The following is a 40,678-nucleotide window of genomic DNA, read 5'->3' as shown; positions in this document are numbered from 1 at the left end:
CAGCTCGGCACCTCGCCGCCCCGCTCCAGCGCACGGAGGGAGTCCGCCGCGCCCTTGAGGGTGCTGACGGGGATCAGCCGCAGGCCGTCGGGGAGTTCGGCGCGGGCGTCGGAGCACTCGCCCTCGGGGACGAGGAAGACCGTCGCGCCGTCGCGCTTGGCCGCCTGGGTCTTCAGGGAGACGCCGCCCACCGCGCCGACCGTGCCGTCGGGTGCGATGGTGCCGGTGCCGGCGATCGTACGGCCGCCGGTGAGGTCGCCGCCCGCGCCGTCCCCGTCCAGCTTCTCGACGATGCCGAGGGCGAACAGCAGCCCGGCGCTGGGGCCGCCGACGTCGGCGAGCTGGAGGTCGACCGTCACCCGCGACGGATCCTCGCCCAGGTAGGAGAGGGCCGCCTGGGTCGCGGCGTCCTGGGACTCCTCCATGTCCGCGATGTTGTGCCGCTCGATCTCCTCGTCGGACTTGCCGGACGGATAGACGGCGTCGCGCGGCAGCACGGCGCGGTCCGTGCGGAACCACCCGTCGATCACATCGCCGAGATCGATGTCCGCGGAGGGCCCCGTCGCCGCGATCGTCGTCATCAGCAGCTCGCCGTCGGTCTCCCTGGTGGGCGCCCCGGAGATCGTGATGACCTGCCGCCCCTGATCCGCGCCGAGCACATCCGCCGTGGCCCCGGGCTGCGCCACGGTGTACGGCAGGGGAGCGAGCCCCGCGACGGCGAGCAGCGCCACGACGGGCACAGCGGACAGGGCGAGGGCGCGGGGGCGCGAGAGGCGGGAGAGCAGCACGTGCCCAATCTATCCGCGCCCCGGACCGTGCGATGTCCGGGCCGCGGGGTGGGGTGGGGCCGGGCCGCGCGGGTCCAAGCGGTCCGGGCGGGTCCAGGCGGTCCGGGCGGGTCCGGGCGGCGTCACCGCAGGGCGTCTGCCACCTCGCGGGCCGCGTCCACGACGCGGGGCCCGACCCGTTCCGGGACGGAGTCCGCCAGCATCACCACGCCCACGCTGCCCTCGATGCCGGTGACACCCACCAGCGGGGCCGCCGCGCCGCTCGCGCCCGCCTCCAGTTCGCCGTGGGTGAGCGTGTAGCCGGGCTCGGTACGGCTGCCCTGTCTCGCGGCGAGGATCGCCTTGCCCGCCGCGCCCCGGTCCAGCGGGTGCCGGAAGCCGGCCCGGTACGCGACGTGATAGTCGGTCCAGGTCGGTTCGACGACGGCGACCGCCAGCGCCTCAGCGCCGTCGACAAGCGTGAGATGCGCGGTGGCCCCTATGTCCTCGGCCAGCGAACGCAGCGCCGGCATCGCCGCCTCCCGCACCAGCGGGTGCACCTGGCGTCCCAGGCGCAGCACGCCAAGGCCCACGCGGGCCCGGCCGCCGAGGTCGCGGCGGACGAGGGCGTGCTGTTCCAGGGTGGCGAGCAGCCGGTAGACGACGGTCCGGTTGACCCCGAGCTTGTTGGACAGCTCGGTGACGGTCAGCCCGTGGTCCGTATCGGCGAGCAGTTTGAGGACTCGCAGTCCCCGGTCCAGCGTTTGGGAGGTCTCCGCGGTCACGACGCCCCTCCTTCGGAGTGAGTGACGGCGGTCCTCTCTCACTCGTCACTCGCGGAACGAGGGTCGCGGCACCGGTCCCATCGGCGACGCACCTAGAGGGCCGCCGGCAGGCCTTGGCACACCGACTGCGCTCCGCGGCGGCGCTGCCACGGGGCGTTTACTTGGCCGGGACAGTAGCGAGCTGCTCCGCTCAGCGGAAGACCTCGTCCAGAATCCGGGCGCGAAGATTTCCGGGACGGCTGGTTTGCCCCTGTTCAGGACCAAGGTCATTGTCCGAATACGACGAAGAGGCTGCACGAACAAGCGCCCGAACTACCCCTCGTACGACTGAAAGTGGCCACTTCCGAGCCGACCAGACCGACCGAGCCGAGCAGGCCGAGCGGGCCGACCGAGCCGAGCGGGCGGCAGACCTCCCGGACCGGCCGGGCGACAGGCCTTCCCGGACCCAGCGCGCCTACCGCATCCGCGTGGCCCACTCCTGGACCTTCTTGATCCGCTCCCGGATCTGCCCCGCCGTCGCCTCGGCGCTCGGCGGCCCCCCGCACACCCGCCGCAGCTCGTTGTGGATCACCCCGTGCGGCTTGCCGCTCTGATGGACATACGCGCTGACCATCGTGTTGAGCTGCTTCCGCAGCTCCAGCAGCTCCTTGTGCGAGACCACCGGACGCCGCTCGGCCGGCAGCTCCAGCAGATCCGCCTCCTCATCCGGCTTCTTACGGCTGTGCGCGATCTGCCGCGCCTGCCGCTTCTGCAGCAGCAACTGCACCTGATCCGGCTCCAGCAGCCCGGGAATGCCGAGGTAGTCCTGCTCCTCCTCGCTGCCCGGATGCGCCTGCATGCCGAACTCCGCGCCGTTGTACATCACCCGGTCGAAGACCGCGTCCGACTCCAGCGCCTCGAACGGCAGCATGTCCTGCTCGCCCGTGTCCTCGTCCTGCTGCTTGTTCGCCTCGTCCATCTCCTTCTCGGACTCGGCGTACGGGTCCTCCTCCCCGTCCTTCTTCGGACGGTCCAGGACATGGTCGCGCTCCACCTCCATCTCATTGGCGAAGCCGAGCAGCATGGGAATCGTGGGCAGGAACACGGACGCGGTCTCGCCGCGCCGCCGCGACCGTACGAAACGGCCCACGGCCTGTGCGAAGAACAGCGGAGTCGAGATCGTCGTCGCGTACACCCCGACCGCGAGACGCGGCACGTCGACGCCTTCCGACACCATCCGGACGGCGACCATCCAGCGGTCGTCGCCCTCGCTGAACTCGTCGATCCGCTTCGACGCGCCCGCGTCGTCGGAGAGCACGACGGTCGCCTTCGCCCCCGTGATCTCACGGATCAGCTTGGCGTACGCGCGCGCCTGGTCCTGGTCGCTCGCGATGACCAGACCGCCCGCGTCCGGGATGGCCTTCCGGACCTCCGTCAGCCGCTGGTCGGCGGCGCGCAGCACATTGGGCATCCACTCGCCGCGCGGATCGAGCGCGGTGCGCCACGCCTGCGAGATCGCGTCCTTCGTCATCGGCTCGCCGAGCCGCGCGGCGATCTCGTCGCCCGCCTTGGTGCGCCAGCGCATATTGCCGCTGTAGCTCATAAAGATGACCGGCCGCACGACGCCGTCGGCGAGGGCGTTGCCGTATCCGTACGTATAGTCGGCGGCCGACCGCCGGATGCCGTCGTTCCCCTCCTCGTACGTCACAAAGGGGATGGGATTGGTGTCCGACCGGAAGGGCGTGCCGGTGAGCGCCAGCCGCCGGGTCGCGGGCTCGAACGCCTCCAGACATGCCTCGCCCCACGACTTGGAGTCGCCTGCGTGGTGGATCTCGTCCAGGATCACCAGCGTCTTGCGCTGCTCACTGCGGTTGCGGTGCAGCATCGGCCGCACCCCGACACCCGCGTACGTCACCGCGACGCCGTGGTACTCCTTGCTCAGCGGACCCGCGCTGTAGTCCGGATCCAGCTTGATGCCTATGCGTGCGGCGGCCGCGGCCCACTGCTTCTTCAGATGCTCGGTCGGGGCGACGACCGTCACCTGCTGCACCACATGGTGGTGCAGCAGCCATGACGCGAGCGTCAGCGCGAAGGTGGTCTTTCCGGCGCCGGGCGTCGCGACCGCGAGGAAGTCACGCGGCTGCTCCTGGATGTACTTCTCCATCGCCCCCTGCTGCCAGGCACGCAGCTTGCTGGCGGTGCCCCAGGGGGCGCGGCCGGGGAAGGCGGGCGAAAGGTGGTGTGATGAGGAGGCGGCGGTGGTAGTCACGGTCTCCGGTTCGACGCTCGTCCAGATACGACAACCGGGCCACCCTACCGGTGGCCCGGTCGGCCGAAGGGCGGGACGAGCCCGGCCCCGAAGACTGCGATCCGTGTCACATCGCGTCGTGCAGCGCCCGCAGCCGGAGGGTGATCTCTCCCAGATCCTCCAAGGCGCCGCTGGACACCTCGACCACCAGCTTGTACGCCTCTTCCTGGTCGACGGCGACCATGTCCGCGCCGTTGAAGTCGAGGAACACCACGGTGCACATCCACGCCATGCGCTTGTTGCCGTCGACCAGCGGATGGTTCACGGCGAGTGACTGCAGGAGGGCGGCGGCTTTCTCGAACAAGTCGGCGTACGCCTCGACGCCGAACATCTGCGACTGGGGACGGTGCACAGCGGAGCTGAGCAAGCCCAGGTCCCGTACGGCGATGTGCTGCCCCCCGCAGGCGAGTTCCGCCAGGTCCAGGGCCTCCTGGACCGTCAGGTACTTCACCTACTCCCCCAGCCGCTTCAGCAGATCCGCATGGCGCATGGCGTACTTGGCGCCCAGGCGGCGGACGGTCTCGCGGTCGGCCTCCTGCTCCAGATACCGGTCGATCGCCTGGAGCACTATGGCGTGCATGCTGCGGCCCTCCGCCTCGGCGCGCAGCTTGAGGGCCTCTTGCTGATCGTCACGGAGACGCAGATTCATTGCCATACCATGACGGTACTACTCATGGGGTCATTCTGGTACTGGAGCAGTTTTCAGCCGGGTCGCCACCCACGCCCCCGCCAGCGCCACCGCCGCCATCGGCAGGAACACCGCGGCGAAGGCAGCCGGGCCCGGGCCGCCCGCGGCCTCGGTGACGGCGGCGCCGTGGCCCACCGCGCCGCCGCCCAGCGCGCCGCCGCCCAGCGCCGCGAAGGCCGCGCCGCCCGCGGCGAGGAGCAGGACATTGGACAGCCCGTCCGATATCTGGAGCGCCGCCGAGTTGGCGCCCGCCTCCTCCGGGGCGGACAGCTTCAGCAGCAGCACGCTGGTCGAGGAGAGGACCAGCCCCATCCCGAAGCAGCCGAACGCCCACGCCACGCCCACGGCCCACACCGGCACCGAGTCGATCAGCACACTCGGCACGGCGGCGACCGCGGCCGCGACCAGCACCATCCCCAGCACCGTCAGCCGCTCCCGGTGCGGCTCGACGCTCGGGCGGGCCTGTACATACGAGCCGAGCGCCCATGTCGCCCCGCCCACCGCGAGCGACAGACCCGCCATCGTCGGCGACAGCCCGCGCTGAGTGACCAGCATCAGCGGCACGAACGCCTCCGCCGAGATAAACGCCCCGGCCGCGATCCCGCGCAGCAGCACGACGGACGGCAGCCCACGCGCCGCCCGGTACGTCCCGCGCGGCAGCAGCCCCAGCGCCGCGGGCGCCAGCAGCGCGGCCCCCGCCACCGCCGGAAGCAGCGACAGCCAGCGCAGATCCTGCCCGGCGTACTGCAACAGCCCCGCCCCCAGCGAGATCCCCAGCGCCAGCCGGATGCGCCGCCGGTCGAACCCCGGCCGGGAGCCGGCCGGGCCGGACGGCCCCGACGCCATCCGCCGGATTGCGGACGGAGACGCGGTACATTGCCCGACCGCCCCTTCTATCCCCTACAGGGAGCCACTCATTGGCGCACCGGACCGGCAACCAACTCCGGAAGGAAGGTGCCTTGGCAGAGATCAGCGTGAAGGCCCTGCCGCCCTGGGATTTCCGGTGCCCTGGGGCGGCAGGGCCCGGCACGTACCAGGTGTCGGGGAAGCTCGAGGACTGCTGTTGGGAGCGGACCCGACAGGACGGCACGATCATCGACAACCAGTTCGCCTCACAGGCCCGGAAGATCACGGTGACGGTGCGGGCGGGCGAGTTGTTCAAGTCCGACGGCTGCGGCACCTGGAGCCTGGTGAAATAAGCCAAGTTCTATGCACACTCCGAAGAGGTCATCTCATGTCCTCTCAGGGCACGCATCCACTGTCAGCGGACAGCATCCCGCACCATGATGTTGCCGGACTCCAGTTCAGCAACCCCACGCGAGACCGTCCCCTCCCGGACCCCGGCCGCACGGGCGACGAGCCTGATCCCGCCATGCCTCAGTGACCGCGCTTCCGCCCCCTATGGCCAGTCGGCGCTACCGCTCGTCCAGATGCGGCAACAACGCCTGGAACTTCGCAGCCAGGACGACCTCAATCCCCGTTATGTTCTTCGCGGTCCTGCAAGAGGGCCGCTGACCTCCGGGCCCGGCATGACTGTTGCCCCCTGTCGAACGGATGACCTGGGGGGTGGTGTCACCGGGCCTGGGAGGTGCCGTCGGAGACGCTGATGAGAGGTCCGGCCACCGTCCGGTCCGGCGCAATGCCGGACAGTTCGCGGGCGGCAGGTCTGCATAACGTGGATGCGCGCGTACGACACCGCTGCCGAGGCCGGCACGTTCAACTCTCCTGGAAGGGTGCGATGTTCGACACCGAAGACGTGGGGGTGTTCCTCGGCCTGGACGTCGGCAAGAGTGCTCACCACGGCCATGGGCTCACCCCGGCCGGGAAGAAGGTCTTCGACAAGCAGCTGCCCAACAGCGAGCCGAGACTGCGGGCCGTCTTCGACAAGCTGGCCGCCAAGTTCGGCACGGTCCTGGTGATCGTGGATCAGCCCGCCTCGATCGGCGCCCTCCCACTGACCGTCGCCCGCGACGCCGGCTGCCAAGTGGCCTATCTGCCCGGCCTGGCCATGCGTCGGATCGCCGACCTGTATCCGGGCGAGGCGAAGACCGATGCGAAGGACGCCGCGGTGATCGCGGATGCGGCCCGGACCATGCCGCACACCCTGCGGTCCCTGGAACTGACCGATGAGATCACCGCCGAACTCACGGTCCTCGTCGGCTTCGACCAGGATCTCGCGGCTGAGGCCACCCGCACGTCCAACCGGATACGCGGCCTGCTCACCCAGTTCCACCCGTCGCTGGAGCGTGTTCTGGGGCCCCGCCTCGACCACCAGGCCGTGACCTGGCTGCTGGAGCGCTACGGCTCCCCGACTGCACTGCGCAAAGCCGGCCGCCGCAGACTCGTCGAGCTCATCCGGCCCAAGGCCCCACGCATGGCCGAGCGGCTGATCGACGACGTCTTCGACGCCCTGGACGAGCAGACCGTCGTGGTCCCGGGGACCGGCACCCTCGACATCGTCGTGCCCTCCCTGGCCCGCTCTCTCGCCGCTGTCCACGAACAGCGCCGGGCCCTGGAAGCCCAGATCAACGCTTTGCTGGAGGCGCACCCTCTTTCCCCGGTCCTGACGTCGATGCCCGGCGTCGGCGTCAGGACCGCCGCCGTCCTGCTGGTCACCGTCGGCGACGGCACCAGCTTCCCGAGCGCCGCCCACCTGGCCTCCTACGCCGGACTCGCCCCGACCACGAAGTCGTCGGGGACCTCGATCCACGGCGAACACGCACCCCGAGGAGGCAACCGCCAGCTCAAACGCGCCATGCTCCGAGACGGCACCTTCTACGAACCCCGCACGCCCGCGGACATCGAACTCGCCGCATAACCCCAGCAAGACCGAATCACCCCAAACCCGACAGGGATGCCTTGACGAAGGACATAGAGGCACCCCCACGGACTCCCCATACCACAGCAACGATCCCCGGAGTCGGAAGCTACGACTTGTTTACCGGCAAGCCCTTAGCGCGTCGACGTACTTCGATCGGCGGCGGTGAGGCGGACCGGGTTGCGGTTACGTTCCCAACTCGCTGTCAAGGCAGGTCGCTTCATCCGCAGATCGAGCGCTGCGAAGGCAGGAACCTCTCAGTGAAGGCCACGAAGCATTCTCCGGCCAGAACGCTCGCACACCACAAACGAGTCTGAGGCCAAAGCATTTCGGCCAACAAAGGGTAGGAGCGGGGGGACATTTGCGCATAACTGGTCGTGATCATATAGTCATCCCGTTCGAGCCTGATGATCACGACCAAGGTTGTCGGGTACGCACTGGGGGAAGGCCCGCAAGGCACCAGTGGACCGTAATCCTCTTCGCCCTACCCGCTCTTGGGCAGAGAGCGCTCAGCGCATTGCGTGACGTCAGCTCAGGGCGACATCGGAAGGATCGCGGTGTCTCTGACACTGCGGGCTGCTTTCCCTGTGCATGTTTGTTCATTAAGGGGAAACTAATGAAGACGCGCAAGCGTATCGGTACTGCCGTTGTATCAGCCGCCTGTGCCGTGGCCATGACCTTCACAGGCGTGAGCCAGGCTCAGGCCGCCGTCAACACTGACTCGTCCGTACCGGTAGTCGCGGAGGAGGTCTCTCCGTCGGACGTCGCGGAGCTCGCGACCTACCTGGAGGCGATCGTTGATGGTGAACATCTCGACGAGTTCGGGAACTTCGACTACGACGCCACCGCGGCTAAGTACGGTACCGAGTTTGCCGATGCACTCAAGGCCGAGAACGCAACCTACACTCCGGCTTCCGGAAAGCGTGTCAAGCGCAGCTACACAACCTGCCTGCTGAAGGCTGTGGGGCTCGGCGGTCTAGGGGGTGCCACCTCTGCCATCACGGCCAAGTTGAAGAAGAGGCATTTCCAGGATGCCGCGCGGCTGATCATCAAGGAGGCCGCGAAGCGCGGCATCAAGGTCGCTGTCAAGGGTGGGGTCGCAGGCATGGCCGCCGCACTGGGTGCCTACGCGATCTGGTGTGCCACGCCTTGGGCGGATTGAGCACCCCCAGGGGCATGGGCGGAGGGAGCGCACCACCGTGACCCGACCTCCGAGTTCCCTGATCGGATGATCTAGTGTTCGTCTCCATCGAGCTCGCTTAGGCTTGATGGAGACGAAACACCAGCTCAGGTGATCTGCGACCCCACGATCCTTCGCAGTTCGTTGAGATACACCTCGAATCTCTCCCTCCCCGGATCGGAAAGTCTGACCCGGGTTACAGTGCGCCGTCGTTCACGAAACTTGGCGATCTCCACCATGCCTTCCTTCTCCAGAATGCCCAGCTGGCGAGAGAGCTCGGGCGGGGTGAGCTCCAACGCTTCACGCAGATCGGAGAAGTTAGCCAACTCGACCTGCCGCAGAGCGCCTAGGATTGCCAGCCGGATGGGCGAGTGGATGACTGTGGATAGCGCAGCGCGCGGTTGAGACACTACTGTCATCGCCTCCAGCGCATAACCAGGTACAGGGCTAGACCGACGGTCGGTACGGCTGCCGCCACCAGATGAGCCGCGAGACCGTTCTGGCCGTCTCCCCATATCAGGCTGAGTCCTGGGATGGCCAGTGTCATGACGGTGAACAGGAAGGTGCTTTTTTCTGTTCGGGTATGCGGCCTCCTGCCGGGAGCGCCGAGGTGGTACCACCACCATGCCAGAGCGAGAGAAAGTGCCGCCAGGAAGGTGAAGACCCCTCCCGTGCCGGATATGCCACTCTCCATGGCCATGGCGAGACCTACGTAGAGTCCAGCGACCGAAACGGCAGCGAGGATTCGCTCGCTGCGGTTTGCGCCTCTGGCGAACCCTGGCACCGCCTCAGCGGCCCTCAGTTGCTCCGTCGGATCCAGATTCCGTGTCACGACTGCGCATCCCCTCTACTCCCTGGCGACTTCCTAGTTTGCCAAGTGATTTCGATAAGTGCAACCATACCTGCCTGGACACAGCGCGCCGCACAGTTGCTGGGCGTGGGGCTTCTCACCTGGACACCGGTCCGGCCGCAGCGTCCACCAGAGCCTGAGTGCGGCTATCGACCAGGGCAGAGAGCCGTAGCCGCGGTACCGCTGCCGCGTGCCTGGTGCGTCTGCGACGCGCCAGGCCGGATGCACGGTGGCGGCCAGAACGATCTCATTGCCCCTTCCGAGCCGTTCGGTGACCGTCCCCGACACCAGCGGCCCCACGACGGACGGAATCACCCAGCTCGCCGCGAACGCCGCCATGATCGCGGGCCGGAGCCGCTCCGCGTAGGCCCTGCTGACGACCACGCACAACGCGACGATCATCAGCCCGCCGCCGAACCCCTGGATGGCCCACCCCAGGATGAACAGCCACATCGCCCCAGCCGTCCCCGACAGCACCAGACCGGCCCCGAACGCCCCAATCCCGGCGGCCAGCGGCCGCACGGCCCGTCGCGGTCGGCCCACCGCCCGGAGAGGCCCATGGCGAAGAGGCTGGTCGTGAAGTACCCGGGGAAGGCGAAGGCATACAGGGACAGGCCGTTCAGCTCGTGGGCCGCGACCCGGCATGGCCGTTCCAACGGCCGTCGCCTCGAAGGCGATGAGCGTCGCAAGACGGGGCGACGGCTGGTCCGTTGGTCGTACGACTCCTGAACCCGGTAGTGATCGACCCGTCACCAACTGTAGTGTGAGCCCCGCCACTCGTCGTGACGGCACCAAGGGGCTGGGGATATGCGGACGGAAGAACTCATCGGCTTGCTGCGGGCACCGGACCAGAGCGGCCAGGGCCGGGTCGAACAGACACCCTACGGCGGCCCGAACATCGAACGCCTGGCGGCACTTGACGCCCACGCCTCGTCCTTGCGCTCCTACTCACTGCTGACTGTCCCCGGCCTGCTCCAGGCCCCTGAATACGGCCAGCACATCATCCGCGCCGCCCTCCCCCGGCTGCCCGACCGCGAGATCAGGCGACGGACTCTGATGAAGTCCGCACGCGCCGTCTCGTTCTTTGAGCGAGCGAAACGGGGCGAGCTGCGGGCAGCGTTCGTGGTCGGGGAGCAGGCGCTGGTGCACGCCCCTGGACTGGATGCCATCGAGGCCCACCGGAAGCAGCTCCGGAGGCTGCTCGCGATGACGGACATCCGCTCACTGTCCGTACAGGTCCTCCCGTTCCATGTGGTCCCGCCCCAGTTCGCCTCGCAGTTCTCCCTCTGGGCATTCGCCAAAGAGCCCGAAGGGGAGGCGGAGTTGGCCCGTAAGGCAGTTGGCTACTGTGAGTCGATCATGGGAGGCTCATACTCGACGCGACTCGATGACATGGCCACCATGCACAACACATTCGCAGACCTTGTGAGTCTGGCGTGGCCCCCGAGCCAGTCGCGTTCGTATATCGCAGAGCTTCTGGGAGAGACGACATGACGACATTCCACGGAGTCGAGTTCCGCACATCCAGCTACAGCACCGATGACTGCGTGGCGGTGGCTCCGGCTCCCGGTGCCATCGCGGTCGCGGACACCAAGACCGGCCACAGCGACGTGATCGAGATAAGCCCCACGGCCTGGGACACCTTCCTCTCGGCCCTCACCCGCTGACGCCGCACGAGCGCCCCCGGCCGGCGCGGCACGACTCCGGCCGGGGGCGCTGTCGGCTCACGCCGCCTCGTACGCGTCCTTCAGGCCCTGGATGTCGATCTTCTTCATCCCGAACATGGCCTGCGCGACCCGACCGGCCTTGGCGGGGTCGGGGTCGCTCATCAGCTCAAGGAGCACCCTCGGGGTGATCTGCCAGAACAGCCCGTACTTGTCCTTGAGCCACCCGCAGGGCTTTTCCTCCCCGCCCTCGGTGAGCGCGGCCCAGTACCGGTCGACCTCGTCCTGCGACTCGCAGTCCACGGACAGGGAGATCGCCTCGTTGAAGGTGAACTCCGGCCCGCCGTTCAACGCGATGAACCGCTGTCCCGCCAGCTCGAACTCAATGGTCATCACCGACCCGGGCTCCCCCGGCCCGGCCTCCCCGTACCGCGCCACGGAGACGACCCGCGAGTCGTCGAAGATCGACGTGTAGTGCGCGACGGCTTCCTCGGCCTGCTTGTCGAACCACAGAAAGGTCTTGATCTTCTGCATTGTCGGCTCTCCCTGCGTGGTGGCTTCATTCCTTCCGCAGGGATAGACCGCCCGGCTCCGCGAAACTCATCGCTACCGGCGGCGCGCGAGCGGAACGGCGACGGCAGCCCCAATGATCACCGCCGCACCGACGCCGAGCCCTACCCAGAGACCGACGCCGCCGCCGCTGTCCCCGGCAGGGGCCTGGGCCTCCGCCGCCTCGCCCCCACCCGCCGACTCGGAGGCCTCGGGCGAAGGCGTTTCGGACTGAGCCGCGGCGAGGTCGGGCAGCGGGTACTCATCGGCGGGCCCGGGGTCGCCGGGCTCCTGGAGGGCCCGGAGGGGACGTACGGCCCCGTAACCGATGTGGTCATTGCGCTTGCTGCCGCTGGTGGGCCCGCTCACGGTATTGAGCATGACGCGCAGGACTTGGTTGTTGGTCCACTCGGGATGCTTGGACCAGATGAGGGCGGCGGTGGCGGAGGCGATGGCGGTGGCGTCACTGGTGCCGTGCGATGTGCACAGTCCGTTCTTACTGCCGCCACAGGCATGGACCATGTCGATACCGGGTGCCGATATGTCGACCTGTGGCCCGTACTGCGACTCCTTGGTCTTCTTCAGGTTCTGGTCGAGGGCCCCAACACCGACGACACCAGGGGTCGCAGCGGGGAAGGCAAGCTTGCGATTGCCATGATTACCCGTTGCAGCAAAGATCACGGAACCCTTGTCAACAGCGTACTTGACAGCCGCTGTGAGCTGAGGCGTGGTTTCCGGCACGCCCATTGAGATGTTGATGACCTGCGCACCTTGATCAGCAGCAAACCTAATGGCCTCCGGGGCAGCCCTGTTGAAATCCTCAGTGCCCTCGGCGAAGTTAGCCGCCATTTCGCCGTCAGGCACGCGAATGGGAAGAATCTTGCTTCCAGGCGCCAGCCCAAGGGCCCCGTCTCCGCCGCCGCTCTTGCCCGTGCCTGCGATCAGCCCAGCCATGCCGGTGCCGTGGCCGTCGTAGTCGGTGTGCTCGTCACCCTTTTCATCAGGGGCCAGGTCCTTGCCCTTGAGGACTTGGCCCCTCAGATCGCCGTTCCCAGGGTCGACTCCGCTGTCGATGACGGCGACAGTCACGCCCTTGCCGGTGCTGATCTTCCAGATCTCCTCCGCCCCCATGGCATCCAGATGCCACTGCTGGGAACGGATCGACTCAGCATGTGCAGGGGTGGCGGCGATGCCTGCCAGCAGCAACCCCAGGACCGCCGAGACCACGGCCCGACCACGAGCCCCTCGCACAATCCTGGCACCAGCCATGTTCCTCAGCCCGTTGATGTGGGGCAGCCGGTGACGGGGGCGACCAATCAATTCAGTCCTCAACTCGCCAGAAAGGTCTGGTTCGTTCTGTGTCTGCCTACAGCGGCGGGTACTGCTGCTGGTACGAGTTATGTGCCACGGCCGGGGCCGACTGCGCACGACGACGGCGGATGACGGAGAAGGCGACGGCAGCACCGATGAAGGCGGCCGCGCCGACACCAAGTCCAATCCACAGTCCCGTGTTGGAGTCGCCGCTGTCACCAGCGGTCGGGACTGCCGCCGCCGTCTTGCTGTCGCCGGGCTGTGAGCCAGCGGTCGGCTTGGAGGCGTCCGGAGACGGTGACGGCGACTCGGCTGCGGCGAGGTCCGGCAGCGGGTACTCGCCAGCGGGCCCAGGGTCGCCGGGCTCCTGCAGCGCGCGGAGGGGGCGGACAGCCCCGTAGCCGATGTGATCGTTACGCTGACTGCCGCTCGTCGGCCCGCTCACGGTATTGAGCATGACACGCAGAACCTGGTTGTTGGTCCACTCGGGATGCTTGGACCAGATCAGCGCCGCAGTGGCGGAGGCCAGCGCCGTCGCTGCGCTCGTGCCATGGGACCGGCAAAGTCCGGACTCAGTCCCGCCACAAGCATGAACTATGTCCTCGCCCGGAGCTGACAGATCCACCTGAGGACCGTACTGCGACTCATCAGTTTTCTTGAGGTCCTTCCCTAGGGCACCAACGGCGACCACCCCTGGCGTTGCCGCAGGGTAGCCAAGCCTTTGGTCTCCGCCATTCCCTGTACCAGCGAAGACCAACGAGCCTTTGTGAAGAGCGTACTTCACAGCGGACGTGAGCTCAGGGGATCCGCTCAACACTTTCATCGAGATATTAATGACCTTCGCGCCCTGGTCTGCCGCGTACCGGATGCCCTCTGATGCAGCCTTGTTGAACTTATTGATGTGTGACGTGCGATTGGCACCCATGCGGGAGTCTGGCGTGCGAATAGGAAGGATCTTCACTCCGGGAGCAAGGCCAAACGCGCCATCGCCGCCTCCGCTCTTGCCTGTGCCAGCGATAATGCCGGCCATACCAGTACCGTGTCCCGTGTAGTCGGTGTGCTCATCGCCCGGAGAATCGAGAGCCAAGTCCTTTCCTTCAAGAACTTGGCCTCGAAGATCTCCGTTTGTGCGGTCAACACCTGTGTCGATGACGGCGACGGTCACACCCTTGCCGGTACTGATCTTCCAAATGCCCTCTGCGCCCATGGCATCCAGATACCACTGATCCGAACGAACCGAATCGGCGTGTGCGGGGGTGGCGGCGATGCCTGCCAGCAGCAACCCCAGGACCGCCGAGACCACGGCCCGACCACGGGCCCGCTGAGTGCTGACAGGCATACGCATCCTCTTCGCTCGCGTCCCTCGGGGCTCAGTCGATGACAGGGGGAGCGACCCGGCGCTGGCCCTGCTGCCAGGTCTCCTCATCCTCAGTCAGATAGTCCGGCCGCCGCCCGTTGGCGTCCTCACGCCGCGAACCCGACCGCGGCGACGAAGCCGGAGGCATCATGCCACCACGCATCCCCGCCGACTGACCCACCCCACCACCCGACGCACCACCAGGTCCACTGCCGCGCACCAGACCCGAACCACCCGGCGTGAACGGCCGACCAGCCGCCACACCCGCCTGCGCCGGACGCCCACCGACCACCCCGCCGGACTCACCAGCAAGACGACGACCCCCGACCACACCACTCTGACCCGCGCCCACACCGCCGCCGGCCGCACCACCCGTGCCGTGCGCCATCGGAGGACGGCCGTGCACACCCGACTCCGTACCGACCACCATCCCCCGCGGCAACCCCGTCGCCGCACGACCAGACTGCGCAGGCGGCACCGGACGACCACCGACCACACCCTCACGCGCCACCCGGCCCGCAGGACCAGCCGACCCACCGCCGCCCACCTGCTGCCCGGTCACCGGCGACACCGGACCACGACCACCGCCACCACCAGGACGCGAACTGCCAGACCCGCCACCCTGCGACTTCACAGACCCACCACCTGCCACCGGCGGCGCACCCGTCACCAACGGCGGCACACTCACATCAGACCGACCCGCAGCAGGAGCATTCGGCGTCACCGCAGGACCAGAAGGAGCCGTCTGCGTCGGCACAGCCACACTGTCGATCCCCAACGCCACCGGGGACGACGACGCAACACTCGGCCCGTCAGGTCGCGCATAGTCACCGGCAGACGCCGTCTCAACTCGTGCCGCAGCAGCGGGCCCGCCCGTCACACTCGCGTGAGAGCCCTGAGAATGCGGGGCGGTACCGTTCCCGCCCGTACCTGTGGGGCCAGAACGGTCATAGCCCTGCGAGCTGACGATTGTGTCACCCTCGGGCACGAAGTGGTCCGGCGGTGGCTGGAACGTCGGCACCTCTTGCCTCGCCATCTGCGACGACGACTGCTCATACGACTGCGACAACTTCCGCATCTCCGCAGCCGCCTCAAGCCGCTGCTGCTCCCGCGACACCGCCAAAGCCGCCTCAGCCTTCTCCGCCACCACCCGCGCATCCGGATCATTCCGATGCGCCCGCGCCGCATCCAGACTCGCCTGCGCCGACCCCTTCGACGTATACCGAGGAATCCCCGACTGCGCCGCCGAAATCGACACCGCAGCCTCCCTCAACCACTTCGACGCCTCATCGCTGTAATCCGCCAGCCGAAACGTCGCCGACGACAGACTCGCAGCCCACTCCACAAACGCCTCAAAGCCCTCGCCCTGCCACTCCACCCGCTCAGGACGAAACTTCAACTGCAACGCAATCTGCCGAATCTCCCCCGCAGCCCTCGCCAGCCGATCCCCCGCATCCCGCACATGAAAACTCGACGCCTCATCCACCCACGCCAACATCTGCTCATGCGACATGCTCTCGAACGACGTACCGCCGCCCCCACCACCGCCACCGGCAGCTGCGTTAACCATGACCCCATCTCCCCGTGAATCGCCTGTCGCCTACTGGTAGCCGCCCGCGCCAGCGGAGTCGCCGTTGCCAGTGCCCGGAGCGGTGTCCGCGCCGCCTGCGGCCTGGGCGCGTTCGCGCGCCAGTTCCTGGGCGACCGGGTCGCGCTCGGGGTCGTAGCGATCCTCGGTGCGCTGCCGGATGGCCAGCATCCGCCGGCGGACGTCGTCGTCCATGCCCTGGTAGCCGTCCTTGGCGGACACCACCGCGATGCCCATGCCCTCGATGCAGTCGGCGAGCAGCTGGGAGAGCTCCTTGAGCTGGGTGATGACGTTCTCGTAGGCATTGAAGATGCCCGATGCCTCGGCCCACGCTCCGCCCCCGCCGCCGAACTGGCTGCGGCCGACCGGGGACGCGCCCACCTGGTCCGGCGCGGCGGGCGAACCCATCAGATCGACCAGCAGCTTGTCGACGCGCTTCTTGAACGACGTCATCGACTCCGGGTCGTACAGCATCGACGCCAGCGCTGGATTGACCATCCGCAGCATGCGCTCGTCCGCCGACATCCCCCCGTCGTCCGCCATGAAACCGACGCCTCCCCGTAGTTGTATCCCCGTGCAACACAAAGTCTCAGGCCTAACTGTAGTCAGGCGTACTGACAAGACGCACCTGGAGGTTGCTGCCGCAATGTGCACCACGTCACTGCGGCATGGCGACCAGAGCAGATGGTCCGGTTTGGGTGGCTTCGCACGGGCGATCTTCGTCACGGGCCCCTTGTTGGAGCCGAGTAGGGTTCGACCGCTCCAACCGGGTTCCCGTCATGCGCACCAGGCTTTAACCAATTCCGGGACGTAAGCGCGCAAGAATTTTTCGATATGCGCCCGCCACTCTTCGATATCTTTAGGTTTATTTACCCCATCTCCGGCGCGGACTTCCAGGACCAAGTGAGTGTATTTCCCCGTCTGGGTCTCCGGCGTCTCGTACTGGGGCTGATTCGGTTTTGGACTGCAGGCCATCCATGCCACAGCACCATCATCGGCGACTGCGGCGCTGTTCACCACCCCGCCCAATGAAACCCTTTTCAGGTCGACGTAGTCATCATCTGCCTCATGGGCGATATCAAGCTCCCCGGTTTGTCGTGAAAACGAGACCGATAGGTCGACTCTTTCATCGACTATCACCCCGCAGCTTTGACTCTCACCTGGCGTGCCCCTTAGGTTCTCCTTGACCGCCTTACCCGGGGGGAGCAGCGGCTGGACAACGGAAGCCGGAACATTTACATCGCATATTCTTTCCGGAATCGCATAGCCATATTCAGGCCCCTCTCCCGAGCAGCCGGCAAGGAGTAGTACGGGGACGCTGAGCGCCACGAGGTTGAGTCGGCGCATTATGACCCCTTACTCGCCAGGCGCCGAGCAGCCGCATTTCCATTGTTGGCTGCATCATCGATTCGATCAGTGGACATCCACATGCTTTCCTCTGCCTTCGCCTGCGGATTTTTGTCTCGCCAAAGACCAGCCAGTTCCTTAAGCCGCCCCTCTCGGTCGAGACCTGTAGCCAAGTTGTCCCGCGCCACGCCTTGCTCGATCCTTGCCGTCTCTTCCTCAAGCCACTTGGCGGTGATGACGTCGACACCTCGCTGTGCTGCGTCACCTGCATACGGAATGAAGTTCACGACACCACCCCAGGTGTGGTAGTCCCATTTTGCTTCCCAGGTGGCCTTACTCTTAGCGTCATCCGCGTCGACCTTGAGACCCTGATATCGGGCCTCTTCCAAGAAGCCGATCGTGCGGCCCGCCCTCCTCAGGGGTTCCTCGTCGCCCTCCTTGCCCGTGTTGATATCATGGACTATTTCTCGGTTTATGCTGTCCTGAAGCGTGCCGTACGCAAACTGGCCACGGGATACCTGTTTCGCTACTTCAAGTACTTGTCCCCGGTCCAGAGGGCTCTCTCCGGCGTTGTGAGCACTTGCTGCGGCATGTATGTCGTCTCCGTAGTTACCCATGGCCACTGCCATCGGTGTGCGCAGACTCGGTGGGAAGTTGTCGCCCTCGGCGGCGAGGTGCTTCAGCGCGTTCTCAAACACGCGGTTGTTCGCGTCCGTGTGCTGGACATAGCCGCCGCCCGAGTTGTAGGGGTCGATGCCCGTCGTTCCCGCCACCAGCGCCGCGCCGAACCCTGCCCTGGTCTGTGCGTCCTCGATGTCCGAACTGCGAAGGGGATCGCCCCAGATGCTGTCGGGGTCATGTGGGTTCCGCATGTGAGGATGCCCGTCGACGACATCCCAGTCCCGCTTCCGCGTCAAGTACTCCAGCCGGTCGTTTCCTTCCTTCTTTCCGTCGTCCGGGTTGGGGTCGGACTCGGGGTCGAGGAACGCTGCCGATGCCTCCGGGTCCTTGCTCATGATGCCGAGCAGGCCGTCGAGGGGATCGTTCGCAAACCACTCGTCTCGTGGCGTGACGAACCTCTTGGGGAGGTCCCAGGTGTCGTCATCCTTGTCTGACTTCTCTGCGGCAATCAGATCGTCGCAGAGATCGTGCATAAACCGGTCCGAGTACCCTTCACCGTGCTGCATGAGAGCGACAAGGGACTGGTATCCACGCACCTTCTCACCCTGCCACTCGTACCGTTTCATCCCGGCTTCCTTCAGACCGGTGTGAAACTCCTTGTAGAACTGGGATCGCGGATCCTGAGTCGCAGTGGCCAGCGCGCTGGCGAGCCCTCGCTCAGCCCCCAGGTAGTGCTGCCTGTTACCCGTGTCCGAGTCGTAGGCGAAGGTGTTGAGCTGATTGGTCACCTTGATCGTCCCCTCGGGACCCAGGTGGTTGAGCAGCGTCTGACTGAACACCTTGTCGCCGGAGTTGTCGCGCATCAGTCGCGCCCACTCCTCAGGGTCGGCAGGCTTCTCGCCGGCCAGGATCTGGTCCGCGTATTTCTTGGCCTCGCGTGCCTCTACCAGCTCGATGTCGCCGACAGCGCCGGCGTTGAAGTCGTGCGCGGTACCCCGGGCAGTGTCAAACATCTCCTTGAAGAAGTCCTTGATGCCGGCAGCATCCCGGAGTGCCCGCTTGGCTCCTTGGTCGGCGTCATCGACCGCCTGGACGGCTGCGGCCACGGCAGCGGTCCAGTTTGCTTCATGCATCACGCGCTGAACATCGTCACCGAGGACGCCGCCCCCGGCGCCCGTGCTCTTGCTGGTGTCGAGATGCGCCCGCCCCTTGGTGTCTATGTGTATGCCGGCCTCCTTGGCCGACTCCACCAGACGCCTCACGGCCTGTATGCGTTCGGTGAACTGCTCATGGATGTCTCGCAGGATCGATGCGATGGCGCGAGCCTCAACCGCAGCGGCCTCGAACTGTTTTCGTGTCGCCGTGAGGCGGGCGTCGGCGGCTTCGGCGCTGAGGCCGACCCATTCACCGTCGGTCGCGATGCCCTGAACGCATCCCCCATAGGCCTTGCCCAGGTCCTTGAAGCCGTCGGCCATCTCATCCCATGCGACGGCGGCAGCGGTCAGCGGCGTCAGCCGGATGGTGACGACGTCCTGGTAGGTGAGCATGCCCACTCCTTGAAATCTGCTGCGCACGGGGCCCGCCCTGCGCCTGCGTATGCGAGCCACGAAAGGTAGAGGTCACGCGTCCCGGCGAGGGTCCGGCCCCCGGGCGATTCGCATCAAGGAGCTTTCCACGCCGTGCTCGAAGAGCTGAAAGTCCCTCTTCGTGCGGCCCAGCAACTCCTGTTCCTGAGCCAGACGCGCCTTGAGGCCGCTCACCTGCAGAGCCCACTCGTCGTGCGCGTCCTTCAGGCCGGCCCCCGTCGCCCAGCCCTGGAACTCCCGCTCCGCGTCGTCGGTGGTCTCATCGGCATGGACACCCGCCTTGTCCAGACCGGGACGTATCACTTCCACGAGTGCCTTGATCGCCCCGCGTTTGCCCTGCGCACTGGTCTTGAGGTCAGCCGTGCCGGGGGTGCCACCCGCCCCACTTCCTTGCAGGTCACGGTCATGACCCGCCGCTGCCTCGGCCTTGATCTGTTCCCACTCATCCCAAACCATCGTGATCCACCGTACCCGCGGCTTGCTACGGGTGAGGCGTGGCGACCGCGGCCTGGGGGCGGATGGGGAGGCGGTTGACCGGGCGGCCGGTGGCGGCGCGGACCGCGGAGGCGATGGCCGCCGGGGAGGTGACCACCGGGACGGCGCTCGCCGGTTTCGCGCCGAAGGGGGCCACGACGTCGCGTTCCTCGACGAGTTTGACGATGTGGATGTCCGGAGCGTCCAGGGAGGTGGGGAGGGCGTAGCCGGTGAGGTCGGGGCGGCGGAGGAGGCCGCGGGCGGTGCGGAGGTTTTCGGTGAGGGCCGCGCCGACGCCCTGGGTGACGCCGGCCTCGATGCGGGCGGTCAGCTGAGCGGGATTGAGGACGCGGCCGACGTCCTGGGCGACGGCCATTTCGACGACGCGGACCGAGCCGATCTCGATGTCGACGTCGACGACCGCGCGGACGGCGCAGAAGGCGAGGCCGACGAAGGCGTCGCCCTGGCCGGACTCGTCGAGGGGTTCGGTGGGGTGGGGGCGGCACTGGGCGGTGGCCCACAGCTCCTTGCCGTCCATGGCCTCGGTGACGGTGGTGGACAGCACGCCGTCATATGAGGTGATCTTGCCGTCGGCGATCTGGAGCAGTTCGGTGGACATGCCGAACTTATGGGCCAGGGGCTGCAGCAGCTGGGTGCGCACCATCTTGGCGGCGCGCTCCACCGCGCCGCCCGAGACCCAGGTGTGGCGGCCGTGGGCGGCCGGGCCGGCCGGGGGCTGGTCGGTGTCGACGGGGGCGACGCGTACGTCCTCGATGCCCAGGGTCTCCTGGACGATCTGGCGGGCGAGGGTGGCGAAGCCCTGGCCGGTCTCGACGGCCGCGCAGATGACGGTGGCGACGCCGTCGTGCACCTTGACGGTCGCGGTGGAGACCTCGTCCGCGCCTTCCGCGCCGAGCATATGGACCATGCCGAGGGCGTAGCCGACGCCGCGGCGCACCGCGCCCGGTTCGCCCGCGCCCTCAAGGCCGCCGGGGAGCAGCCAGCCGTCTTCCGGGGTGTCCTTGGGGAGGGGCGGCAGGGGGTAGTCGCGTACGGCGCGCAGGAGTTCGGCCACCGGCGCGGGGCAGGTGACGGTCTGGCCGGTGGGCAGGATGTCGCCGGTCGCCAGCACATTGCGCAGGCGTACCTCGTGCGGCTCCAGGCCCAGCTTGGCGGCCAGCTTGTCCATCTGCGCCTCGTACGCGGCGCAGACCTGCATCGCGCCCTCGCCGCGCACATGGCCGGAGGGCGGGTTGTTCGTGCGGACCGCCCAGCCCTCGACGAAGGCGTGCGGGACGACGTACGGGCCGCAGGCGAAGGCGACAGCGGCGGCGAGGGATTCGGACGAGGAGTCGGCGTACGCGCCTGCGTCGAGGAGGAGCTGGGCCTCGACCTTGACCAGCCGGCCCTCGGTGTCGGCGTGGTGGCGGTAGCGCAGCAGGGTGGGGTGGCGGTGGGCGTGGCCGAGGAAGGACTCCTCGCGGGTGGCGGTCAGTTTGACCGGGCAGCCGGTCTTCAGCGCCAGCAGGCCGAGCGGCAGCTGGAAGCCGGGGTCCTCGCGGTCGCCCGTCGCGCCGGGGACTCCGGTGACGACGACCTTGACCCGGTCCCGTTCCAGTCCGAGGCAGGCGGCCGCCAGATCGCGGTCGCCGTGCGGGTCGGTGGAGGCGGCGTACAGCTCCACCCCGCCGTCCGGACGCGGTACGGCGAGCGCGGCTTCGGCGCCGATGGGGGCGGGGTCCTGGCGGCCGATGCGGTAGAGGCCCTCGACGATCACCTCGCCGACCGCCTCGGGATCGCCGTAGCGCAGCGGGATATGGCGGATGAGGTTGCCGTCGGGGTGCAGCGGTTCGGCGGCGAAGGCCTGTTCGGGGTCGGTGACGGGGTCCAGCACTTCGTACTCGACGGCGATGGCGGCCGCGGCGAGGCGGGCGGTGTCGGGGTGGTCGGCGGCGACCGCGGCGATCGCCTCGCCGTGGTGGCGTACGACGTCGGAGGCGAAGACCGGGCGGTCGGCGATCCGCTTGCCGTACGCCGCGTCGCCGGGAATGTCCTGATGTGTCACCACGGCCCGTACGCCCGGCATCTCCAGCGCGGCGGAGGTGTCGACGGAGACGATGCGGGCGTGGGCGTGCGGGGAGCGCAGTATCGCCGCCCAGAGCAGGCCTTCGGCCCAGAGGTCGGAGGCGTACGGGAAGGTTCCCTCGGTCTTGGCGCGGGCGTCGGCCTGCGGGAGGGACGCGCCGATGCCATGGGCGGCGGGCTCCTGCGGGGGGCCGTCGACCGCCGGGGGCGTCGCGGTGGTGGCCGCGTCGTTGCTCACGCCATGCCTCCGTCGTGCGGGTGGGGGTGCACACTACCTGCGCCGGGCGGCGCCTGGTGCGGAATGCGAGGTTCCGCCACCGCCGGCCCTCTGCCGTGTCCGCTGCCGTGCCCGCTGCCGTCCTCCCGCTCGGCGTCCGCCTCGGCCGCGGCGGCGGCGCTCGCCGCCCGCTCGGCGACCACCTCGCGTACGGCTGCCAGCACGCCCTGATAGCCCGAGCAGCGGCACAGATTGCCGCAGAGCGCCCGGCGGGTCTCCAGGTCGGTGGGCGCGTGGTTGCCTTCGAGGAGGTCATGGACGGTCATGGCCATGCCGGGGATGCAGTAGCCGCACTGGACCGCGCCGCACTTGGCCAGGGCGCGCTGAACGTCGGAGGGTTCGCCGTCCGTGGCGAGCCCCTCGACCGTACGGACCTCGGAGCCGGCGGCGGTGGCGGCCGGCACGAGGCAGGAGGCGACGAGCCGGCCGTCGACCTGGACGTTGCACGCGCCGCACTCGCCCTGCGAGCAGCCGTCCTTCGCACCGGCGAGGCCGAGGCGCTCGCGCAGCACATAGAGGAGCGACTCGCCGATCCAGGCGTCGGTGACGGGGCGGTCTGCGCCGTTGACCCGCAGGACGTACGAGGTGGAGGGGTGCTCGTCGCTCGGCGGGGTCGAGGGCGGGGCGGGCTCCGGGGCGGATTCCGGGCCGGGTTCCGGGCCGGGTTCCGGGGTGGGGGGCGACGCGTGCGTGGAGTCCGGCTCCGGCTCCGGCTGCGGCTGCGGCTGCGGGGACTGGGAGACCGCGGACTCGTCGGGCATCGGCGCGGAAGCCTCCGGCTCCGGGACCGGCTCCGGGACCGCTGCGGCCGCCTCCGGGGCCTCGGGCGCGCAGGCCTCAGGCGCGGGCACGGCGTCCTCGTGCGCCGCCGGCTCCTCCGCCGCCGGCGACGGCTCGTCCGGGGGCACCACGGCAGGCGCGCCGGCTTCGCTCAGCGCATCCGCCCAGGGCGCGGGCGCGCCTCCCGGCAGGGTCGCCGGACGGTCCTGGGCGGGCACCCGGGGGGACGCCTCGGAAGGAGCCGTCGACCAGGGGGCGGGCGCACCGCCGGGCAGCGTCGCGGGCGGCGGCGCACCGCCCCACTGGGAGGCGAAGACAGAGGTCGAGTACTCGCCCGACTCATCCGGCAGATCCCCGTTCGCCACCGGGATCGTCCACTGCCCGGTCAGCTCCGAGGCAGCCGGTGACAGCGGGGACGACGAGGACGGCGACGGGGAGGAGGCCGGGGCGTCCGCGGCCGTCGGCGGCTCCCCCTCGGGGGCCCCCGCCGCTTCCGCGAGGTCCCACTGGCCGGTCGGCTGCGGCGCGGCCCAGCTGGCCGTCGCCGCGGGGTCGAAGTCGGCCGCCGGCGTCAGCGGAGTGATCATCGGCGGCACATAGCCATGGCCCGGGGCCTCCAAGGGCGCCGCGGCGTCCAGCGCACCCCCCTGGGAGTGATCGTCGGCGGGCAGCTGGAAGAAGGCGGTGGCGTCGGCGTCGTACTCGCCGCCCTGGGAGGTCGGCTGCCAGCCGCCCTCCCCCTGCGCGGCGGCCCGGCCCTGTCCTTGCCGCTCGCTCTCGTCGGTGCTCACGACAGCGCCCTCCCCAGTGCTCGACGGGCCAGCGCGGCGACGGTGCGCCGCAGATGCAGTACGGCGGGCGACAGTGCGGGCTGTTCCGCGGCCGCGCCCGCAACCGCGCCCGTGCCCGCGCCCGTGTCTCCGTCCGCACCGGCCGCCGGGGCCGGTTCCGGGTCGGGGATGCACGCGGCCGCGACATAGTCGCCGAAGGCGGACAGCGCCTCGGGGGTGAGCGCGCGCTCGCCGTCCCAGTCGATCAGCGAGGCGATCCAGCGCTCCGCCTCCAGCGGCCGCAGCGGCATCGTGGCGATCGCGCCGACGGCGCAGCGCACGCCGCGGCGGGCCGGGTCGAGGACGACGGCCACGGAGGCGGTGGCGCGGCCGGGGCCGGTGCGGCCGGTGGCTTTCAGGAAAACCTGGGGGGCGTGCAGCAGCGGGACGCGCACCTGGCCGATGAGTTCCGCGGGACCGAGCATCTCGCGGCCGGCCAGCAGATGGGAGACCGGGATCTCGCGACGTGCGCCGCCCGGCCCCGCGATCACCAGGTCGGCTTCGAGGGCGGCCAGCACGGGCAGGGCGTCGCCCGTGGGCGCGGCGGAGGCGATATTGCCGCCGAGCGTCCCCGCGTTGCGGATCTGGGGCGGTCCCGCGGCCCGCGCGGCGGAGGCAAGCGCGGGGATGAGGGCGGCGAAGTCGGGCCGCCCCATGCGGGCGTGGGTCAGGCCCGCGCCCAGCAGGGCGTGGCCGTCCTGGTAGTGCCAGCCGCGGATCTCGCTGATGCGGCCGAGGCCGACGAGTCCCGCGGGGCGGAGCTCGCCTTTGTTGACGGCGGCCATCAGATCGGTGCCGCCTGCGACGGGGACGGCGGCGGGCATGGCGGCGAGCGCCGCCACGGCCTCGTCGAGCGAGACTGGCAGCGTGACGGAGTGCGCCGCCTGCGGTGCGTGCGTGGTCACCCAGATGCCCCTTCCCGGTGTCCCGGCCATCCGTCTGTGAGCCGTACCGTACGTGGCCGTACCGTACGTGCTCACAGCCTGGACGTGGCAACTCTGGCACATCATCCGGACCGGTCGGCGCGAGGGTCCGCGAAGGGCGCATTGAGCCTGAAGTGCCCCGACAGCCTTGCTCGTACCAATAGTCCGGTTTCCCAGACGCCTCGTGCCGGATCGCGGGATCATGGTGTGTGCGACTTGCGACTGTTGTGCGACATGTTCTTGGGGCTGTCCACGGTCGCAGGGCCGGGGTGCGGGCCATGCTCCTTTCCGGGCAGCTCACACGTTTGGGGGCGCGCCCTCGATCGGGCGTCCGAGCGGGCCTGTCACCCCTGCGGGGAGCGGGCGGCGCTGCCAGGGCAACGGGCCGCCGCGCGGGCGGTAGTCGACGCCCAGCGCGTCAAGGCGGGCGTGGTGGGCGGCCATGCGCCGTTCGAACTCCGCGAAGTCGCGTTCGACGGGGTCCGGGAGGGCGGAGCACCAGACGACCTCGGCGAAGGCGGCCAGCCGCGGGAAGACCTGGTAGTCGACGCGGGAACGGTCCTGCATGACCTCCGTCCACACATTGGCCTGTGCGCCGAGGACATGGCGGGCGGCCCCGGGCAGTTCGCGGAGCTCGGGCGGAACAGGTTCAAACCGGTAGACGTCTTCCAGGGTGCGTACATAGCCGATGGGCATGGGTTCTTCCGGGCCTTCGGCCTGCCGGTGGTCCAAGTAGACCTGCTGCTCGGGGCATATGACGACGTCGTGGCCCGCGCGGGCGGCCTCGATGCCGCCCCGGTAGCCGCGCCAGGAGGAGACGGCGGCGCCGGGGGCCAGACCGCCTTCCAGGATCTCGTCCCAGCCGATCAGCCGGCGGCCGCGGGCGGCCAGCCAGCGGTCGAAGTGGCGGATGAACCAGGACTGGAGCCCGTCTTCGTCCGCGAGCCCCAGTTCCCTGATGCGGGCCTGGGCCGTCGGGGACGCCTTCCACTGGTCCTTGGGGCATTCGTCGCCGCCGATGTGGACGAACGGCGAGACGTCGGCCGGGAAGAGGCCGAGGACCTCCTCGAAGACGTCCTCGTAGAAGCGGAGCACGGTGTCAGTGGGGGCGAGTACGTTCGGACTGACGCCCCAGGTGTCCCAGACGGCGAGGGAGGTCGTGTCGATGACGTCGGTGTTGCCGAGTTCCGGATATGCGGCGATGGCCGCCTGCGAGTGGCCCGGGATGTCGATTTCGGGGACGACGCGGATATGCCGCTCCGCCGCGTAGGCGACGATCTCCCGGATGTCGTCCTGGGTGTAGTAGCCGCCGTGCGGGGCGGGGTCCCACAGCTCCGAGGCCCGGTGCCCCCACTGCGTACGGGCGCGCCAGGCGCCGGTGCGCGTCAGCTCGGGATGGCGGGTGATCTCGATACGCCAGCCCTGGTCGTCGGTGAGGTGGAGATGGAGGACGTTGAGCTTGTGGGCGGCGAGCAGATCGAGGTAGCGCATGACGCCGTCCTTGGGCATGAAGTGCCGTGCCACATCGAGCATCAGGCCGCGCCAGCTGAAGCGGGGCGCGTCCTCGATGGTCTGGTGCGGGATGGCGCGGTGCGCGTCGGGGCGCAGCGGTGCGCGGCGGAAGGCGTCGGGGCCGAGGAGCTGACGCAGGGTCTGGGCGCCCCAGAAGACTCCGGCTGGATCGCCGCCGGCGATCTCGACTCCCTCGGCGACGGTGAGCCGGTATCCCTCGGGCGGGAGGCCGGGGTCGAGCCGGAGGGTGACGGTGTCGGCGGCTCCGGGGGTTCCTGGCGGGAGTTCGAGGGCCAGCGCGCCGCCGAGCACGCCGCGCAGCCAGCGCGCGGTGCGATCGGTGCCGGGGGCTGCCGCGAGAGCCGTACGGGCGTTTACGGGGAACGCGACGCCGTGCGGACCGTGGTGCGGATTGTCGTACGGGCCGTACGGGCCGTCGATGTGCGCGGGGGCCGGGATCAGATCCATGGGTGCGGTCCCTTCCACGGGTTCAGTCTGCTCCTTGGGGCGTTGCCAACCTCTTGGAAGAGCCAGACGCGCAGAGTTCCGGTTTTCCTGCCTTCGCCGGGGGTGTTGTCGGAGGTCTGCGGGGCGCAGGCGGCGGCGAGGCCCGTCAGCGCAAGTGCCAGGGCGGGGGCGGCGATGCGGACGGAGAGTTTCATCAGGGGTCCCCTCCAGCATGAGTGTTGCAACATACGCAACGCATGTTTCGCACTGCACAACACGCAGGAGGTTAGAGCCAGGACAAACTTCCGGACAAGAGGTCTCGACCACTCCATGCCCGCACTCCATGACCGGCCGCGCGCCCGCGCCATTCAGGGCCGCCCGCCATGGCCTCCGCAAACACAGACGGCCGCAAACACAGACAGCCCCCGGGTGTGCGCATACGCACACCCGGAGGCCGTCCCCAGCGGTGAGAGGACCGCTACTTCTTGTCCTTGCCGCCCTTGTCCTTGTCGCCGCCGACGCCCATGGACTCGTAGATCTCCTTGCACATCGGGCAGACCGGGTACTTCTTGGGGTCACGCCCCGGCACCCAGACCTTTCCGCACAGTGCCACCACGGGAGTGCCGTCGAGGGCACTCGCCATGATCTTGTCCTTCTGGACGTAGTGGGCGAAGCGCTCGTGGTCGCCATCGCCGTGCGACGTCTCCGGCGTCGGCTCTACGAGGGTTCCCGTGCCTGTCCCGCGCTCGGGCTCAAGAGTGCTCATAAGTGCCAAGGGTACTGAAGCCGCCCGCGATCGGTTCACAGACTCGTTCAGGGACGCGGTTCGGGGCTCGGTCCGGGGGCTGGTCCGGGGAGCGGGCCGGCTCAGTTCAGGGAGGGGTCGTCGGGGTACGTCGCGAACATCGCCAGCTCGCTGCGCTGCCGCCGCAGCACCGCCCGCCACAGCGTCTCGGGGTGCGGCGAGGACACATCGCCCGGCTCGGACTCCACCACGTACCACGCGCCGTCGCCCAGCTCGTCCTCCAGCTGGCCGGGGCCCCAGCCCGCATATCCGGCGAAGATCCGCAGCGAGCCCAGCGCCGCGCCGAGCAGCTCCGGCGGGGCCTCCAGATCCACGATGCCGATGGCCCCGTGCACCCGCCGCCATCCCAAAGGCCCCTCGTCGCCCGGGATCACGGCGACGCCGAGCGCCGAGTCGAGGGAGACCGGGCCGCCCTGGAAGACGACGCCCGGCTCGCCCGCGAGATCCGCCCAGGACTCCAGGATGTCCCCGACCCCGACCGGCGTCGGACGGTTCAGCACGACGCCGAGCGAGCCCTCGTCATCGTGGTCGAGCAGCAGCACCACCGCCCGGTCGAAGTTCGGATCGGCCAGGGCGGGGGTGGCGACGAGCAGCCGGCCTGTGAGCGAGGACACCTCGGTCATGCCGACATGATCCCGCATCTTCGGCCCCGGTGGGGGGCTCATGGCCGAGCGCACACCAGACCGCCTGCCACTGGACGTATGAGCGCAGCTCAGCCCCGACCGCGAAGGATCTCGTCGCCGCCTGGCCCGTCCGAAACGGTCACGCTCGGCAAGACGCGGCGAACAGAAAGTGTTGTGCCGGATTCATTACATTCCCATACACGTCTTGGCCGTACAGGACGCGGGTAGAAGCCCCTTAATCTTTTCTCTGGCCCTGCCCGACCTCCCCTCGCCCGCCGAGGGGAGCTCTTTCGGAACGCGAGATTCATGACCGGCACAGACGATGTACTGCTTGTCCACGGCGGCACCCCGCTCGAGGGCGAGATCCGCGTCCGGGGCGCGAAGAACCTCGTGCCCAAGGCGATGGTCGCCGCCCTGCTCGGCAGCGAGCCGAGCCGCCTTCGCAATGTGCCCGACATCCGTGACGTCCGCGTGGTGCGCGGTCTGCTCCAGCTGCACGGGGTGACGGTCCGCCCCGGCGACGAGCCGGGCGAGCTGGTGCTCGACCCGACGTATGTGGAGAGCGCCAATGTCGCGGACATCGATGCGCACGCCGGTTCCTCGCGCATCCCGATCCTGTTCTGCGGCCCGCTGCTGCACCGCCTCGGCCATGCCTTCATCCCCGGTCTCGGCGGCTGCGACATCGGCGGCCGGCCGATCGACTTCCACTTCGACGTGCTCCGGCAGTTCGGCGCGACGATCGAGAAGCGCGCGGACGGCCAGTTCCTGGAGGCCCCGCAGCGGCTGCGCGGCACCAAGATCCGGCTGCCGTACCCGTCCGTGGGCGCGACCGAGCAGGTGCTGCTCACCGCCGTGCTGGCGGAGGGCGTGACGGAGCTGTCGAACGCGGCGGTGGAGCCGGAGATCGAGGACCTCATCTGCGTACTGCAGAAGATGGGCGCGATCATCGCGATGGACACCGACCGCACGATCCGGATCACCGGTGTGGACAAGCTCGGCGGATACACCCACCGGGCGCTCCCGGACCGTCTGGAGTCGGCGTCCTGGGCGTCGGCGGCGCTCGCCACCGAGGGCAACATCTATGTGCGCGGCGCACAGCAGCGCTCCATGATGACCTTCCTCAACACCTACCGGAAGGTCGGCGGCGCGTTCGAGATCGACGACGAGGGCATCCGCTTCTGGCACCCGGGCGGCTCGCTGAACGCGATCGCCCTGGAGACCGACGTCCACCCCGGTTTCCAGACCGACTGGCAGCAGCCGCTGGTGGTGGCGCTCACCCAGGCGGCGGGGCTGTCGATCGTCCACGAGACGGTGTACGAGTCGCGGCTCGGCTTCACCTCCGCGCTGAACCAGATGGGCGCGCACATCCAGCTGTACCGGGAGTGTCTGGGCGGCTCCGACTGCCGCTTCGGCCAGCGCAACTTCCTGCATTCCGCGGTCGTCTCCGGCCCCACCAGGCTGCAGGGCGCGGACCTGGTCATCCCCGACCTGCGGGGCGGCTTCTCGTATCTGATCGCGGCGCTGGCGGCGCAGGGGCCGTCACGGGTGCACGGGATCGAGCTGATCAACCGCGGCTATGAGAACTTCATGGCGAAGCTGGAGAAGCTGGGCGCGAAGGTGGAGCTGCCGGGCGGCGGCACGCTGTCGTAGCACCGGGGGCTTCAGCCCCCAGTTGCGAAAAGGGCGGCCACCCCATGGGGTGGCCGCCCTTTTCGTGTCACAGGGACTTACTTGCCCTTGGCGGCTTCCTTGAGCTTGGAGCCCGCGGAGACCTTCACGCTGTACCCGGCCGGAATGTTGATCGGCTCGCCGGTCTGCGGGTTACGAGCGGTGCGAGCGGCACGGTGGGTGCGCTCGAAGGTCAGGAATCCGGGGATGGTGACCTTCTCGTCGCCCTTGGCGACGATCTCGCCGACGGTCTCGGCAAAGGCGGCCAGCACAGCGTCGGCGTCCTTGCGGGTCACCTCGGCGCGGTCGGCCAGCGCGGCCACCAACTCACTGCGGTTCATGTTGTTACTCCCGTGTTCTTCTTGCCTGTGAGGCGTGAGATCGAAGCCGATGCTGCCAGGGCCCTAGGACAGTCCCCGGACCCGGGTCTGCCGTCAGACCCTCGCGCCCAAATACGCATCCTGCCCCCACCAGCGGCGGGAAAGCCAATCCGGCACCCTTCGGAGTCACACGAAAAGCCCCGGAGCCCCGCCGTGGTGACGTTCCGTCTACTTCCCGGGAACTGCGCGGAGCCGAGCGGCGGCGGAGCCGTACGACGCCGTGCGGTCCCCAGCGCGCGGCATATGAGCGCAGGGCTCATGGTCCGCCACACTAGAGCGGCCGAAGGGGGGCCGTGCCCCGCGACGCGCCGGGGGTCACGCCGATGTGGGGCCTTCCACAGCAGTTCGAGGGCCCCGCGGCCACAAGCCGCCCGCGGGCGGAGGCCGGGCCCGCGCCGGACGCGGTCAGGCCGGAGCGGCCGCCCGTCAGGCCGGAGCAGCCGCCCCCGCGGCCCTGGCCGCGTTCCGCACCGCTCCCGCGACCGCGCCCGCGACCTTGTCGTTGAAGACGGACGGGATGATGTAGTTCGGGTTCAGCTCGTCCTCGGTGACCACGTCCGCCAGCGCCGTGGCCGCGGCGAGCATCATTTCCGTGTTGACGGTGCGGGACTGAGCGTCCAGCAGACCGCGGAAGACGCCCGGGAACACCAGCACGTTGTTGATCTGGTTGGGGAAGTCCGAACGGCCGGTGGCGACGACTGCCGCGGTCTGGCGGGCGATCGCCGGGTCCACCTCGGGGTCCGGATTCGCGAGCGCGAAGACGACGGCGTCGTCCGCCATGGCCGCCACGTCCTGGGCGCCGAGCACATTCGGGGCGGAGACGCCGATGAAGACGTCCGCGCCGGCGACGGCCTCCTTGAGGGTGCCGGTGATGCCGTCGGGGTTGGTGTTGTCGGCGATCCAGCGCAGCGGGGAGTCCTCGGCGGCGTCCACCAGGTCGGCGCGTCCCGCGTGCACGACGCCGTGGATGTCGGCCACCACGGCGTGCTTGACGCCCGCGGCGAGGAGCAGCTTCAGGATGGCCGTACCGGCCGCGCCCGCGCCGGACATGACGACCCGTACGTCCCCGATCGCCTTGCCCACCACGCGCAGCGCGTTGGTCAGGGCGGCGAGCACCACGATGGCGGTGCCGTGCTGGTCGTCGTGGAAGACGGGGATGTCCAGGGCCTCACGCAGCCGCGCCTCGATCTCGAAGCAGCGGGGCGCGGAGATGTCCTCAAGGTTGATGCCCGCGAAGCCGGGGGCGATCGCCTTGACGATCTCGACGATGGCGTCGGTGTCCTGGGTGTCCAGGCAGAGCGGCCAGGCGTCGATGCCGGCGAAGCGCTTGAAAAGGGCCGCCTTGCCCTCCATGACGGGCAGCGCGGCCTTGGGGCCGATGTTGCCGAGGCCCAGCACCGCGGAGCCGTCCGTCACGACCGCAACGGAGTTGCGCTTGATGGTCAGCCGGCGGGCGTCCTCGGGGTTCTCGGCGATCGCCATGCACACCCGGGCCACGCCCGGCGTGTAGACCATGGAGAGGTCGTCGCGGTTGCGGATGGGGTGCTTGGACGCCATCTCGATCTTGCCGCCGAGGTGCATCAGGAACGTACGGTCGGAGACCTTGCCGAGGACGACGCCCTCGATCTTGCGCAGCTCCTCGACGATCTCGTCGGCGTGCGCCGTGGAGGAGGCGGCGATCGTGACGTCGATGCGCAGCTTCTCGTGGCCGGAAGCGGTCACGTCCAGACCGGTCACGGAGCCGCCGGAGGACTCCACGGCCGTGGTGAGCTGGGAGACCGCGGTTCCGCTCGCGGGCACCTCCAGCCGGACCGTCATCGAGTACGAGACGCTGGGCGCCGTTGCCATGACCGGGTTCCTCTGCTTTCCCTAGCTTCGTTGCTATGCGGCCGTGGCCTGTATTGCCCGGCGACGCTTACCGATGTTCGCACCTACCAGCTGGTAGCCGGTAACGGCGAATAACTTCGGAAAACATCTTCCACCATACGAGATTCGATCTCGCAGGGGAACAGTCGACGGGAGAAACAACGGGAGAAACAGGAGAAACGAAACAGGTCCGCGCCACCGGCGGGTGACGCGGACCTGTCCCATTGACACATCACAAGAGAAACGGCACCGACCCGCCATGCTCGCCTCGCGGCAAGTGGTCGCTCGAAGCGACGAAGGTTGGGCCCGGGGGCTTGGATCGGGCCGATGCCACACCCAGGCTAACAAACACCTCGGGGATGCGATTCCCGGACGAGGAAAGGCGGGAGGACAAACGGGAAGGGCGAGCAGAGGCCAAGCGGAGGACAAGGGAGAGGGCAGGGGAGGGCAGGGAAGAGGGCAGGGGGACAAGGAGTTGACTGCGGATCAGGCCACGGCGCACCCGGCCGGGGGCTTTAGTCCCGCAGCAGATCCGGCACCCCGCCCCCGTCCGGCTCGTCGCGCCGCCCCGAGACCACGGTGAGCTGCTGCGTCGCCCGCGTCAGCGCCACGTACAGCACCCGCAGCCCGGCCGGGGACTCGTCCGCGATCTCCGCGGGTGAGACGACCACCGTCGCGTCGTACTCCAGCCCCTTCGCCTCCAGCGAACCCAGCGCGACTGCCCGCTCGCCCAGACCGGCCAGCCAGCGTGCGGCCTCCCGCCTGCGCTGCATGGCGACGACGACGCCGACCGTGCCGTCCACCCGCTCCAGCAGCCGCAGCGCCTCCGCCCGTACGGCCGCCCCCAGCGCCTCGCCGTCCCGCACCACGGTGAAGCGGGGCTCCACGCCGGTGGAGCGGACCGCGGCCGGGGCCTCGGCTCCCGGCATGGCCAGCGCCAGCACCTTGGCGGCCAGCTCGGCGATCTCCGCCGGGTTGCGGTAGTTCACGGTGAGGTTGAAGCGCCGGCGCGGACGGCTGCCCAGCGCCTCGTCACGGGCCTCGGCGGCCTCGTCCGGCGAGGACCAGGACGACTGCGCCGGGTCGCCCACGACCGTCCAGGTGGCATGGCGGCCGCGGCGGCCGACCATGCGCCACTGCATGGGGGTGAGGTCCTGCGCCTCGTCGACGATGACATGTGCGTACTCGGTGCGCTCCGCCGCCAGCCGCTCGGCCCGCTCCCGCTGGGTCTCCTCCCGCCGCGGCATCAGCTCCTCCAGACCGGTGAGCTGCTCCAGCGGGTCGGCCTCGCGCTTCCTGCGGGGGCGCGCCGGGGCCCCGAGGAGCGTCTGGAGCTCGTCCAGCAGCGCCACGTCGTGCACGGACAGCTCGTCGCGGCGCAGCGAGCGGGCCACCCTGCGCACCTCGCCGGGGTTGAGCACACGGCGGGCCCAGCGCCCGAGCTGCCGCTCGTCGGCCATGGCCGAGAGCACGCCCCGCGGGGTGAGCTCCGGCCACCAGGCGTTGAGGAAGTCCAGGAAGGAGTCCTCGGCGCTGACGTCCTCGTCGAAGGAGGACCGCAGCTCGGCGGCGAGTTCGGGGTCGGTGTGCCGGGCGGCGGCCCCGGACTTGGCGTACAGGGCGTCAAGCAGCAGCCGGCGGGCGCGCGGGCGCAGCAGGTTGACGGGCGCGGTGCCGCCGAGGATGTTCTGGCGGATGCGCTTCAGCTCGTCCGCGTCCAGCTCGATGCGGCGGCCGAAGGCGACGACGCGGAGCCGCTCGGGGGTCCCGCCCCGTTCCAGGGCGCCGCGGGCGGCCTTGCGCAGGACCTTCACCATCCGCGCCGAGCCCTTGGCGCGGGCGACGGCGGGATCGTCGTATGCGGTGGCCTCCGCGCCGTCCACCAGGCTGCCCAGCGCCCGGATGGCGACCTGCCCCTCCTCGCCCAGCGAGGGCAGCACGCCCTCGGTGTAGGCGACGAGCAGCGGGGTCGGGGAGACGATCAGGATGCCGCCCGCGTACCGCCTGCGGTCCTGGTAGAGCAGATACGCGGCCCGGTGCAGCGCGACGGCCGTCTTGCCGGTGCCGGGGCCGCCCTCGACCTGGGTCACGGAGGCCGCGGGGGCGCGGATCACCAGGTCCTGTTCTGCCTGGATGGAGGAGACGATGTCCCGCATGGTGTGGCTGCGGGCCTGGCCGAGGGCCGCCATCAGCGCTCCGTCGCCGACGGCTGGAAGCTCTGCGCCGTCCAGGGTGGCGGTCAGCTCGGGGCGCATCAGGTCGTCCTCGACGCCGAGGACCTTGCGGCCCTTGGAGCGGATGACGCGGCGGCGTACCACCCGGCCGGGGTCGACCGGGGTGGAGCGGTAGAAGGGCGCGGCGGCGGGGGCCCGCCAGTCGATCACCAGCGGGGCGTATTCGGCGTCCAGGACGCCGATGCGGCCGATGTGCAGGGTCTCGCCGATCTCCGCGGTGTTGTCCGGCCCGATCGCGTCGTCGGCGGGCTCGACGGAGGTGTACGCGCCGTCGGGGCCCTTCTTGCCGTCCTTGCCGTACAGCAGGTCGATACGGCCGAAGAGGAAGTCCTCGAATTCGCTGTTCAGGCGGTTGAGGTGGACGCCGGCCCGGAAAACCTGGGCGTCCCGCTCGGCGAGCGCTCCGGGCGTGCCGACCTGGCCGCGCTTGGCGGCGTCGTCCATGAGGAACTCCGCCTCGTGGATCTTCTCCTCAAGGCGGCGGTACACCTTGTCCAGATGTTCCTGTTCGACCGCGATCTCACGGTCGCGGACCGAGTCGACGGCGGTATCGTGCGCGGCCACCGTGGGCCCCCTTCTGACGTGCGCTGGGCAGCCGTCAACCGTACGCCAAGGGGGCGGGTCTGTCAGGCGTCCACCTCCACCAGGCGCTCGCCTTCGAAGGTGCGCACCTCGAAGTGATCGATGTCGTTCCGCTCCATGGCCGCGCCGCCCTGCACATAGAGCGGGTCCTTGGCGCTCTTGTGCTGGCTGCCGGGGATGCCGTATCCCCACTCCGGGACGGCCCAGGAGGTGACGACCTCCTCCTCGCCGGTCTTGGAGACGGCGACGAGGCTGCACCGCAGCGGGCCCTTGACGTTCTTCAGCTCCAGCACCGCGCGGGTGCCCCAGGCCTTGTCCTGCATGCCGACGACGGCGCTGACCTTGGTCGTCGGGTCCGTGGCCCGGATCTGCTCGTCCGTGCCCTCGAAGGCCGTCTCCCCGGTCGGCTCCCCCGCGGCGTTGCGCCCGCCCGCTCCCGCGTCGTCGGCAGTGACCACGACCGCGACGGTGGGGCCGCCGATGACCAGCGCCGCGGCCGCGGCGACCAGATACAGGCCGCGCTTGCGCCGCCGGTCCCGCTTGACGGCGACCTCGCCGAGGAGTCCGTCGAGCATCCTGGGGCCGGGCTGCTGGGGGACGGCGGAGCGGCGTGCGGAGGAGCGGCCGCCGGAGCGGTTGGCAGAACGATCGGCAGGGCGGTTGCCGGACCTGCGTCCGCCGGCTCTCTGCTGGAAGTCCGGAAGGCCCGGCACCGACGACATATCACGCATCCCGGGCAGCGGCCCCATGCCCTGCGTCAGACCGGACGCCGCCGGGCCTGTGTCCGCCGCGCCCTGATCCGGTACGCCGGGCAGTCCGGGGGCGCCCGGCTCCTGCTGCTGCGGCGGCGGGGCCGGGGCGTGGGCCTCGGCCAGCATCGCCAGCATCGGCTCGATCCCGGAGAACTCCTCCAGATGGGCCGCGCAGATGTCGCAGCCCGCCAGATGCGCCTCGAAGGCGGTGGCCTCGGCGTCGTCCAGGATGCCCAGCACATACGCGCCGACGGTGTCGTGGATGGACTCCTGTTCCTGCCCGGGCTCCTGCCGTGGCTCATATGTGTTCATGCCGTGACCCCCCTCTCTTCCAGAGCGAGCTTCATGGAACGGAGCGCATAGAACACTCGGGACCGCACCGTCCCGCTGGGTATGCCGAGCGTCTCGGCCGCCTCATTGACCGTGCGCCCCTTGAAGTATGTCTCGACCAGGACTTCCCGGTGAGCGGGCGTCAAATCATCGAGCGCATCTGAGAGCGTCATCAGCCACAACGCCTTGTCGATCTCGTCCTCCGCGGGCATGACCTCAAGCGGTGCCGGATCGACCTCCTGCGGCCGGGCCTGCCGGCTGCGGTGACCGTCGATGACGATGCGCCGGGCGACCGTCACCAGCCAGGGTCTGACAGAGCCGGTGGCCCGATTGAGCTGACCGGCGTTCTTCCAGGCACGGATGAGCGTCTCCTGCACCACGTCCTCGGCACGCTGGCGGTCGCCGGCGACAAGACGCAGCACATAGGCGAGCAACGGCCCCGCGTGCTCACGATAGAGCGCACGCATCAACTCCTCGTCGGGGACTGCGGTGACGGTGGAGTCGACACGTCGCTTCTCGCTGCGATGGCGGGCCCGTTGCGGACGGTCATCGGCCACGGCGGCATCCTTGCGCAACCTGAACCTCCCGGTCGAGACCCTGTTGACAGTCGGCTGGCGGTCTCTCCCCCATGGGTACGGAGGCGGCGCGTGGATCACTCAACGCGGCAGCGAGAAAATCGGGAATCTTTTGGCGCTCGGGATTCTTCGGCCGGCTACAGATGCGCGGCGGCGGCCCGCCGGCGGTGCCGGGCCACACGCTCGCGGTTGCCGCACAGTTCGCTGGAGCACCAGCGGCGGCGCTGCCCGCGTGAGGTGTCCAGATACACCCGGCCGCAGTTGTCGCCCTCGCACTGGCGCAGCCGGGCGCGGGCCGCCGGGTCGGTCAGCAGCTCCACGGCGTCACGGGCGACGGCCGCGAGCAGCGCCCGGCAGTCGGGCGCGGCCCACATGGCCCGTACGAGCGAGCCGTCCGCGCCGGGCACGGCGCGGACGGCGGGCGGCGGGGCGGCGGCGAACGCGTTCACCCGCTCCAGGGCGGCCTCGGCGCGCCGTCCCTCGATCTGGGCGCGGACCACCTGGGCCACACAGTCGCGGAGTTCGGCGAAGCGGGCGGCCCAGCGGGAGTCCACCCCGGGCAGCGGGGTCCCGGCCGGCACCAGCCCGGCGCCGACCAGCCAGCGGGCGAGCACCCCCGGCTCGGCGAGCGGCTCACGCCCGGCATGGGCCGCCTCCGAGGACGCCACGAGGTCCAGACAGATGCGCCCGGAGTCAAACCTCCACTCGTACGAGGACGAGGACGAGCTCCGGGACCTTGCCGTCGCGCCTGCCATGCCGGCCGTGCGTGCCATGCGCCTGTCACCGCCTAGGGGTCACCGCCGGCCGGCGTCTCCGTCGGCCGTTCTCACCAGAGTGCCCCGCCGCGCCTGCCGCCGAAAGCCCTCCTCGCTTACCGCGGGGTGACGCCTCCGCCTCACCGCAGGGTGACGTTCGGCGCGATGTCCTCATGCCTCGGCTCGGCGGTGCGCTGCTTGGCGGCGGGCGCGGCCTGCTTGCCGCAGAAGGCGGCCTCCAGAGTGCGCGCCATGGTGCCCAGCACGGCCCCGTTGTTGGAGGTGTTGGCCATCGCCGTCAGACTGCGCTTTCCGTCCTTCGTGGTGAAGGCGTAGGTGTAGTAGCCCTGCATGGTGCCGGTGTGGCCGTAGACGGAGACCCCGCAGGACAGATCCCGGCGGCGGAGCCCGAGGCCGTACCCCTGGGTGCTGTTGACCGGCGTCCACTGCTGCATCTGCTTCAGCGACTCGGCGGTCAGCAGCCGGCCGTCGAAGAGCCCGGAGAAGAAGGTGTTCAGATCGCGGGTGCTGGAGATCATCGCGCCGGCGCTCTGCGCCCAGGAGGCCGTCTGGTGCGTGGCGTCGGCGGCCGGCTTGGCAGGGTCGTCGTCCGGGAGGTAACCGCGGGTGTAGCGGCCGGGGATGCGGGTGCCCGGGTGGACGTACTTGGTGTCACGCAAGCCCAGCGGCCGGATGATCCGGTCGCGGTACTCGACGGCGAGCGAGCGGCCGGAGACCTTCTCGATGAGCATGCCGACGACGACGAAGTTGGTGTTGGAGTAACGGTACGGCCCGCCGGGCTCGCCGTTCAGGGGCCGCTCCAGCGAGAGGTCGACCAGCTCCTGGAGGGTGAAGACCTTGTTCCGTACGGACTCGAAGCCGGGGACGGTCTGGGCGAACATGTCGTTGGTGTAGTCGTACAGGCCGCTGCGGTGGCTGAGCACATGACGGACCGTGATCCGGTCGTCGGGCAGCAGTCCGGGCAGATAGTCGTTGACGGAGGCGTCGAGGTCGACCTTCCCCTCGTCGACGAGCTGGAGGAGGACGACGGCGGAGAAGGACTTGGTGACGCTGCCGACGCGGAAGCGGTCCTCGGTGCTCAGCGCCCGCCCGGTGGCCTTGTCGGCGACGCCCTTGGAGAGCCGGTAGACGGCGCTGTCGTCGTCGATTCTGGCCATCGCGCCCGGGGCGTTCTGGTCCAGCGCGGTGCTCAGCACCCCGGACAGCGCGGTGAGATCGGGGGGCGTCTCGGCGTCGCCCGCGGCCTGTGCGGGGACGGCCGTGAGGGTCAGCAGGACGGCGCTGAGCGCCGCGCCCGCCCCGAGTGTGACTGCCGTGCGGGACGCGCTGGCAAGCATATGTGGTTCTCCCCTGTGGTCATGGGTGCGCTTCTGGTCGAGCGCGCCTCATCCGTATACGCGCAACGCGTGTGACAGGTTGCGCCTCACGGGGAGTTCACACGGAAATGGCGGAAACCGTGCGCCAGAGGGGTGCTAAGAGGCTGGTGTGCCTGCGTAGGCGCCGTCGGCATAGTCGCCGTCGCCGTATTTGGCGTCGCCGTATTTGCCGTCCGACACCGGGTCAAGGGACAGCCGGTAGCCCCGCTTGACGACCGTCTGGATGAGCTTGGGTGCGCCCAGAGCCGTACGGAGCCGGGCCATCGCCGTCTCCACGGCGTGTTCGTCGCGCCCCGCGCCCGGCAGCGCGCGGAGCAGGTCGGCGCGCGAGACCACCCAGCCGGGCCGCCGGGCGAGCGCGCGCAGCAGCGCCATTCCGGCGGGCGGGACGGGCCGCAGCTCGTCGTCGACCAGGACGGCATGGCCGCGGATCTCCACCCGGCGGCCTGCGATGGGCAGGGCTCGGGCGCGTGCGGGCAGTTCGACGCCGATGAGCTGGACGAGCGGCCCGAGCCGGAAGCGCTGCGGCTGCACCGTGTCCACGCCGCGCGCCTGCAGCGGCAGCGCGGTGACCGGCCCCACGCAGGCCGCGAGGACGTCGTGGTCCAGGGCGTCGAGCAGTTCATGCAGCTGGCCGCGTTCGTCGGCGCGGGAGAGCAGGGAGGCCGCGGCGGGTGCGCTGGTGAAGGCGATGGCGTCCAGCGACCCGGTGAGGGCGGCGTCCAGCAGCCGGTCCAGCGGTGCGAGGTCCTGCGGCGGCATCCACCGGTAGACGGGTATGAGGACGACGTCCGCGCCGCCGGCCCGCAGCGACTCCACAAAGCCGGGCAGCGGCTCACCGTGCAGCTGCAGGGCGATCCGCCGGCCCGACACTCCTTCGGAGAGCAGCCGATCAAGCACTTCCGCCATGGATTCGGAAGCTGGAGACCAGTGTTCGGTCAGTCCTGCGGCGCGTATCGCTCCTTTGACCTTCGGTCCGCGGGCGAGCAGCTCCACGGTGCGCAGCCGGTCGAGGAGCGCTTCGCCATGACCCCAGCCGTCGGCCGCCTCCACCCACCCGCGGAAGCCGATGGCGGTGGTGGCGACGACGACGTCCGGGGCGTGGTCGATCAGCTCTTTGGTGGCGGCGAGGAGTTCGGTGTCGTCGGCGAGCGGGACTATGCGCAGGGCGGGGGCATGGACGACGGAGGCGCCGCGCCTGAGCAGCAGCGCGCCGAGTTCGTCGGCGCGCCGGGCGGCGGTGACTCCGACGGTGAACCCCGCGAGGGGGCCTGGCTGGCGGTCGTCTTGCATCGTGTTCGTCCCCACGTGTGCGGATGGGTCGACCGAGCCTGTCAAGCGTGCGTGACAGGCTCGGTTCACCCGTATTTCCCTGCGGTTACGGAGTGCTGCGAGCGGGCAGCGATCACACCCTGGCGTAGCTGAGCTGCGGCTCCGTCTCGGACGGGGCCTCGGAACCGGTCCCGGCGGGGGCCTGGACTGCGGCCGGACGGCGAAGGTATACCGCCCAGGTGACGACGGAGCACACCGCGTAGAAGCCCAGGAAGGCGGCGAAGGCGGCGGTTCCGGTGCCGCCGGTGAGGAAGGACTGGCGGAAGGCGAGGTTGATGCCGAGTCCGCCGAGGGCGCCCGCGGCGCCGATGAGCCCCATCGACGCCCCGGAGAGCCGGCGTCCGTGCGCCGCGGCCGCCTCGCCCGTCAGGCCCTTGGCCAGTGCCTTGGTCTGGAAGATGCCCGGGATCATCTTGTAGGTGGAGCCGTTGCCGATGCCGGTCAGCACGAACAGCGCGATAAAGCCGGCAAGGAAGACGGGAAGCGACTCGCTCACCGAGGCGGTGACGACGACGCCGGTGGCCGCGGCCATCAGCAGGAAGTTCCACAGCGTGACGCGCGCGCCGCCGAGGCGGTCGGCGAGCAGTCCGCCGATCGGCCGGATCAGCGAGCCGAGGAGCGGCCCGATGAAGGTGAGCGAGGCGGCCTGCAGG

The 40,678-nt window shown here is 69.6% G+C and carries 36 protein-coding genes and 4 pseudogenes (1 of these 40 running past the window's edge); 7 read left to right on the top strand and 33 right to left on the bottom strand.

All coding sequences use genetic code 11. The features are described 5' to 3' along the window. From OF819_RS21555 to OF819_RS21530, 6 genes and pseudogenes are all read right to left on the bottom strand, one after another. Window positions 1–785, bottom strand: a 785-nt coding sequence (locus tag OF819_RS21555) for a S16 family serine protease (RefSeq protein ID WP_267245250.1), incomplete at its 3' end; no start/stop codon positions are given. Window positions 786–910: 125 nt separating this feature from the next. After that, window positions 911–1,552, bottom strand: a complete 642-nt coding sequence (locus OF819_RS21550; protein ID WP_240138888.1) for an IclR family transcriptional regulator — start codon at window positions 1,550–1,552, stop codon at window positions 911–913. Window positions 1,553–2,006: 454 nt separating this feature from the next. Then, the gene (locus tag OF819_RS21545) at window positions 2,007–3,800 is read right to left on the bottom strand and encodes a DEAD/DEAH box helicase (protein ID WP_267245249.1); all 1,794 of its coding nucleotides are present in this window, start codon (window positions 3,798–3,800) and stop codon (window positions 2,007–2,009) included. 106 nt (window positions 3,801–3,906) lie between these two features. Beyond that, window positions 3,907–4,290 (bottom strand): type II toxin-antitoxin system death-on-curing family toxin, encoded by a 384-nt coding sequence (locus OF819_RS21540; protein WP_267245248.1) that lies wholly within the window; start codon window positions 4,288–4,290, stop codon window positions 3,907–3,909. Then, complete coding sequence (locus OF819_RS21535; protein WP_267245256.1) at window positions 4,291–4,488, bottom strand: Arc family DNA-binding protein; 198 nt, start codon at window positions 4,486–4,488, stop codon at window positions 4,291–4,293. Between the two features lie 30 nt (window positions 4,489–4,518). Beyond that, window positions 4,519–5,385: pseudogene (locus OF819_RS21530) on the bottom strand (MFS transporter); the annotation flags it as partial. Between the two features lie 101 nt (window positions 5,386–5,486). Between OF819_RS21530 and OF819_RS21525 the strand changes: the two are divergent. Continuing rightward, complete coding sequence (locus OF819_RS21525; RefSeq protein ID WP_267245247.1) at window positions 5,487–5,726, top strand: hypothetical protein; 240 nt, start codon at window positions 5,487–5,489, stop codon at window positions 5,724–5,726. A gap of 92 nt (window positions 5,727–5,818) precedes the next feature. Here OF819_RS21525 and OF819_RS21520 read toward each other — a convergent pair. Further along, a pseudogene (locus OF819_RS21520) lies at window positions 5,819–6,011 on the bottom strand (ISAzo13 family transposase); the annotation flags it as partial. Between the two features lie 254 nt (window positions 6,012–6,265). Between OF819_RS21520 and OF819_RS21515 the strand changes: the two are divergent. Both OF819_RS21515 and OF819_RS21510 read left to right on the top strand, forming a co-directional pair. After that, entirely contained in the window at window positions 6,266–7,345 is a 1,080-nt protein-coding gene (locus OF819_RS21515; protein ID WP_267245246.1) for an IS110 family transposase, read from the top strand. A 616-nt stretch (window positions 7,346–7,961) separates the two neighbouring features. Next, complete coding sequence (locus tag OF819_RS21510; RefSeq protein ID WP_267245245.1) at window positions 7,962–8,507, top strand: hypothetical protein; 546 nt, start codon at window positions 7,962–7,964, stop codon at window positions 8,505–8,507. A 125-nt stretch (window positions 8,508–8,632) separates the two neighbouring features. Here OF819_RS21510 and OF819_RS21505 read toward each other — a convergent pair whose 3' ends face one another. From OF819_RS21505 to OF819_RS29275, 3 genes and pseudogenes are all read right to left on the bottom strand, one after another. Then, complete coding sequence (locus tag OF819_RS21505) at window positions 8,633–8,944, bottom strand: transcriptional regulator (RefSeq protein WP_267245244.1); 312 nt, start codon at window positions 8,942–8,944, stop codon at window positions 8,633–8,635. Continuing rightward, complete coding sequence (locus OF819_RS21500; RefSeq protein WP_267245243.1) at window positions 8,941–9,357, bottom strand: hypothetical protein; 417 nt, start codon at window positions 9,355–9,357, stop codon at window positions 8,941–8,943. The genes OF819_RS21505 and OF819_RS21500 overlap by 4 nt, the downstream gene beginning before the upstream one ends. A gap of 276 nt (window positions 9,358–9,633) precedes the next feature. Beyond that, window positions 9,634–10,128, bottom strand: a pseudogene (locus tag OF819_RS29275) (MFS transporter); the annotation flags it as partial. A 54-nt stretch (window positions 10,129–10,182) separates the two neighbouring features. Between OF819_RS29275 and OF819_RS21490 the strand changes: the two are divergent. Continuing rightward, window positions 10,183–10,869 carry a DUF5753 domain-containing protein gene (locus OF819_RS21490; protein WP_267245242.1) on the top strand — a complete coding sequence of 229 codons (687 nt, stop codon included), beginning with the start codon at window positions 10,183–10,185 and terminating at the stop codon, window positions 10,867–10,869. After that, on the top strand, window positions 10,866–11,042 hold the full coding sequence (locus tag OF819_RS21485) for a DUF397 domain-containing protein (protein WP_267245241.1): 177 nt from the start codon (window positions 10,866–10,868) through the stop codon (window positions 11,040–11,042). Before OF819_RS21490 ends, OF819_RS21485 begins: the two co-directional genes overlap by 4 nt. Before the next feature lie 57 nt (window positions 11,043–11,099). Here OF819_RS21485 and OF819_RS21480 read toward each other — a convergent pair whose 3' ends face one another. The 3 genes from OF819_RS21480 to mycP (OF819_RS21470) all read right to left on the bottom strand — a co-directional run bounded on the left by OF819_RS21480 (window position 11,100) and on the right by mycP (OF819_RS21470) (window position 14,238). Further along, window positions 11,100–11,573: a VOC family protein gene (locus OF819_RS21480; RefSeq protein ID WP_267245240.1), complete on the bottom strand. Its 474-nt coding sequence runs from the start codon at window positions 11,571–11,573 to the stop codon at window positions 11,100–11,102. Between the two features lie 72 nt (window positions 11,574–11,645). Further along, entirely contained in the window at window positions 11,646–12,815 is a 1,170-nt protein-coding gene (gene mycP / locus OF819_RS21475; protein ID WP_323748950.1) for a type VII secretion-associated serine protease mycosin, read from the bottom strand. A 139-nt stretch (window positions 12,816–12,954) separates the two neighbouring features. After that, entirely contained in the window at window positions 12,955–14,238 is a 1,284-nt protein-coding gene (gene mycP, locus OF819_RS21470; protein WP_267245238.1) for a type VII secretion-associated serine protease mycosin, read from the bottom strand. Window positions 14,239–15,227: 989 nt separating this feature from the next. Between mycP (OF819_RS21470) and OF819_RS21465 the strand changes: the two genes are divergently transcribed. Further along, a complete protein-coding gene (locus OF819_RS21465; RefSeq protein ID WP_267245237.1) occupies window positions 15,228–15,554 on the top strand; it encodes a hypothetical protein in 327 nt (108 codons plus the stop codon). A 302-nt stretch (window positions 15,555–15,856) separates the two neighbouring features. On the opposite strand, the gene OF819_RS21460 is transcribed toward OF819_RS21465, so the two are convergent. From OF819_RS21460 to OF819_RS21410, 11 genes and pseudogenes are all read right to left on the bottom strand, one after another. Continuing rightward, window positions 15,857–16,387, bottom strand: a complete 531-nt coding sequence (locus OF819_RS21460; protein WP_267245236.1) for a hypothetical protein — start codon at window positions 16,385–16,387, stop codon at window positions 15,857–15,859. 234 nt (window positions 16,388–16,621) lie between these two features. Further along, complete coding sequence (locus OF819_RS21455; RefSeq protein WP_267245235.1) at window positions 16,622–17,191, bottom strand: hypothetical protein; 570 nt, start codon at window positions 17,189–17,191, stop codon at window positions 16,622–16,624. Next, the gene (locus tag OF819_RS21450; RefSeq protein WP_267245234.1) at window positions 17,191–19,359 is read right to left on the bottom strand and encodes a hypothetical protein; all 2,169 of its coding nucleotides are present in this window, start codon (window positions 19,357–19,359) and stop codon (window positions 17,191–17,193) included. Before OF819_RS21450 ends, OF819_RS21455 begins: the two co-directional genes overlap by 1 nt. A 72-nt stretch (window positions 19,360–19,431) precedes the next feature. Continuing rightward, window positions 19,432–19,854: a hypothetical protein gene (locus tag OF819_RS21445; RefSeq protein WP_267245233.1), complete on the bottom strand. Its 423-nt coding sequence runs from the start codon at window positions 19,852–19,854 to the stop codon at window positions 19,432–19,434. Between the two features lie 25 nt (window positions 19,855–19,879). Continuing rightward, window positions 19,880–22,195, bottom strand: a complete 2,316-nt coding sequence (locus tag OF819_RS21440; protein ID WP_267245232.1) for a xanthine dehydrogenase family protein molybdopterin-binding subunit — start codon at window positions 22,193–22,195, stop codon at window positions 19,880–19,882. Next, entirely contained in the window at window positions 22,192–23,805 is a 1,614-nt protein-coding gene (locus OF819_RS21435; protein ID WP_267245231.1) for a 2Fe-2S iron-sulfur cluster-binding protein, read from the bottom strand. The genes OF819_RS21440 and OF819_RS21435 overlap by 4 nt, the downstream gene beginning before the upstream one ends. Continuing rightward, window positions 23,802–24,749 carry an FAD binding domain-containing protein gene (locus tag OF819_RS21430; RefSeq protein ID WP_267245230.1) on the bottom strand — a complete coding sequence of 316 codons (948 nt, stop codon included), beginning with the start codon at window positions 24,747–24,749 and terminating at the stop codon, window positions 23,802–23,804. Before OF819_RS21430 ends, OF819_RS21435 begins: the two co-directional genes overlap by 4 nt. Before the next feature lie 315 nt (window positions 24,750–25,064). Then, window positions 25,065–26,747, bottom strand: coding sequence for a beta-N-acetylhexosaminidase (locus OF819_RS21425; RefSeq protein ID WP_267245255.1), 1,683 nt, complete (start codon window positions 26,745–26,747; stop codon window positions 25,065–25,067). 23 nt (window positions 26,748–26,770) lie between these two features. Further along, window positions 26,771–26,941 (bottom strand): annotated as a pseudogene (locus OF819_RS21420) (ABC transporter substrate-binding protein); the annotation flags it as partial. Between the two features lie 263 nt (window positions 26,942–27,204). Further along, window positions 27,205–27,492 (bottom strand): DUF3039 domain-containing protein, encoded by a 288-nt coding sequence (locus OF819_RS21415; RefSeq protein WP_267245229.1) that lies wholly within the window; start codon window positions 27,490–27,492, stop codon window positions 27,205–27,207. 101 nt (window positions 27,493–27,593) lie between these two features. Next, a complete protein-coding gene (locus OF819_RS21410; RefSeq protein WP_267245228.1) occupies window positions 27,594–28,154 on the bottom strand; it encodes a YqgE/AlgH family protein in 561 nt (186 codons plus the stop codon). Between the two features lie 306 nt (window positions 28,155–28,460). On the opposite strand from OF819_RS21410, the gene murA reads away from it, so the two are divergent. Next, window positions 28,461–29,804, top strand: a complete 1,344-nt coding sequence (murA, locus tag OF819_RS21405; RefSeq protein ID WP_267245227.1) for a UDP-N-acetylglucosamine 1-carboxyvinyltransferase — start codon at window positions 28,461–28,463, stop codon at window positions 29,802–29,804. Between the two features lie 77 nt (window positions 29,805–29,881). On the opposite strand, the gene OF819_RS21400 is transcribed toward murA, so the two are convergent. The 9 genes from OF819_RS21400 to OF819_RS21360 form a co-directional block, all read right to left on the bottom strand. Further along, window positions 29,882–30,163, bottom strand: a complete 282-nt coding sequence (locus OF819_RS21400) for an HU family DNA-binding protein (RefSeq protein ID WP_016645140.1) — start codon at window positions 30,161–30,163, stop codon at window positions 29,882–29,884. A gap of 465 nt (window positions 30,164–30,628) precedes the next feature. Further along, window positions 30,629–32,050, bottom strand: coding sequence for an NAD-dependent malic enzyme (locus OF819_RS21395; protein ID WP_267245226.1), 1,422 nt, complete (start codon window positions 32,048–32,050; stop codon window positions 30,629–30,631). Window positions 32,051–32,583: 533 nt separating this feature from the next. Then, window positions 32,584–34,866, bottom strand: a complete 2,283-nt coding sequence (locus OF819_RS21390) for a HelD family protein (RefSeq protein ID WP_267245225.1) — start codon at window positions 34,864–34,866, stop codon at window positions 32,584–32,586. A gap of 62 nt (window positions 34,867–34,928) precedes the next feature. Continuing rightward, window positions 34,929–35,948, bottom strand: a complete 1,020-nt coding sequence (locus OF819_RS21385) for a zf-HC2 domain-containing protein (protein ID WP_267245224.1) — start codon at window positions 35,946–35,948, stop codon at window positions 34,929–34,931. Next, window positions 35,945–36,541: a sigma-70 family RNA polymerase sigma factor gene (locus tag OF819_RS21380; RefSeq protein ID WP_267245223.1), complete on the bottom strand. Its 597-nt coding sequence runs from the start codon at window positions 36,539–36,541 to the stop codon at window positions 35,945–35,947. The genes OF819_RS21385 and OF819_RS21380 overlap by 4 nt, the downstream gene beginning before the upstream one ends. Window positions 36,542–36,678: 137 nt before the next feature. Then, window positions 36,679–37,296 (bottom strand): CGNR zinc finger domain-containing protein, encoded by a 618-nt coding sequence (locus OF819_RS21375; RefSeq protein ID WP_267245254.1) that lies wholly within the window; start codon window positions 37,294–37,296, stop codon window positions 36,679–36,681. Window positions 37,297–37,436: 140 nt separating this feature from the next. Further along, the gene (locus OF819_RS21370; protein ID WP_267245222.1) at window positions 37,437–38,654 is read right to left on the bottom strand and encodes a serine hydrolase domain-containing protein; all 1,218 of its coding nucleotides are present in this window, start codon (window positions 38,652–38,654) and stop codon (window positions 37,437–37,439) included. A gap of 135 nt (window positions 38,655–38,789) precedes the next feature. Next, window positions 38,790–39,986: a uroporphyrinogen-III synthase gene (locus OF819_RS21365; protein ID WP_267245221.1), complete on the bottom strand. Its 1,197-nt coding sequence runs from the start codon at window positions 39,984–39,986 to the stop codon at window positions 38,790–38,792. A 112-nt stretch (window positions 39,987–40,098) separates the two neighbouring features. Continuing rightward, on the bottom strand, window positions 40,099–40,678 hold the 3' portion of the coding sequence (locus OF819_RS21360; protein WP_267245220.1) for a nitrate/nitrite transporter. Its footprint extends 788 nt past the window's final position; the window shows 580 of its 1,368 coding nt (coding positions 789–1,368); its start codon lies beyond the right edge, outside the window; the stop codon is at window positions 40,099–40,101.

The sequence above is a fragment of the Streptomyces sp. PR69 genome (assembly GCF_026420845.1).
In the GTDB taxonomy this organism is placed as follows: Bacteria; Actinomycetota; Actinomycetes; order Streptomycetales; family Streptomycetaceae; genus Streptomyces.
Note: the sequence above shows the minus strand (reverse complement) of the source record. Positions and strands in the feature narration are given on the sequence as shown.

Excerpts from the sequence above, each read along its gene's own strand:
- OF819_RS21365 (WP_267245221.1), bottom strand. The coding sequence starts at position 39,986 with ATGCAAGACGACCGCCAGCCAGGCCCCCTCGCGGGGTTCACCGTCGGA.
- OF819_RS21480 (WP_267245240.1), bottom strand. The coding sequence starts at position 11,573 with ATGCAGAAGATCAAGACCTTTCTGTGGTTCGACAAGCAGGCCGAGGAA.
- OF819_RS21410 (WP_267245228.1), bottom strand. The coding sequence starts at position 28,154 with ATGACCGAGGTGTCCTCGCTCACAGGCCGGCTGCTCGTCGCCACCCCC.
- OF819_RS21425 (WP_267245255.1), bottom strand. The coding sequence starts at position 26,747 with ATGGATCTGATCCCGGCCCCCGCGCACATCGACGGCCCGTACGGCCCG.
- OF819_RS21450 (WP_267245234.1), bottom strand. The coding sequence starts at position 19,359 with ATGCTCACCTACCAGGACGTCGTCACCATCCGGCTGACGCCGCTGACC.
- OF819_RS21385 (WP_267245224.1), bottom strand. The coding sequence starts at position 35,948 with ATGAACACATATGAGCCACGGCAGGAGCCCGGGCAGGAACAGGAGTCC.
- OF819_RS21400 (WP_016645140.1), bottom strand. The coding sequence starts at position 30,163 with ATGAACCGCAGTGAGTTGGTGGCCGCGCTGGCCGACCGCGCCGAGGTG.
- OF819_RS21510 (WP_267245245.1), top strand. The coding sequence starts at position 7,962 with ATGAAGACGCGCAAGCGTATCGGTACTGCCGTTGTATCAGCCGCCTGT.
- OF819_RS21515 (WP_267245246.1), top strand. The coding sequence starts at position 6,266 with ATGTTCGACACCGAAGACGTGGGGGTGTTCCTCGGCCTGGACGTCGGC.
- OF819_RS21370 (WP_267245222.1), bottom strand. The coding sequence starts at position 38,654 with ATGCTTGCCAGCGCGTCCCGCACGGCAGTCACACTCGGGGCGGGCGCG.
- OF819_RS21505 (WP_267245244.1), bottom strand. The coding sequence starts at position 8,944 with ATGACAGTAGTGTCTCAACCGCGCGCTGCGCTATCCACAGTCATCCAC.
- OF819_RS21535 (WP_267245256.1), bottom strand. The coding sequence starts at position 4,488 with ATGAATCTGCGTCTCCGTGACGATCAGCAAGAGGCCCTCAAGCTGCGC.
- OF819_RS21485 (WP_267245241.1), top strand. The coding sequence starts at position 10,866 with ATGACGACATTCCACGGAGTCGAGTTCCGCACATCCAGCTACAGCACC.
- OF819_RS21415 (WP_267245229.1), bottom strand. The coding sequence starts at position 27,492 with ATGAGCACTCTTGAGCCCGAGCGCGGGACAGGCACGGGAACCCTCGTA.
- OF819_RS21460 (WP_267245236.1), bottom strand. The coding sequence starts at position 16,387 with ATGGCGGACGACGGGGGGATGTCGGCGGACGAGCGCATGCTGCGGATG.
- murA (WP_267245227.1), top strand. The coding sequence starts at position 28,461 with ATGACCGGCACAGACGATGTACTGCTTGTCCACGGCGGCACCCCGCTC.
- OF819_RS21395 (WP_267245226.1), bottom strand. The coding sequence starts at position 32,050 with ATGGCAACGGCGCCCAGCGTCTCGTACTCGATGACGGTCCGGCTGGAG.
- OF819_RS21455 (WP_267245235.1), bottom strand. The coding sequence starts at position 17,191 with ATGCGCCGACTCAACCTCGTGGCGCTCAGCGTCCCCGTACTACTCCTT.
- OF819_RS21490 (WP_267245242.1), top strand. The coding sequence starts at position 10,183 with ATGCGGACGGAAGAACTCATCGGCTTGCTGCGGGCACCGGACCAGAGC.
- mycP (WP_267245238.1), bottom strand. The coding sequence starts at position 14,238 with ATGCCTGTCAGCACTCAGCGGGCCCGTGGTCGGGCCGTGGTCTCGGCG.
- OF819_RS21445 (WP_267245233.1), bottom strand. The coding sequence starts at position 19,854 with ATGGTTTGGGATGAGTGGGAACAGATCAAGGCCGAGGCAGCGGCGGGT.
- OF819_RS21375 (WP_267245254.1), bottom strand. The coding sequence starts at position 37,296 with ATGGCAGGCGCGACGGCAAGGTCCCGGAGCTCGTCCTCGTCCTCGTAC.